Annotated in this window: 46 protein-coding genes (1 of these 46 only partly in view); 34 read left to right on the forward strand and 12 right to left on the reverse strand. The window is 70.8% G+C overall.

All coding sequences use genetic code 11. The features are described 5' to 3' along the window. The 3 genes from FB047_RS14545 to FB047_RS14555 all read right to left on the reverse strand — a co-directional run. On the reverse strand, positions 1 to 178 hold the 5' end (the start) of the coding sequence (locus FB047_RS14545) for an OsmC family peroxiredoxin (RefSeq protein WP_136587923.1). It extends 248 nt beyond the left edge of the window; 178 of the gene's 426 nt are visible here — the first part of the coding sequence; its start codon is at positions 176 to 178; its stop codon lies off the left edge, out of view. A gap of 109 nt (positions 179 to 287) precedes the next feature. Further along, the gene (locus tag FB047_RS14550) at positions 288 to 818 is read right to left on the reverse strand and encodes a DUF4395 domain-containing protein (protein WP_136587924.1); all 531 of its coding nucleotides are present in this window, start codon (positions 816 to 818) and stop codon (positions 288 to 290) included. After that, positions 811 to 1,248 carry a TlpA family protein disulfide reductase gene (locus FB047_RS14555; protein WP_136587925.1) on the reverse strand — a complete coding sequence of 146 codons (438 nt, stop codon included), beginning with the start codon at positions 1,246 to 1,248 and terminating at the stop codon, positions 811 to 813. The genes FB047_RS14550 and FB047_RS14555 overlap by 8 nt, the downstream gene beginning before the upstream one ends. 186 nt (positions 1,249 to 1,434) lie before the next feature. On the opposite strand from FB047_RS14555, the gene FB047_RS14560 reads away from it, so the two are divergent. The 3 genes from FB047_RS14560 to FB047_RS14570 are packed head-to-tail and all read left to right on the forward strand — an operon-like array spanning position 1,435 to position 3,495. Beyond that, positions 1,435 to 2,244 carry a thymidylate synthase gene (locus FB047_RS14560; protein ID WP_136587926.1) on the forward strand — a complete coding sequence of 270 codons (810 nt, stop codon included), beginning with the start codon at positions 1,435 to 1,437 and terminating at the stop codon, positions 2,242 to 2,244. Beyond that, positions 2,241 to 2,738: a dihydrofolate reductase gene (locus tag FB047_RS14565; protein ID WP_136587927.1), complete on the forward strand. Its 498-nt coding sequence runs from the start codon at positions 2,241 to 2,243 to the stop codon at positions 2,736 to 2,738. The genes FB047_RS14560 and FB047_RS14565 overlap by 4 nt, the downstream gene beginning before the upstream one ends. A 1-nt stretch (position 2,739) precedes the next feature. Further along, on the forward strand, positions 2,740 to 3,495 hold the full coding sequence (locus tag FB047_RS14570) for an SDR family NAD(P)-dependent oxidoreductase (protein ID WP_136587928.1): 756 nt from the start codon (positions 2,740 to 2,742) through the stop codon (positions 3,493 to 3,495). Positions 3,496 to 3,538: 43 nt separating this feature from the next. Here the strand turns inward: FB047_RS14570 and FB047_RS14575 are convergent, their stop codons facing one another. Further along, the gene (locus FB047_RS14575) at positions 3,539 to 4,075 is read right to left on the reverse strand and encodes an NUDIX domain-containing protein (RefSeq protein WP_136587929.1); all 537 of its coding nucleotides are present in this window, start codon (positions 4,073 to 4,075) and stop codon (positions 3,539 to 3,541) included. A gap of 95 nt (positions 4,076 to 4,170) precedes the next feature. Between FB047_RS14575 and dapA the strand changes: the two genes are divergently transcribed. The 10 genes from dapA (at position 4,171) to FB047_RS17275 (ending at position 14,806) form a co-directional block, all read left to right on the forward strand. Further along, positions 4,171 to 5,148 (forward strand): 4-hydroxy-tetrahydrodipicolinate synthase, encoded by a 978-nt coding sequence (dapA, locus tag FB047_RS14580; RefSeq protein WP_058232286.1) that lies wholly within the window; start codon positions 4,171 to 4,173, stop codon positions 5,146 to 5,148. A 107-nt stretch (positions 5,149 to 5,255) separates the two neighbouring features. Then, positions 5,256 to 6,932 carry a ribonuclease J gene (locus tag FB047_RS14585; protein WP_136587930.1) on the forward strand — a complete coding sequence of 559 codons (1,677 nt, stop codon included), beginning with the start codon at positions 5,256 to 5,258 and terminating at the stop codon, positions 6,930 to 6,932. A 321-nt stretch (positions 6,933 to 7,253) separates the two neighbouring features. After that, positions 7,254 to 7,745: a GNAT family N-acetyltransferase gene (locus FB047_RS14590; protein ID WP_136587931.1), complete on the forward strand. Its 492-nt coding sequence runs from the start codon at positions 7,254 to 7,256 to the stop codon at positions 7,743 to 7,745. A 91-nt stretch (positions 7,746 to 7,836) separates the two neighbouring features. Further along, on the forward strand, positions 7,837 to 10,563 hold the full coding sequence (locus tag FB047_RS14595) for a DNA translocase FtsK (protein WP_136587932.1): 2,727 nt from the start codon (positions 7,837 to 7,839) through the stop codon (positions 10,561 to 10,563). After that, the gene (gene pgsA / locus FB047_RS14600) at positions 10,563 to 11,150 is read left to right on the forward strand and encodes a CDP-diacylglycerol--glycerol-3-phosphate 3-phosphatidyltransferase (protein WP_136587933.1); all 588 of its coding nucleotides are present in this window, start codon (positions 10,563 to 10,565) and stop codon (positions 11,148 to 11,150) included. The genes FB047_RS14595 and pgsA overlap by 1 nt, the downstream gene beginning before the upstream one ends. Continuing rightward, complete coding sequence (locus tag FB047_RS14605; RefSeq protein ID WP_136587934.1) at positions 11,147 to 11,674, forward strand: CinA family protein; 528 nt, start codon at positions 11,147 to 11,149, stop codon at positions 11,672 to 11,674. The genes pgsA and FB047_RS14605 overlap by 4 nt, the downstream gene beginning before the upstream one ends. A gap of 173 nt (positions 11,675 to 11,847) precedes the next feature. Beyond that, positions 11,848 to 12,156: a helix-turn-helix domain-containing protein gene (locus tag FB047_RS14610; RefSeq protein ID WP_108319449.1), complete on the forward strand. Its 309-nt coding sequence runs from the start codon at positions 11,848 to 11,850 to the stop codon at positions 12,154 to 12,156. A gap of 24 nt (positions 12,157 to 12,180) precedes the next feature. Then, complete coding sequence (locus FB047_RS14615) at positions 12,181 to 12,405, forward strand: DUF3046 domain-containing protein (protein WP_136587935.1); 225 nt, start codon at positions 12,181 to 12,183, stop codon at positions 12,403 to 12,405. Between the two features lie 275 nt (positions 12,406 to 12,680). Next, a complete protein-coding gene (gene recA, locus FB047_RS14620; RefSeq protein WP_136587936.1) occupies positions 12,681 to 13,733 on the forward strand; it encodes a recombinase RecA in 1,053 nt (350 codons plus the stop codon). Beyond that, on the forward strand, positions 13,733 to 14,806 hold the full coding sequence (locus tag FB047_RS17275) for a regulatory protein RecX (RefSeq protein ID WP_136587937.1): 1,074 nt from the start codon (positions 13,733 to 13,735) through the stop codon (positions 14,804 to 14,806). The genes recA and FB047_RS17275 overlap by 1 nt, the downstream gene beginning before the upstream one ends. Before the next feature lie 181 nt (positions 14,807 to 14,987). Here FB047_RS17275 and FB047_RS14630 read toward each other — a convergent pair whose 3' ends face one another. Next, positions 14,988 to 17,549: a LuxR C-terminal-related transcriptional regulator gene (locus FB047_RS14630; protein WP_136587938.1), complete on the reverse strand. Its 2,562-nt coding sequence runs from the start codon at positions 17,547 to 17,549 to the stop codon at positions 14,988 to 14,990. 195 nt (positions 17,550 to 17,744) lie between these two features. Between FB047_RS14630 and miaB the strand changes: the two genes are divergently transcribed. The 4 genes from miaB to dapF all read left to right on the forward strand — a co-directional run bounded on the left by miaB (position 17,745) and on the right by dapF (position 21,709). After that, positions 17,745 to 19,292, forward strand: coding sequence for a tRNA (N6-isopentenyl adenosine(37)-C2)-methylthiotransferase MiaB (gene miaB / locus FB047_RS14635; protein WP_136587939.1), 1,548 nt, complete (start codon positions 17,745 to 17,747; stop codon positions 19,290 to 19,292). Continuing rightward, positions 19,289 to 20,221: a tRNA (adenosine(37)-N6)-dimethylallyltransferase MiaA gene (gene miaA, locus FB047_RS14640; protein ID WP_136587940.1), complete on the forward strand. Its 933-nt coding sequence runs from the start codon at positions 19,289 to 19,291 to the stop codon at positions 20,219 to 20,221. The genes miaB and miaA overlap by 4 nt, the downstream gene beginning before the upstream one ends. After that, positions 20,218 to 20,658: a GNAT family acetyltransferase gene (locus tag FB047_RS14645; protein ID WP_136587941.1), complete on the forward strand. Its 441-nt coding sequence runs from the start codon at positions 20,218 to 20,220 to the stop codon at positions 20,656 to 20,658. The genes miaA and FB047_RS14645 overlap by 4 nt, the downstream gene beginning before the upstream one ends. Before the next feature lie 196 nt (positions 20,659 to 20,854). After that, complete coding sequence (dapF, locus tag FB047_RS14650) at positions 20,855 to 21,709, forward strand: diaminopimelate epimerase (RefSeq protein WP_136587942.1); 855 nt, start codon at positions 20,855 to 20,857, stop codon at positions 21,707 to 21,709. Positions 21,710 to 21,811: 102 nt separating this feature from the next. On the opposite strand, the gene FB047_RS14655 is transcribed toward dapF, so the two are convergent. After that, positions 21,812 to 22,456, reverse strand: coding sequence for a class I SAM-dependent methyltransferase (locus FB047_RS14655; RefSeq protein WP_136587943.1), 645 nt, complete (start codon positions 22,454 to 22,456; stop codon positions 21,812 to 21,814). 85 nt (positions 22,457 to 22,541) lie between these two features. Here FB047_RS14655 and hflX point away from each other — a divergent pair, with 85 nt between their 5' ends. Further along, positions 22,542 to 24,059, forward strand: coding sequence for a GTPase HflX (gene hflX, locus FB047_RS14660; protein ID WP_136587944.1), 1,518 nt, complete (start codon positions 22,542 to 22,544; stop codon positions 24,057 to 24,059). Between the two features lie 131 nt (positions 24,060 to 24,190). On the opposite strand, the gene FB047_RS14665 is transcribed toward hflX, so the two are convergent. Together FB047_RS14665 and lexA are read right to left on the reverse strand one after the other, a co-directional pair. After that, entirely contained in the window at positions 24,191 to 26,077 is a 1,887-nt protein-coding gene (locus FB047_RS14665) for a S9 family peptidase (RefSeq protein WP_136587945.1), read from the reverse strand. 104 nt (positions 26,078 to 26,181) lie between these two features. After that, complete coding sequence (gene lexA / locus FB047_RS14670; protein WP_013583385.1) at positions 26,182 to 26,871, reverse strand: transcriptional repressor LexA; 690 nt, start codon at positions 26,869 to 26,871, stop codon at positions 26,182 to 26,184. A 257-nt stretch (positions 26,872 to 27,128) separates the two neighbouring features. Here lexA and FB047_RS14675 point away from each other — a divergent pair, with 257 nt between their 5' ends. From FB047_RS14675 to FB047_RS14700, 6 genes are all read left to right on the forward strand, one after another. Next, positions 27,129 to 27,479, forward strand: coding sequence for a LysM peptidoglycan-binding domain-containing protein (locus tag FB047_RS14675; RefSeq protein ID WP_136587946.1), 351 nt, complete (start codon positions 27,129 to 27,131; stop codon positions 27,477 to 27,479). Positions 27,480 to 27,574: 95 nt separating this feature from the next. Further along, a complete protein-coding gene (locus FB047_RS14680) occupies positions 27,575 to 28,669 on the forward strand; it encodes a histidinol-phosphate transaminase (RefSeq protein WP_205823062.1) in 1,095 nt (364 codons plus the stop codon). Further along, positions 28,666 to 29,280: an imidazoleglycerol-phosphate dehydratase HisB gene (hisB, locus tag FB047_RS14685; RefSeq protein ID WP_136587948.1), complete on the forward strand. Its 615-nt coding sequence runs from the start codon at positions 28,666 to 28,668 to the stop codon at positions 29,278 to 29,280. The genes FB047_RS14680 and hisB overlap by 4 nt, the downstream gene beginning before the upstream one ends. Continuing rightward, the gene (gene hisH / locus FB047_RS14690) at positions 29,277 to 29,927 is read left to right on the forward strand and encodes an imidazole glycerol phosphate synthase subunit HisH (protein ID WP_136587949.1); all 651 of its coding nucleotides are present in this window, start codon (positions 29,277 to 29,279) and stop codon (positions 29,925 to 29,927) included. Before hisB ends, hisH begins: the two co-directional genes overlap by 4 nt. Before the next feature lie 46 nt (positions 29,928 to 29,973). Next, a complete protein-coding gene (gene priA, locus FB047_RS14695; RefSeq protein ID WP_013583379.1) occupies positions 29,974 to 30,720 on the forward strand; it encodes a bifunctional 1-(5-phosphoribosyl)-5-((5-phosphoribosylamino)methylideneamino)imidazole-4-carboxamide isomerase/phosphoribosylanthranilate isomerase PriA in 747 nt (248 codons plus the stop codon). Continuing rightward, on the forward strand, positions 30,704 to 31,528 hold the full coding sequence (locus tag FB047_RS14700; protein WP_136587950.1) for an SseB family protein: 825 nt from the start codon (positions 30,704 to 30,706) through the stop codon (positions 31,526 to 31,528). Before priA ends, FB047_RS14700 begins: the two co-directional genes overlap by 17 nt. Positions 31,529 to 31,743: 215 nt before the next feature. Here FB047_RS14700 and FB047_RS14705 read toward each other — a convergent pair whose 3' ends face one another. Further along, on the reverse strand, positions 31,744 to 32,169 hold the full coding sequence (locus tag FB047_RS14705) for a DUF1844 domain-containing protein (RefSeq protein WP_371204920.1): 426 nt from the start codon (positions 32,167 to 32,169) through the stop codon (positions 31,744 to 31,746). Positions 32,170 to 32,376: 207 nt separating this feature from the next. On the opposite strand from FB047_RS14705, the gene infC reads away from it, so the two are divergent. From infC to pheT, 10 genes are all read left to right on the forward strand, one after another. After that, on the forward strand, positions 32,377 to 33,042 hold the full coding sequence (gene infC, locus FB047_RS14710) for a translation initiation factor IF-3 (protein WP_136587969.1): 666 nt from the start codon (positions 32,377 to 32,379) through the stop codon (positions 33,040 to 33,042). Positions 33,043 to 33,090: 48 nt separating this feature from the next. Beyond that, the gene (gene rpmI / locus FB047_RS14715) at positions 33,091 to 33,285 is read left to right on the forward strand and encodes a 50S ribosomal protein L35 (RefSeq protein WP_013583375.1); all 195 of its coding nucleotides are present in this window, start codon (positions 33,091 to 33,093) and stop codon (positions 33,283 to 33,285) included. A 29-nt stretch (positions 33,286 to 33,314) separates the two neighbouring features. Beyond that, the gene (gene rplT, locus FB047_RS14720; protein WP_058232312.1) at positions 33,315 to 33,698 is read left to right on the forward strand and encodes a 50S ribosomal protein L20; all 384 of its coding nucleotides are present in this window, start codon (positions 33,315 to 33,317) and stop codon (positions 33,696 to 33,698) included. Between the two features lie 104 nt (positions 33,699 to 33,802). Beyond that, a complete protein-coding gene (locus FB047_RS14725) occupies positions 33,803 to 34,600 on the forward strand; it encodes a TrmH family RNA methyltransferase (protein WP_136587951.1) in 798 nt (265 codons plus the stop codon). A gap of 98 nt (positions 34,601 to 34,698) precedes the next feature. Next, entirely contained in the window at positions 34,699 to 35,460 is a 762-nt protein-coding gene (locus FB047_RS14730; RefSeq protein ID WP_136587952.1) for an amino acid ABC transporter ATP-binding protein, read from the forward strand. A 155-nt stretch (positions 35,461 to 35,615) separates the two neighbouring features. Continuing rightward, on the forward strand, positions 35,616 to 36,518 hold the full coding sequence (locus tag FB047_RS14735) for a glutamate ABC transporter substrate-binding protein (protein WP_136587953.1): 903 nt from the start codon (positions 35,616 to 35,618) through the stop codon (positions 36,516 to 36,518). 67 nt (positions 36,519 to 36,585) lie between these two features. Next, complete coding sequence (locus FB047_RS14740; protein ID WP_136587954.1) at positions 36,586 to 37,242, forward strand: amino acid ABC transporter permease; 657 nt, start codon at positions 36,586 to 36,588, stop codon at positions 37,240 to 37,242. Further along, positions 37,239 to 38,135 carry an amino acid ABC transporter permease gene (locus FB047_RS14745; protein WP_136587955.1) on the forward strand — a complete coding sequence of 299 codons (897 nt, stop codon included), beginning with the start codon at positions 37,239 to 37,241 and terminating at the stop codon, positions 38,133 to 38,135. Before FB047_RS14740 ends, FB047_RS14745 begins: the two co-directional genes overlap by 4 nt. A 52-nt stretch (positions 38,136 to 38,187) precedes the next feature. Continuing rightward, on the forward strand, positions 38,188 to 39,228 hold the full coding sequence (gene pheS / locus FB047_RS14750) for a phenylalanine--tRNA ligase subunit alpha (RefSeq protein WP_136587956.1): 1,041 nt from the start codon (positions 38,188 to 38,190) through the stop codon (positions 39,226 to 39,228). Then, positions 39,228 to 41,735 carry a phenylalanine--tRNA ligase subunit beta gene (pheT, locus tag FB047_RS14755; RefSeq protein ID WP_136587957.1) on the forward strand — a complete coding sequence of 836 codons (2,508 nt, stop codon included), beginning with the start codon at positions 39,228 to 39,230 and terminating at the stop codon, positions 41,733 to 41,735. The genes pheS and pheT overlap by 1 nt, the downstream gene beginning before the upstream one ends. 30 nt (positions 41,736 to 41,765) lie before the next feature. Here the strand turns inward: pheT and FB047_RS14760 are convergent, their stop codons facing one another. The 3 genes from FB047_RS14760 to FB047_RS17000 form a co-directional block, all read right to left on the reverse strand. After that, positions 41,766 to 42,848: an HTTM domain-containing protein gene (locus FB047_RS14760; RefSeq protein ID WP_136587958.1), complete on the reverse strand. Its 1,083-nt coding sequence runs from the start codon at positions 42,846 to 42,848 to the stop codon at positions 41,766 to 41,768. After that, on the reverse strand, positions 42,845 to 43,675 hold the full coding sequence (locus tag FB047_RS14765; RefSeq protein ID WP_136587959.1) for a DUF5819 family protein: 831 nt from the start codon (positions 43,673 to 43,675) through the stop codon (positions 42,845 to 42,847). The genes FB047_RS14760 and FB047_RS14765 overlap by 4 nt, the downstream gene beginning before the upstream one ends. Before the next feature lies 1 nt (position 43,676). After that, positions 43,677 to 44,413 (reverse strand): hypothetical protein (locus tag FB047_RS17000; RefSeq protein ID WP_205823052.1); only part of this gene is annotated, 737 nt, incomplete at its 5' end.

Genomic DNA, 44,413 nt, shown 5'->3' on the forward strand with positions numbered 1-44,413 from the left:
ACGCCGAGTGCGCTCCGGCGAGGAGCTCCTCGGGCGTGGTGACCGAGTCCGAGCCTTCGCTGCGGGCCTTCCAGTTGACGTCGAACGTGCCGATGCCCGAAGAGGTGAAGGTGACCTCACCCGATCCTTCGAACAGGCTGCCCTTCCAGGCGGTGGTGGCTTCGCTCGTGACGGCCATGGGGAACCTCCGTTAGTGTCGGCGCGGTCAGGGGCGACCGCGACGCGGCCAGCCTAACGAGGGGGTCCGACGTGGTGCGGGACTTGACAGCCCCGGCGCAGCGGATGCGTCAGGCGGCGGCGGGACCGCGACGCCCGATGACCCCGGCGCGCTGCAGGACGAGGTACAGCTGGCATCCGAGGCACAGTCCGAACACGGCGTTGAGGAAAGCGGCGACGAAGGCCATCGCGGCGGCGATCGGCAGCGCCCACGGCACGCCCGCGAGGTGCAGCACGAGACCGACCGCGGTGACGAACAGGCCGACTCCCTGCGCGAAGCGCGGAGGACGCGGGTCTTCGAAGTCGGTGGGCGCCGACAGGCGCGGCTGCACGACTCGCCGGTAGAGCACGCCCCAGGGGGCGGTCCGCGGAGACGCGACGCCCCACACGAACAGCAGGGCGATCACGAGCACGAGCAGGAAGCCGGGGTCGGCGAGCCGGTCGGTGAACGAGGCGGTCGCGAGGACCCACGCGCCGGTCGCGTCGTCGCGGCCCGTCGAGATCCCCACCAGGCTCAGCAAGGTCGCCACCAGCAGCAGCGCCGCGGTGACGGATGCCGCGAAGCGCGGGCCGCGGGCGTCGATGCGCGTGATGTCAGGCACGGGTGGTCTCCTTCTGCAGGGTGTCCAGCTCGAGTTCGACGACCGCGCGACCGGGGGTGCCGCCGAAGCGCGTGCGCACGACGCCGTGGCGGTCCAGGACGAGGGTCGTGGGGGTCTGGAGCACACGGAAGTGCTGAGCGATGTCGGGGCGGTGCGTGAGGTCCACGTCGAGGTGGCGCACGCCCTCGCGGGCGTCGGCGACCTCGGACAGCATCCGGTGCACGCCCGGACAGCGCGCGCACATCTCGGTGCTGAACTGCAGGAGGGTCGCCTCCTCGCCGAGGGAGTCGGCCCCGAGACGACGGGGGTCGACGATCTCGGCCGAATCGACCCCGCGGGCGCGGCCGTCGCGACGGCGCAGCAGCAGGCCCGCAGCCGTCGTCACGACGACGAGGGCCACGACGGCGATCACGGCGAAGGTCAGGTCCACGACAGGAAAGGCTAATGCGCGCGAGGGGAAGAGGGGCCGATGAGTCGCTGCATGACGGTGACGCCCAGTGATCTCACGGGCCGGACCCCGCGGCATCCGCGCGCGTCCCTCCTCCCCAGGCGCGGATGATCCACGGGTGGTGCCGGCCGCCCCCTCCGTCCGGGTGCCCCGGGTATCGTGAACCCCGTGACCGCCGAGATCCCGACGCCCTACGAAGACCTCCTCCGCGACGTGCTCGCCACGGGCGTGCACAAGTCCGACCGCACCGGCACCGGCACCACGAGTGTCTTCGGGCGGCAGATCCGCTTCGACCTCTCTGCGGGCTTCCCCCTCATCACCACCAAGCGCGTGCACCTGAAGTCGATCGTGTACGAACTGCTGTGGTTCCTGCGCGGCGAGTCGAACGTCGCGTGGCTCCAGCAGAACGGCGTCACCATCTGGGACGAGTGGGCCGACGCCGACGGCGAGCTCGGGCCCGTCTACGGCGTGCAGTGGCGGTCGTGGCCGACCGCCGACGGCGGCACGATCGACCAGATCACCCAGGTGATCGAGCAGATCCGTCGCGACCCCGACTCGCGTCGCCTCATCGTCTCGGCGTGGAACCCCGCCGACATCCCCGACATGGCGCTCGCGCCCTGTCACGCGCTCTTCCAGTTCTACGTCGCCGACGGCAAGCTCTCGTGCCAGCTGTACCAGCGCAGCGCCGACATGTTCCTCGGCGTGCCCTTCAACATCGCCTCGTACGCGCTGCTGACGCTCATGGTGGCCCAGCAGACGGGGCTCGAGCCCGGCGAGTTCGTCTGGACCGGCGGCGACTGCCACGTCTACGACAACCACCGCGAGCAGGTCGCCGAGCAGCTCTCGCGCGAGCCGTTCCCGTACCCGACGCTCCGCTTCGCGCGCACGCCGGAGTCGATCCTCGACTACACCTTCGACGACATCGTCGTGGAGGGCTACCAGCACCACCCCGCGATCCGCGCGGCCGTCGCGGTATGACCTCGGTCGGTCTCGTCTGGGCCGAGGCGCACGACGGCGTCATCGGGGCCGACGGGGGGATGCCGTGGCACGTCCCCGAAGACATGGCGCACTTCCGCGCGGTCACGGCCTCGCACGACGTCATCATGGGGCGGCGCACGTGGGAGTCGCTCCCGCCCCGATTCCGGCCCCTGCCGGGGCGGCGCAACATCGTGGTTTCGCGATCGACGGAGTGGGCGGCCGAGGGCGCCGATCGGGCCGCGTCCCTCGATGACGCCCTGCGGCTGGCCGCGGGCGACGAGGTCTGGATCATCGGGGGTGGGATGCTCTACGCCGAGGCCATCGGCATCGCCGACGTCCTCGAGGTCACGCGCCTCGACCTCGCCGTGGACGGCGACACGCGCGCCCCCTCGACCGACGGCTGGCGCCGGGTCTCGACCGACCCCGTCGAGGGCTGGCACACCTCGCGCAGCGGCATCCGCTACCGCTTCGAGACGTACCGGCGAGAGGGCTGACATGGCACGCACCGCGGTGATCACGGGGGCGAGCTCCGGCCTCGGGGCCGAATTCGCCCGACAGCTCGCCGCGCGCGGGGCCGACCTCGTGCTCGTCGCGCGAGACGAGGCCGCACTCGCCGCCGTCGCCGCCGAGATCGAGGAGCGGTACCCGGTCGCCGTCGAGGTGCTCCCGGCCGACCTTCTCGATCCCGGCGCGCTCGCGGCCGTCGAGGCGCGCCTGGCGGGTGGCGTCGACGTGCTCGTCAACAACGCCGGATTCGGCCTCGACCTCGCCTTCGAGCGCAACGACGTCGAGGCCGAGGTGCGCCACCTGCGCCTGCACGTCGAGGCGGCGATGCGGCTCGCGCACGCGGCCCTGCCGTCGATGCTCGCGCGGGGGAGCGGTCGCATCGTCAACGTCGCCTCGGTCGCGGGCTTCGTGCCGCGCGGAACCTACGGCGCCGCCAAGGGCTGGCTCATCTCCTTCAGCCGGTGGGCCAACGTCGCGTACCGCCCGCGCGGTGTGACCGTGACGGCGGTGTGCCCCGGCTTCGTCCACACGAATTTCCACGAGCGCCTCGGACTGCCGCCCGGCCAGGAGGGCGTCCCCGATCGCATGTGGCTCGACGCCGCGACGGTCGTGCGCGAGGGCCTCCGCGACGCCGCACGCGGACGTTCCGTCTCGGTTCCGTCGTGGCGCTACAAGGCCCTCGTCGCCGCCTCGCGCCTCCTGCCCGACGCGCTGGTCGTCCGCGCCGCCTCGCGCGGCCGCTGACGACCGCCGCGCGGCCCACGATCCCGGGAGCCGCTCGGGCCGCTCAGCGGAACCGGCCGAGCCGGATCCCGGCGAACGCGAGCGCGCCGATCGTCTCGCCGTCGGTGATGCCGCCGTCGGCGATAAGCGCGAGGGCGTCGGGGAACGGGATCCACCGCACCGCGTCGATCCCCTCCTCGTGCTGGGAGCGGGTGGCATCCGTGATCGACAGCCCACGGGCGAGGAAGACGTGCTCGGGGGCGTCGGCGATGCCGTTGAGGGCGTTCATGCGTCCCAGATCCTGCCACTCGGATGCCGTCACCCCGGCCTCCTCGAGCAGTTCGCGCTGCGCCGCGACGAGGGGGTCCTCGCCGTCCGAGCCTCCCGCGGGGATCTCCAGCGACCGGCCGGTCGTGTAGCGCTCGAGCTCGACGAAGCAGATGCACTCGTCGGCATCGAGAGCCACCACGAAGACCGCGGGATTCTGCATCCGCACGACGCCGTAGATGCCGTCCCCGTGCGGTCCGGTCACCTCGTCCTCGCGGACGTGGATCCAGGGGTTCTCGTACACGGTGCGCGTCGCGCGCGTCGTCCAGCTCACCTCGCCACCCTACGGCGCGGCCGTCGTCACGCATTGTTCACACCGAGACCGACGCGGGCCGGGGGAGGGGCCCGGTGAACCGATAACCTGGGAGCATGACGCACTCCGGCAATCCCTTCGGTCAGGTGCTCGTCGCGCTCATCACCCCGATGACCGCCGACGGCGAGGTCGACTGGCCCGCCACCGAGAAGCACATCGACGACGTCATCACCGCGGGAGCCGACGGCATCGTCGTCACCGGGACCACGGGCGAGACCTCGACCCTCACCGACCCCGAGAAGCTCCGCCTCGTCGAGGTCGGCAAGAGCGTCTCGGCCGGTCGCGCCAAGATCATCACCGGCGGCGGCTCGAACGAGACCGCCCACGCGATCGAGCTGTACAAGGCCAGCGAGAAGGCCGGCGCCGACGGCATCATGATCGTCACGCCGTACTACAACAAGCCCACGCAGGCCGGCATCCTGACGCACTTCCGTCTCGTCGCCGACGCGACCGACCTCCCGGTGATCCTCTACGACATCCCCGGTCGCACCGGTGTGCCGATCAAATACGAGACGATCCTGCGCCTGGCCAAGCACCCCAACATCCTCGCGATCAAAGACGCCAAGGGCGACTTCAGCGAGGTCAGTCGCGTGCTCAACCAGACCGACCTGATGTACTTCTCCGGCGACGACGCCAACGTGCTGCCGCACCTGTCGATCGGGGCGTCCGGCCTCATCGGCGTCACCGCGAACATCGCCGCCGCGCCCTATCGGACGATCGTGGATGCCGTGAACGCCGGCGATCTGGCATCCGCCACGGCCGCGCACAAGGGCCTCGAGCCCCTCGTGCGCGCCGTCATGACGCACGTGCCCGGCACGGTCGCGGCGAAGTACATCCTGCACGGCCTCGGCCGCATCGGCAGCCCGCGCGTCCGCCTTCCCCTCGTGGGTCCGGAGGAGTGGGAGGCCGCCGTCATCGAAGACGAACTGGCTCTCGTGAAGAACGTGGCCGGTGCCGACTTCTCCAACTTCCGCCCCGACCGCAACGCGGCCGCCGGCGGCGCGCTGCCGAAGGTGCACGGCACGACGAGATAAGCATCGGCGTCCGCCGATCCGCGGCCAGGGACGCCACGAGAAGGATGCCGCGAGACGGCATCCGAAACGAAGAGGGATGCCGCGAGGCGGTATCCGAGGAGGCTCACATGCCCACGACCGTCTACGACCCGCCGGAGCTCGCGCCCGGCACCCTCCGCGTCATCCCGCTCGGCGGCCTCGGCGAGGTCGGCCGCAACATGACCGTGTTCGAATACGAGGGCAAGCTCCTCGTCGTCGACTGCGGCGTGCTGTTCCCCGAGGAGCACCAGCCCGGCGTCGACCTGATCCTGCCCGACTTCGAGCCGATCAGGCACCGCCTCGACGACATCGTCGGCGTCGTGCTCACCCACGGGCACGAAGACCACATCGGCGCCGTGCCGTACCTGCTCAAACTCAAGGGCGACATCCCCCTCATCGGCTCGGGTCTGACCCTCGCCCTCATCGAGGCGAAGCTCAAAGAGCACCGCATCCGTCCCTACACGCTCACCGTGCAGGAAGGGCAGCGCGAGCAGGTCGGCCCCTTCGACCTCGAGTTCGTGGCCGTCAACCACTCCATCCCCGACGCCCTCGCGGTCGCGATCCGCACGCCCGCGGGTCTCGTGCTGGCCACGGGCGACTTCAAGATGGACCAGCTGCCCCTCGACGGTCGCATCACCGACCTGCGGGCGTTCGCGCGCCTCGGTGAAGAGGGCGTCGACCTCTTCCTCGTCGACTCCACGAACGCCGACGTCCCCGGCTTCACGCCGACCGAGCGCGGCATCGGCCCCGTGCTCGACCAGGTGATCGCCAAGGCGCCCCGCCGCGTCGTGGTCGCGAGCTTCTCGAGCCACGTGCACCGCGTGCAGCAGGTGCTCGACGCCGCGCACGCGAACGGGCGTCGCGTCGCGCTCCTCGGGCGCAGCATGGTGCGCAACATGGGCATCGCCGCCGACCTCGGCTACCTGAACGTGCCCGACGGCGTGCTCATCGACTACAAGAAGGCGCGCGACCTCCCCGACGACAAGATCGTCTACATGTCGACCGGTTCGCAGGGCGAGCCGATGGCCGTGCTCAGTCGCATGGCCAACCTCGACCACGCGATCGAACCGGGCGAGGGTGACACGATCATCCTGGCATCCAGCCAGATCCCCGGGAACGAGAACGCGATCTACCGCGTCATCGACGGGCTGACGAAGCTCGGCGCGACGGTCGTGCACAAGGGCAACGCGAAGGTGCACGTCTCGGGTCACGCCGCGGCCGGCGAACTGCTCTACTGCTACAACATCCTCAAGCCCAAGAACGTGCTCCCCGTGCACGGCGAGTACCGCCACCTGATGGCCAACGCCAAGCTCGCGCGCGAGACCGGCATCCCCGAGAAGAACACGATCCTCGGCGAGAACGGCACGGTCGTCGACCTGCGCGACGGCGTCGCCGAGGTCGTGGGACAGGTCGACATCGGGTTCGTCTACGTCGACGGGTCGTCGGTGGGCGAGATCACGGATGCCGACCTGAAGGACCGCCGCATCCTGGGCGAGGAGGGCTTCATCTCGGTCATCGTCGTCGTCGATTCCGCGACCGGCAAGATCGTGTCCGGCCCCGAGATCCACGCGCGCGGTGTCGCGGAGGACGACAAGGTCTTCGACAGCGTGAAGCCCAAGATCGCGGCGGCCCTGGCCGAGGCGGCGAAGTCGGGAGTCCGCGACAACCACGCGCTCTCGCAGGTCGTGCGTCGAACGATCGGGCGCTGGGTGAACCAGTCGCTGCGTCGTCGCCCGATGATCGTGCCGATGGTCATCGAGGCCTAAGCGTCGGGGAAGCGTCGGGGAAGCGCCGCGGGGACATCTCGCGGCGCTTCGTCGTTCCGGCGGATGATCGCGCGGGCGAAGCCGGGCGCGGTCCGCGGGGAATGGCCGGTTGCGCGCGGGCGGCGCGTGCCGGCCGGGGGCGCGCGGGCAGGTGCGGTGGTGTCGCGTGCCGGCCGGCTGCGTGCGGGCAGGCGCGGTGCGGGCCTGCGCGGTGATGTCGTTTGCCGGCCTGCTGCGGGAGGGCGGCCGCGGGGGCGTCCGGTCGCGGCCGGGGGAGCGCGGGCCTGCGCGGGGGCGTCGCGTGCTCGCTATCATGCGGGCATGCCCGGTCTCCCGATCCGTGCGGCGCTCCGTTCCGACGGCGCCTTCCTCGCTGACATGACCGTCGAGGCCGCCAACTGGCGCGCCGGCGGCGCCCGCCCCCGCCACGAAGTGCTCAGCAGCCCCGAGCACCGGCGCTACATCGCCGGCTGGCTGCGCCCCGGCGACGCGGGGTTCGTCGCGGAGTCGCCGACGGGGGAACCCATCGGTGCGGCCTGGTATCGGATGCTGCCGCGCGACGAGCCCGGGTTCGGCTGGGTCGGCACGGGGGTGCCCGAGCTCATCATCGGCGTGCGGCCCGTCTGGCGCGCCCACGGCACCGGGCGCGCGTTGCTGCAGCGCCTCGTCGACCACGCCCGCGGCGAGGGCTACGCGCGCATCAGTCTGAGCGTCGAGCGCGACAATTTCGCGGTGTCGCTGTACCGGTCCGAGGGCTTCGCCGTGGTCCGGAAGGGGATGGGGCGCGACGTGATGGTCAAGCGCCTGCGCTGAGGCGGGTCGAGCGGGTCTCGGCGGCCGTCGGGCTGGGCGCAACCCCGCGTCGGTCCGTGCGAATGTCGCAGGTCGCGCCTACCGTGGAGGAATGGCTCGTACCTCGTCCCCGTCCGGCGGTCGCGCCCCCGCGAAGGGGTCGTCGCGATCGAAAGCCTCGGCCCCGGCGCCGAAGCGCTACGTCGACGAGCCCGAGAAGCCCCCCGTCGCCGCCCGCGCCTGGATGGCGGTAGCCCACGGCGTCGGCGGCATGTTCCGCGCCTTCGGACCCGAGAACCTCGAGCGCGATCAGCGCCGTGACGGGTTCCCCTTCTTCCTCGTCGTGCTCGCCGTCATCGGTGCCGTCGTGGAATGGTTCTTCATCGGCACCGAGGCGGCCGCGCTCATCAGCGCCTACAGCTTCGGTGCGCTGTTCGGTCGCGTGGCCTTCGTGCTGCCCGTCCTCCTCCTGCTCCTGGCCGGCTGGCTCTTCCGCCACCCGGCCTCGGTGCACGACAACGGTCGCGTGGGCATCGGCTTCGGTCTATTCGTCGTGGCCCTCGCCGGGTTCTGTCACGTCGCCGGCGGACGCCCGGTGCCCAACGCCGGCGGTCTGCCGGCGCTGAGCCCGGCCGGCGGCATCTCGGGGTGGATCGTGGGCGAGCCGCTCGCCTTCGCCCTCACCGACATCGGCGCCTACATCGCGCTGTCGCTTCTCGCGATCCTCAGCGTGCTGATCCTCACCAAGACGCCGCCGAACCGCATCGGACGTCGGCTCGGCGACCTCTACGCCTGGATGTTCGGAGTCGATCGCGCCGAGCGCCCCGACCCGGCGACGAAGGTGCTCCCCGTCGACACGACCGACAGCGACGCCGACGACGAGCGCGGTGAGAAGTCGCTGCCCTGGTGGCGTCGCAACAAGTCGGGTCGCGAAGAAGACGTCGACGGCTCCCTCGGCTCCAACGACCTCACGACGCTGCTCTCGCCGGGAACGACGCAGGGCGGGTTCGAGTCCGCGATGGTCGAGCCCGAACCCGTCGCGCCGCGCGCGAAGGCGCCCACGCCTCCTCCGCTGCCGCCCGCGCCCGACGCTCTCACCGAGGTGTTCGATGCGAGCGCCCTCGCGGGGGCCGCGTCCGGACGCGGCCTGCACGACGACTCGCCCCTCGACATCGGCGGCGACGACGACCTCCCGGGCATCTCCGGGCTCGGTGGCGACAGCGCGGGCGCACCGCCCGCCGCCAGCTACCGTCTGCCCGCCGTGACGGCGCTGGCCACGGGAACGCCGCCGAAGGCCCGCTCGGCCGCCAACGACGCGGTCGTGGCCGCCATCGAGAGCGTGATGGAGCAGTTCAAGGTCGACGCGCGCGTGACCGGGTTCTCGCGCGGGCCGACGGTCACGCAGTACGAGATCGAGGTCGGTCCCGGGGTCAAGGTCGAGCGCATCACCGCGCTGACCAACAACATCGCCTACGCCGTCGCCTCCAACGAGGTGCGCATCCTCGCGCCCATCCCCGGTAAGAGCGCGATCGGCGTCGAGATCCCCAACGCCGACCGAGAGATCGTGACGCTCGGCGACATCCTCCGATCGGATGCCGCCACCTCGTCGACGCACCCCATGACCATCGGCGTCGGCAAAGACGTGGGCGGCGGGTTCGTCGTGGCCAACCTCGCCAAGATGCCCCACCTCCTGGTGGCCGGCTCCACGGGCTCGGGGAAGTCGAGCTTCGTCAACTCGATGATCACGAGCCTGCTCATGCGCGCGAAGCCGTCCGACGTGCGCATGGTGCTGATCGACCCCAAGCGCGTGGAGCTGACCTCGTACGCGGGCGTCCCGCACCTCATCACGCCCATCATCACGAACCCGAAGAAGGCCGCAGAGGCGCTGCAGTGGGTCGTGAAAGAGATGGACATGCGCTACGACGACCTCGCGTCGTTCGGCTTCCGTCACATCGACGACTTCAACAAGGCCGTCGTGGCGGGCGAGATCCAGCTCCCGGCCGGCAGCGAGAGGGTGCTCAAGCCCTATCCGTACCTCCTGGTCGTGGTCGACGAGCTCGCCGATCTCATGATGGTCGCGCCGCGCGACGTGGAGGACTCGATCGTCCGCATCACCCAGCTCGCCCGGGCGAGCGGCATCCATCTGGTGCTCGCGACGCAGCGCCCCTCCGTCGACGTCGTCACCGGTCTCATCAAGGCCAACGTGCCGTCGCGTCTGGCCTTCGCGGTGACGAGCGTCACCGACTCCCGCGTCATCCTCGATCAGCCCGGAGCCGACCGTCTCATCGGTCAGGGCGACGGTCTGTTCCTGCCCATGGGCGCGTCCAAGGCGGTCCGCGTGCAGGGCGCCTGGGTGAGCGAGCAGGAGATCGAGAAGGTCGTCGCCCACGTCACGCAGCAGGCGCGCCCCGAATACCGCGCCGACGTGCAGGCCGCGGCGGAGAAGAAGGAGATCGACGCCGACATCGGAGACGATCTCGAGCTGCTGCTCGCGGCCGCGGAACTCGTGGTCTCGACCCAGTTCGGCTCGACGTCGATGCTGCAGCGCAAGCTGCGCGTCGGCTTCGCGAAGGCGGGTCGCCTGATGGACCTGCTCGAGTCGCGCGAGATCGTCGGGCCCTCCGAGGGGTCGAAGGCGCGCGACGTGCTCGTGACCAACGAGCAGCTGCCCGCGGTCATGGCACGTCTGCGCGGCGACGAAGCCCCACCCGCTCCGGCGGCCGCCGGGGATGACGACCGCTACGGCGACGACCCCATCGAGGCGCAGTTCGAGGGCCTGCCCGTCGTCGAAGACGACGAGGGCTCCGAAGACGCCTGGCAGCTGACGGGGCGCGACTGATGGCCGTTCACCCGCAGCTGCCCAACGCGATCACGATCGCGCGCATCCTGTGCGCGCCGGTGTTCCTCGTGCTCCTCCTCGTCGACGCCGGCAGCGGCGGCGCGCTGCGCTGGGCGGCGGCGATCCTGTTCATCGTGGCCATCGCGACCGACGGCGTCGACGGCTACATCGCCCGCCGCTACGACATCGTCAGCGACCTGGGAAAGCTCCTCGACCCGATCGCCGACAAGGCGCTCACGGGGGTCGCGTTCGTCGGTCTGTCCCTCCTCGGCGAGTTGCCCTGGTGGGTGACGATCGTCGTCCTGGTCCGAGAGATCGGCATCACCGTCTACCGCTTCATCGTCGTCAGCGACCACGTCCTCGCGGCGGCCTGGATGGGCAAGCTCAAAACCGTCTTCCAGGCGATCGCGCTCTCGATCGCCCTGATCCCGTTCGCAGGTCTCTCCGACGCGGCCGTCTGGCGCGACACCGTGTGGTGGGTCTCGGTCATCACCATGACGATCGCCGTGGTCCTCACGATCGCCTCGGGCCTCGACTACGTCGTGACCGAGGTGCGCGCCGCCCGCAGGACGCGGGGCGCCCGATGATCGACGGCGTCCCCGACGACCTCGACGAGACCCTCGTCCGCGATCCGCGCGAGAGCGCCGCGGTGCTGCTCGACCGCCTCGCCGAGCTCGGGTGGACGATCGCGGTCGCCGAGTCCCTCACCGGTGGGCTCGTCGTGTCGTCCCTGGTCGACGTCCCGGGAGCGTCCCGCGTCGTGCGCGGGGGAGTGGTCGCCTACGCGACCGACCTCAAGCACAGCGTGCTCGGCGTCGACCAGGCGTTGCTCGACGCCCACGGTGCCGTGCACCCCCGCGTGGCCCGGCAGATGGCGCGCGGGGTGCGAGACGCCCTCGGCGCCGACGGCTCCCCGGCCGACGTCGGGGTGGCGACGACCGGGGTGGCGGGTCCTGACGAACAGGACGGTCAGCCAGTGGGAACCGTGCACATCGCGGTGTCGACGCCGCTGGGCACGCGGGTGGATTCCCTCGTGATCGCCGGCGATCGCGATCGCATCCGCCGCGAGACGGCCCATCTGGCCATCCGTCGGGTGCTCGCCGCCCTGTGATTCCTCGCCGGTGAGGTATCGACGGCGGATGCGGGAACAAATGATCGCACACTCCGGTTTCGTCCAGCGATTCCCATCCGGTGCACAGCGCGCGGCATTAGGGTGACCACAGATGGTGTTTTACAGTTGTCCATCCGGGCAGCGACGGAATCAGCAGTGAGGAGGGCCCCCAAATGATCCTGGTTCGTCAAGAGATCGGCGAAGTCCTGCGTGACCTCCGCCAGCAGAAGGGGCGCACCCTCCGTCAGGTCGCCAGCCGCGCGAGCGTCGCCCTCGGATACCTCAGCGAGGTCGAGCGCGGTCAGAAAGAGGCGTCGAGCGAGATCCTCGCGTCCGTCGCCGAGGCGCTCGATGTGCCCATCTCCACGATCATGCGTCAGGTGGGCGACCGGCTCTCTGTGCTGGAGGGCCTGCAGACCTTCCCCGACGTGGTGCCCGACGAGCTCGTCGCCGCGGTCGAGCCCGAGCTCTCGCTTCGTTGACGCCGACACCGACGCGTTCGCCCCATGCGTCGTAGCGAATTCGATCGCGCTGTCGCCGATGAGTTCGGCGCGCGCGGAGGGTCGCTGTTGACCGACCTCGTTCTGTCCGCCGTCGGCGGACGGACGAGCGTTGACGCCCTCGCCGCCGGTGTCGACCCTCGAGACGTGTGGCTGGCGCTCTGCGCAGAGACGGACGTCCCCGAGAACCGCCGCTACGGTGTCGGTCGGATCGAGCCCCGGCGCGGCTGACCTCGCTGTCGCTGTCGGGGGGGAGCCTTCGGGACTCGGGCCTCTGTTTCCGGCGTGTCGTCGAATGTACGTTCGATTGAGGCGTAGGCTCCTCCACAACGGGGTTCGTGAGCCGTTCGTCCCCAGAAGGGTCGTCCTCCGACATCAATGTCGGAGGTCCTCCCTAACGTGGATCACGTCGAACGACACCCTGAACGCCTTGTCGGGTGCCCCCATCGTCGATGGGGGGCGCGACAGCCTACAGGCGACCGGAACGCGAGCAGAAAGAAGACGTCATGCCCTCACCCGCAGAGCGCGAAAAGGCCCTCGAATCGGCCCTGGCGCAGATCGACCGGCAGTTCGGAAAGGGCTCGGTCATGCGACTGGGCAGCGACGACCGCGCCCCGATCGAGACCATCCCCACCGGGTCCGTCGCCCTCGACGTGGCCCTCGGCATCGGCGGTCTGCCGCGCGGCCGCATCATCGAGATCTACGGTCCCGAGTCGTCGGGAAAGACGACCCTGACCCTCCACGCGATCGCCAATGCCCAGCGGGCCGGCGGCATCGCCGCCTTCATCGACGCGGAGCACGCCCTTGACCCCGAGTACGCCAAGAAGCTCGGCGTCGACATCGACGCCCTGCTCGTGTCGCAGCCCGACACGGGTGAGCAGGCCCTCGAGATCGCCGACATGCTGATCCGCTCCGGCGCCATCGACCTGGTCGTCATCGACTCCGTCGCCGCCCTCGTCCCCGAGGCCGAGATCAAGGGCGAGATGGGTGACTCGCACGTCGGCCTTCAGGCCCGCCTGATGTCGCAGGCACTGCGAAAGCTCACTGGTGGGTTGAACACCACCAAGACCACGGCCATCTTCATCAACCAGCTCCGCGAGAAGATCGGCGTGTTCTTCGGATCGCCCGAGACGACGGCCGGTGGAAAGGCGCTGAAGTTCTACGCCTCCGTCCGCCTCGACATCCGTCGTATCGAGACGCTCAAAGACGGTACCGAAGCCGTCGGAAACCGCACCCGCGTCAAGGTCGTCAAGAACAAGATGGCGCCGCCCTTCAAGCAGGCGGAGTTCGACATCCTCTACGGCGTGGGCATCTCCCGCGAGGGCAGTCTGATCGACTTCGGCGTCGAGCACGCGATCGTGAAGAAGTCCGGTGCCTGGTACACGTACGAGGGCGAGCAGCTCGGGCAGGGCAAAGAGAACGCCCGCAACTTCCTCATCAAGAACCCCGACATCGCCGCCGAGATCGAGTCCAAGATCAAGGCGAAGCTCGGAATCGGTGGAGCCCCGGCTGTCGTGGCGCCCGCCGACGACGAGCTGGCTGCCCGCCGCCCGGCCTGATGATCGACGACACGCGGGGCTCCGGTCGCCCGCCCGCCGACGGCGGCGAGGGCGACCGGAGTTCCTCCGCACCGGGAGACCGCGCCGGTGATGTCTCCCGGACCGACGCGTCGCACCCCGGCTCGAGCGACGAGCGCGCGCCCCGCACCGGGGCGCTGCGTGCCGTCGACGCGGATCTCGCCCCCGTCATCCCGCTGTTCGGCCGGTCCGACACGGCGCGATCCGATCGCGTCGCGGAGACCTCGCATCCGTCTCGACGGCGGACGGCCACCGAGGCCGCGGGCGCTGAGCCCGCGGCGGACCCACCCGCGGGGCGACCGCGGCTGAGGGCGCTGAGGACGGACCCCGTCGCGGACGAGACGTCGGCAGCGGAGTGGACCGTTCCGGGCGCCGACCTGTCGCGGGGTCGCGCCGCCAGAGCCCGCCGTGGGGCGGGCGCCGGACGCTTCGGGGGCGGCTCCCTCACCCGTGCGGGCGACAGAGCGGCCTCCTCGGGACCCGACCTCGAGTCCGACGACGCTGACACCGACACCGCCACCGATGTCGAAGCTGCCGCCGAGCGCGCCGAGGCCGTGCTGTTGCGCAAGCTCCGGTCGCGATCGCTGTCCCTGTCCGAGGCTCGCACGGTGGTCAGGGGCGTCGAGGGCGTCGACGAGACCGTCGTCGAAGATCTGATCGCCCGATTTATCGATCTGGGTTACCTCGATGACGCGGCCTTCGCCGAGCAGCTCGCGATGTCGGCGGTGGAGCGTCGCGGAGACGGTCGACGTGCCGTGGCCGAGACGCTGCGCAAGCGCGGGATTCCGCGCGAGATCGTGGACGCCACCCTCGACGAGCTTCCCGACGACGACGCCGAGCGCGCGCTCGACTTCGCCCGGTCCAAGGTCCGCGGTGTCGAGGGCAAAGATTACGAAGCGTCGCTGCGGCGCCTGGCGGGGCAACTGGCGCGACGCGGATACCCCTCGTCGGTCGCCCTGACAGCCGCGCGGACCGCGCTCTCGGAGGCCGGCCTCGGCCGCTCGCGATCGTTCTCCCGCCCCGCCTCGGGCGTACGTTTCACGCCCGACGACTGATCGGCGGCATACGGCGTCCCCGACCGATCGACGGTCGAGAGGATGCCGGGCGTCTGCGCGCGAGAAGGCTCGCCGCACTCCTCGGCAGCCGTTCCGGGGCGCGTCCGAGCATCGACCGTCCGCGCGGACGAGGGCGGGGGCTCATCACGCCGCTTCGGATCACGGAGCGGACCTGCTGCGGTCAGGCCGGCGGAGACGGCTCCTCCGATGCGGTGTCCGCCGCGACGATCCGCGCGAGCTCGCGGCGAGACGCCGCGCCCACCTTCAACCGCGCCTGATAGACGTGGGATTCCACCGTGCGCACGGAAAGGAACAGACGCGTCGCGATCTCGCGATTCGTCAGGCCCTGGTGGGCGAGGAGAGCGATCTCACGCTCGCGTGCGGTCAGGTCCTCGGGAGTCGCTGCGAGGACCGCCGCGTCCGCCGCTGGTTCCGGAGCGGGCTCGACCACGGGGAGCGGATCGTCCGGCGACCAGAGCGCGTGCAGACGCAGCTCGTCGACGGGTGCGACGTCGTCCCGGTTCGCCGACCACGCGGAGGCGCGGCGCACGGCGTCCGCCGCGAGGGGCAGGTCGGTGGTGGCCGCCAGCTGGACCAGCTCGTCGATCTCGTCCGCCTGCGCGATGTCGAGGCTCACGAGGCGGTACAGATCGCGGATGCGCAGAGCCGCGGCGCTGCTTCCCCGGCTCGACGTGGCGGCCGCGCGAGCCGAGGCCCGGGCCTCCGTCACCCTGCCCTCGCCGACGAGGACGGTGGTCTCGACGTAGAGACGACTGCGACGCACGAGCAGCGGACCGTCGCCGTCGACGCGGGAGAGGAGCTCCCGCGCCTCGGCGAGACGCCCCGCGAGCGCCAGTTCCTCTGCGACGCTGAGCCGCATCATCGCGGTGTCGGGATCGGTCAGCGCGGAGGGATCCCGCCTCATCGCGGAGACGAGCTCGCGATGAGATCGATCCGGACGACCCGATCCCGCGAACGCGACGGCGGCTGCGATCCCGGCGACGGTGAGTTCGGGAACCCCACCTTCGCGTGCCGCGGGGCCCAGCTCGCGCTCGAGACGGTGCTGGGCGTCGAGACCGTCGGCCCCGGCGATCTGATGGCCGGCGAGGAGGAACAGCAGCGCTGAGAGGCGGTCGCGGGTGGAGATCCCCCGCGGGCGCGGGTGGGTGTCGAGGATCCGTTCCGCGTCGCGATAGAAGGCTCGGGCGACCGCCCACCGCCCTCGCACCGCCTCGTTGGTCCCCGCCGCGACGAGGGCCCGCAGCCGCTCCAGCGGAGAGGCCGCGGTGATCGTGACCGCGAGCGTGGCGATCTCGCAGGCTTTCGCCGCATCGAGTTCATTGCCGGCACGGCTCGCCTCCGTCAGCAGCCGCTCCACCTGCGCGTCCGCCTCGGCCTGTTCGACCGACCCTCGAACGGGATCGGCGGACGGGGACACACCCGCGGCGGCCCGGTGGGCCTGAAGACGCGCGACGCGTCGCCGAGCGACGCCATCGGTGAGACCGTCCGCGTCGTCGTGATCGGCGTCGCTGCGATGCGCCAGATCGGCCTCGACCTGGAGCGCGGCGTCGTCCATCGCCGCGAGTCCGCGCCGGGCGTGGGCGGCGGCATGGGCGTGGTCACCGCGGTCGTTGGCGTCGCGCGCGGCCTCCAGGGCGATGCGCGCGCGGAGCGGGGGAGCGTACCCCGCTTCTCCGGATGCATCGATCCCGAGGCGGTGCCACCGCTCCGAGACGGAGACGGCGATGGGGGGACTCCACCATTGCTCGGCTTCGGCGAGCATCCGCGCCCCCGCGCGTTCGACGAGGGCCTCGACGGCGGCATCGCCGAGTTGGCGGTGCGCTTCGAGCGCGAAGAGGTCGTTGGCCGTGAGCCTCCGCTCGGGCGTCGAATCGGCGTGCAGCAGGCCGCTCGCGAGCAGGGCGTCGACGGCCTCGGGGTCGAAGAGTCGGGTGGCCACGGCGAGTTCGAGGTGGGCGAGGCGGCGGACACCGGCCAGACACTCGAGATCCGCACGGACGAAGCCGGCGACGTGACGCTCGAGGGCCACGGCCAGCCTGCTGTCGCGCGCCACCGACCGCAGGGCCCGCAGCGGATCGCGTCCCGCGCGAGCCGCTCGAAGGGCTTCCAGCACCAGTTGCCGCAGGAGCGTGCGGGATCCGTCCGCGCGCCAGACGATTCCCGCACGCGTCGGGACGTCGAGAAGCTCGACATCGGGGAACAGATCGATCATGCGTCGGGCGTCGTCGTCGCTGAGCTCGCTCATGTCGAGTCGGCGGATGAGCCCGTCCATCCACAGGTCGAGGATCGTCCGCCGGACCTCATCCGCGTCATCCGGACGGTGGACCGACCGCGAGCGGGCGGTGCGGAGACCGATGACGGCCCGGAGGCGTCGTGTCGCGATCGCGTGGGCGATGACGCGGGCCGAGGAGAGGTCGATGCCGTCGACATCGTCGAGAAGGAGGACCCCGTCCACGGCGTGGGCGGAGTCCTCAGCCAGTTTCCGCAGTTCATCGTGGCCGCTGGCCGTCAGGGCGGCCAAGGGGACGGACGTCAGGGCGGCGGACGGGCGGACCACCAGGGCCGAGGCGCCCCGCGTCTCCAGTTCCGCCCCGATCGCTCTCAGGACGAAGCTGCGGCCGCTGCCCCTCGGGCCGGCGATCAGCAGCGAGGCGCCGTCCTCCACTCGCCGTGCGAGGTCAGCGGCATCCCTGTCCGAGCCGATGAGTGCGTGCGACCACATCGTCGCCTGCTCTGTCCGCATAGTTCTCCCCCCGGATCACCCCGCAGGCGGACGGGTCAGCGTGGGGGACACACTATCGATCTGCTATGAAGCCCGCTAGGACGTGTAGCGAAAGGGGATGAGCGTTTTGCGAAACGCGTCCCGCGGCGGGCGGAGCGGCCGCTGGAGGGTGCGGGCTTTAGAATTGCTCGCATCATGACCACCCCCGTCTCCACACCGACGCTCATCGCGCCCTCCGCCGCCGCACAGGGAGAGGCGGGAGCGCGCACCTACGAGGTCCGCACCTTCGGGTGCCAGATGAACGTGCACGATTCCGAGCGTCTGAGCGGCTCGCTCGAGAGCGCCGGCTATGTGCGCGCCGAGGCGGGCGTCGAAGCAGACGTCGTCGTCATCAACACCTGCGCGGTTCGCGACAACGCCGCCGGGAAGCTCTACGGCACGCTCGGCCACCTCAAGTCGCGTAAGGACGCGCACGCCGGCATGCAGATCGCCGTCGGCGGTTGCCTCGCGCAGATGGACAAAGACGCCGTCCAGCAGAAGGCGCCGTGGGTCGACGTCGTCTTCGGCACGCACAACATGGGGTCCCTGCCCGGCATGCTCGAGCGCGCTCGTCACAACGGCGAGGCGGAGCTCGAGATCCTCGAGTCGCTCGAGATCTTCCCCTCGACCCTTCCCACGAAGCGCGATTCGGTCCACAGCGGGTGGGTGTCGATCTCGGTCGGCTGCAACAACACCTGCACGTTCTGCATCGTGCCGAGCCTGCGCGGCAAGGAGAAGGACCGCCGACCCGGCGACATCCTCAACGAGATCCGTCTGCTCGTCGACGACGGCGCGATCGAGGTCACCCTCCTCGGCCAGAACGTGAACTCCTACGGCGTCGAGTTCGGCGACCGTCTGGCCTTCGGGAAGCTGCTGCGCGCCGCGGGCGAGATCGAGGGTCTCGAGCGCATCCGCTTCACCAGCCCCCATCCGGCCGCCTTCACCGACGACGTCATCGCCGCGATGGCCGAGACCCCCGCGGTCATGCCGCAGCTGCACATGCCGCTGCAGTCCGGCTCCGACCGCATCCTCAAGGCGATGCGCCGGTCGTACCGGAGCGAGAAGTTCCTCGGCATCCTCGATCGGGTGCGCGAGCGGATCCCGAACGCGGCGATCACGACCGACATCATCGTCGGCTTCCCCGGTGAGACCGAGGAGGACTTCGCCGAGACCATGCGCGTGGTCGAGGCGTCGCGCTTCTCGAGCGCCTTCACGTTCCAGTACTCGATCCGCGAGGGCACACCCGCGGCCACCATGGCCGATCAGGTTCCGAAGGCCGTTGTGCAGGAGCGCTTCGAGCGCCTCATCGCCCTCCAGGACCGCATCTCGGCCGAGGAGAATCAGAAGCAGCTCGGCCGCACGCTCGAGGTGCTCGTCTCGACGGGCGAGGGCAAGAAGGATGCCGAGACCCACCGCCTCACCGGCCGCGCCGAAGACAACCGCCTCGTGCACTTCGAGCTACCCGCCGGCTCGGCCGTGCCCCGCCCGGGAGACGTGGTGTCGGTGACCGTGACGCACGCCGCACCCTTCCACCTCCTCGCCGACGCCGTCGACGGGGCGCCGCTGCGCATCCGCCGGACGCGTGCCGGCGACGCGTGGGACCGCTCGCAGGCCGAGTCGTGCGGCGTGCCGACGCCCGCGGGCGACGCCGGCGCTCCCCGCGCCGTCTCGCTCGGTCTGCCCACGCTCCGCGTCGGCGTGTGAAGGGCCCCACCCTCTGGGCCGTCGTCGGGGCCACCGGCACCGGTAAGACGAATCTCTCGCTCGACCTCGCCGAGGCGCTCGCCGCCGAGGGGCGGTCCGCCGAGATCGTCAACGCCGACGCGATGCAGCTGTACCGCGGGATGGACATCGGCACCGCCAAGCTCCCGATCGACCAACGGCGCGGCATCCCGCACCACCTGTTCGACGCCCTCGAGGTGACCGACGAGGCCGCGGTGGCCTGGTATCAGGATGCCGCCCGCGCAGCGATCGCCGAGATCCACGCCCGGGGCGCCGACGCGATCCTGGTCGGGGGATCGGGACTGTACGTCTCGGGTGTGCTGTGGGATTTCCGCTTCCCCCCGAGGAACGAGGAACTGCGCGCACGGCTCGAGGTCGAGCTCGAGAGCGAGGGCGCGGGCGCGCTCTTCCAACGGCTCCGGGCAGCGGATCCCGTGGCGGCGGCGAACATCGACCCGCGCAACGGGCGGCGCGTGGTCCGCGCCCTCGAGGTGCTGGCCCAGGGCGGCGAGACCCACGGCGGTGCCCTTCCCGAGGCGCCCGCGTTCTGGCATCCGGCGACGCGCATCCTCTCGACGCAGGTCGAGCGCGCCCAGCTGGTCGAGATGCTGGACGCACGCGTCGAGGACATGTGGGCGGCGGGACTGGTCGACGAGGTCGAGCGCCTGCGCGGCGAGGGCCTCGAGAGAGGAGTCACGGCTTCGCGCGCGATCGGCTACGCCCAGGCGCTCGCCCAGCTGGAGGGCGAGATCACGCGCGACGACGCCGTGGCGCAGACGCAGGCGCTCACGCGGCGCTACGCGCGGCGACAGGTGTCGTGGTTCCGGCGCTACGCCGACGCGCGCGCGATCGATGTCCGGGCGACGGATGCCGCGCAGCTCGTGCGCGCGATGGAGGGTGAGGACGCATGACCATCGGCATCCGGGCGTTCGCGCCGGCCGACGAGGACGCCGTCGTGGCGCTGTGGGAGCAGGCCGGTCTGACGCGCCCCTGGAACGATCCGCGTGCCGACATCCGTCGCAAGCTGACCGTGCAGCCCGAGCTCTTCCTCGTCGCGGTGGACGACGACACCGTTGTCGGCAGCGTCATGGCCGGGTACGACGGCCACCGCGGGTGGCTGTACTACCTCGCCTCGGCGGCGTCGCACCGGGGGCGGGGAGTGGGGCGCGCGCTCGTGACCGAGGCCGAGAGGCTGCTCGAGCAGATGGGCTGCCCCAAGGTGCAGCTCATGGTGCGCCCCGACAACGCCGGGGCCCGCGGCTTCTACGACGCGCTCGCGTACGAGCCGTTCGAGACGTGGGCGACCGGCAAGCGCCTGATCGTCGACGGACCCGGCCGACCCGCCTGAGGCTCCTCGGGCGGGTGCCGGGCGTGCGCGCCGGCACGGCGGGTGCCGTCGTGCGGAGTTCGGCGCCGACAGGCCGGTTCCGGATGCCGTGGCCCGGCGTGTCGGGCGGGGACTCCGCGTGACGGCGGGGTGGGCGGGGCGAGGGTCGGAGCCCGGGCAGGGAGAGTCGACCGCGGGTCCTCCGTAGACTGACGGCATGTCCTCTCTCGCGTTCACCAAGGGTCACGGCACCGGCAACGACTTCGTGGTGGTGGCCGACCCCGACGGCGAGCTCGACCTCTCCGACGCCCAGGTCGCCGCGCTGTGCGACCGGCACTTCGGCATCGGCGCCGACGGACTGCTGCGCGTGGTGCGCTCGGCCGCGATCCGCGAGGGCGCTGAGGCTGCGGCATCCGGGGCCGAGTGGTTCATGGACTACCGCAACGCCGACGGATCCGCGGCCGAGATGTGCGGCAACGGCACGCGCGTCTTCGCGCGCTACCTCACCGACACGGGCCTCGCGTCGATCGACGAGGGGCTGCGCATCGGCACGCGGGCGGGCGTGAAGACCCTCACGCGCAGCGAGCGCGGCTTCGAGGTCGACCTGGGTGCGTTCGCCGTCGAGGCCGACGAGACGCTCGTGCGGGCGAAGGGTCTCAGCGTCGCGCGTCCGGGCGTGGGCATCGACGTGGGCAACCCGCACGTGGTCGTCGCCCTGTCGTCGGATGCCGAGCTCGAGGGGCTCGACCTGACCTTCCAGCCCGTGCTCGACCCCGCGCCCCGCCACGGCGCGAACGTCGAGTTCGTCGTCCCGGCCGATCCGCTCGTGCGCGACGGCGTCGGGGCGATCCGCCTGCGCGTGTTCGAGCGCGGCGTCGGCGAGACCCTCAGCTGCGGCACGGGCGTGGCCGCGGCGGCGCTCGCCGTGCGGCACTGGGCGGGTGCGGCCGCTCCCGACCACTGGATCGTCGACACCCCGGGCGGGACCCTGGGCGTGCGTGTCGCCGAGGGCCGCGTCTTCCTGTCGGGTCCGGCGTCGCTGGTGTTCACGGGCGAGGTCGCCCTGGCCTGAGCGGATGCCGCCGGCTCGCGGTCTCCGTACGTTCGCGCGGTCCGGGGGAAGGTCGCGCCCGGAGCATGCCCCCGTTCTGCACGCGGAGCGGATGCCGCCGCCTCAGCCGACGACGTCGATGAGCTCGCTCGGAGGAGACCCGTGCCGTCGCACGCGCAGCACGCGGTACCCGCGGCCGGTGGCGGCGCGCTGCACGCCGTAGCCCTCGGGGAACGTCGCCGCGAGCCAGCGCTGCAGGGAGTCGGAGCCGAGGTTGCGCTGCACGACGAACCATCCGTCGCTGCGCTCCTGCAGGCGGGGGATCCAGTGCTGCAGCATGCCGTGCAGCTCGTTCTTGCCGACCCGGATGGGCGGGTTCGAGCGGATGGTGCGGAAGGTCACGTCGTCGGGAACATCCTCGGGGCGCACCGCGTTGATGTTGGTGAGGCCGAGGGATTCGGCATTGCGCCTCAAGAGATCGAGAGCACGCTCGTTGACGTCGACCGCCCATACGGTCGCGTGCGGTGACGCGAGCGCCAGCGACAGCGAGATCGGACCCCACCCGCACCCCAGGTCGAGGAAGTTCCCACCGGCGGGCGGGGGAGGCGTGTTGGCGAAGAGCACCGAGGTCCCGGCATCCACGTGATCGGGACTGAAGACGCCGCCCGCCGTGACCACCTCGAGTTCACGACCGGCCAGCGTGACGCGGATGCGGCGGAGCTGCTCGGGACTCGACGGCGACGCGCTGAAGTAGTGCTCGCTCCCCATCTGCACAGGATATCCGACCGGGGCTCCGGCCGCCGGGGCGGATAAAGTGCCAGAACACGCGCGTTCACGCGCACGAGAGGAACCCATGACCGAACAGACCACACCCCCGAGCACCGACGCGTCTGCCGTGGATCCGGTCGACCGTGTGCTCGCGCGCGCCGATGCGCACCGCGGGGTCCGGGTCTTCGGTGCCGCTCAGGCCCTTCAAGACAGCACCACCGCGTACGGCGGCGACAGCGACGGCGACCAGTGGGATCGCGAGGAACGCGCGGCCCTGCGCCGCGTCGTCGGCCTCTCGACCGAGCTCGAAGACGTCACCGAGGTCGAGTACCGCCAGCTGCGCCTCGAGAATGTCGTGCTCGTCGGCGTCCACCCGCAGGGCGAGCAGACGGATGCCGAGAACTCGCTCCGGGAGCTCTCCGCCCTCGCCGAGACGGCCGGCGCGGTCGTGCTCGACGGCGTCCTGCAGCGGCGCCCCCACCCCGATCCGGCGACCTATGTCGGACGCGGAAAGGCCGCCGAGCTGCGCGACATCGTCGCCGCCGTGGGAGCCGACACCGTGATCGCCGACACCGAGCTCGCCCCGAGCCAGCGGCGCGCGCTCGAAGACGTCGTGAAGGTGAAGGTGATCGACCGCACCACCGTGATCCTCGACATCTTCAGCCAGCACGCGAAGAGCCGGGAGGGCAAGGCCCAGGTCGAGCTCGCTCAGCTCGAGTACCTCCTCCCGCGTCTGCGCGGATGGGGTGACTCGATGTCGCGTCAGGCGGGTGGACAGGTCGGCGCCGGCGGCGCGGGCATGGGCTCGCGCGGACCGGGTGAGACGAAGATCGAGCTCGACCGTCGTCGCATCCGCACGCGCATGGCGCAGTTGCGCAAGCAGCTGCGCGACTTCGCGCCCGCCCGCGAGGCGAAGCGTGCCGAGCGCAAGCGCCACACGATCCCCTCGGTCGCGATCGCCGGGTACACCAACGCCGGCAAGTCGAGCCTGCTCAACCGCCTGACCAGCGCCGGGGTGCTCGTCGAGAACGCCCTCTTCGCGACCCTGGATGCCACGGTGCGCCGCTCCGAGACGACCGACGGGCGCGTGTACACGCTCACCGACACGGTCGGTTTCGTGCGCAACCTCCCGCACCAGCTGGTCGAAGCGTTCCGCTCGACGCTCGAGGAGGTCGGCGACGCCGACGTCATCCTGCACGTGGTGGACGCCTCGCACCCCGACCCGGCCGCGCAGCTGATGACGGTGCGCGACGTGATGGGCGACGTGGACGCGAACTTCGGGCAGGAGATCGTCGTCTTCAACAAGGCCGATCTGGTGAGCGAAGACGACCGGCTCGTGCTGCGGGGTCTCGCCCCCAACGCGAAGTTCGTGTCGTCGCGCACCGGCGAGGGCATCGACGAGCTGCGCGCCGCGATCGAGGAGGCGCTGCCCCTGCCCGCCGTCGAGGTGCAGGCGGTCGTTCCGTACGACCGGGGAGACCTCGTCTCGGCCGTGCACGAGAGCGGACTCATCGTGGCGCAGGAGCACCGCGAGAGCGGAACCTTCCTGCACGCCCACGTCGGCGCGCGTCTCGCGGCTGAATTGGCGGCGTTCGAGGCCTGAGCCTCGTATGGATGACGGGCCCCACGCCTCGGCGTGGGGCCCGTCGCTTCACCCGTAGGTGGCGCGACTTCGCCGATTCTCGTGGCCGGCGGCGCGGGGGCGAGCCGCCCGCGCCTTCCGCGCCGCGCGCCTCAGTCGAGCGCGAGGGGCGGGACGCCCGGGGTCTCGAAGCCGAACACGGCACCGAGGAAGCCCAGCTCGCGTTCGAGGGAATCGATCACCGTCTCCGACCGGCGGAACCCGTGCCCCTCGCCCTCGTAAAGGACGTATGCGTGCGGCACCCCGTGCGCGGTCAGGGCGTCGCGGATCGCCTCGGCCTGCGACAGGGGGACGACGCGGTCCTCCGAGCCCTGCAGGATCAACAGCGGGACGCGGAACAGCTCCGGACGCCCCAGGGGCGAGCGTTCGACGTACACGGCCTCGGCCTCGGGCAAGGGCCCGATGAGCCCGTCGAGGTAGCGCGCCTCGAAGTCGTGGGTGTCTTCCGCGAGGGCGCGGGCGTCGCCCACGCCGTAGCGGGAGATGCCGGCCGAGAACACGTCGGTCCGCGTCACGGCGGCGAGAACCGTCCAGCCGCCGGCCGAGCCGCCCGCGATGGCGAGGCGGTCGGGGTCGGCGAGACCCGCCTCGGCGAGAGCGGATGCCGCGGCCGCGACGTCGTCGACGTCGACCACGCCCCACTGGCCCTTGAGGCGATCCCGGTAGGCCCGCCCGTATCCGGTGGAGCCGCCGTAGTTGACGTCGAGCACGCCGATGCCGCGGCTGGTGAAGAAGGCCGTCTTCGCCGAGGGCGCGGGACCCACGTGCGAGGTGGGTCCGCCGTGGACGAGAACGACGTAGGGCGGGCGCTCGCCCGCGACGGGGATGACGTGCGGATTGGTGGGGGCGTAGGCGAAGGCGTGCACGGGCCCGTGGGGCCCGTCGGTGGTCAGGGCGCGGGCGGGCGGCATCCACTCGTCGCCCCATGCGCCGGACCCTCCCGTGACCACTTCGACGGTTGCGGCGTCGAGGTCGACCAGCCAGAGGCCCGATCGCCCGCCGGCGTCGGATCCGGACACGAGGGCGCGCGCTCCGCGGACGTCGTCGATCGCGGCCCCGGCGACGGCGGGGACGTCGAGGGGGCGCACGCCGCTCGGTGCGATCTCGACGATCTCGTCGGCCCCGTCGGTGCGGACGGCGACCACGCGGCCCTCGGAGGCGGCTCCGAACCACCGGGTGCCGAGCACCCAGAGACCGCCGCCGGTGTCGGCGTCGGCGGGGGCCAGCGCCTGGGCTTCGCCGTCGAGCGGACGACGGAAGAGGTTCCAGCGTCCGTCGGGGTCGTCGGCGTAGAGCAGCTCGTCGTCGGCGATCCACACGGGCTGGAGGGGAGAGCGGCGCTCACCCCCGGACAGGTCGCGGACGACGCGAGTCCCGAGGTCGACGACACGGAGGGTCGTCGCATCCCAGGGCATGTCGGGGTGGTCCCACGCCACCCAGGCCAGGCGGCGGCCGTCGGGCGAGAGGGCGGGCTGCGCGAGGAAATCGCTCCCTTCGGCGAGCACCTCGACCTCGCCGTCGAGGGGGATGCGCACGATCGCGCGGAGCGGGACGCGGGACGAGCCGTGGGTCTCGCGGACGGCGAGCAACGCGCCGTGCTCCCAGCGCAGCCCGCCGTGGCGCACGGCGTCATCGGCCGGGGTCAGCGGGCGGGCGGTCTCGCCGGGGCGCAGCGCGTACACGCGCTGATCGGTCTTCTCGACGTAGTACAGCTCCCCGTCGTCGGACGCCGTCCACGCACCCCCGCCGTACTCGTGCACGCTCGAGCGCGCGTTCGCGGGCGCGGGGAGCACGGTCTCGACGGAGCCGTCGGCCCGGCGACGCTTCACCGCGACCCGACCGGCCTCGTGCGGGACGGACTCACCCCACCACACCTCGTCGCCGACGAGGCGGGCGCCGTCGACCCGCGGTGACGCCTGCGCGACGGACTCGGGGGTGAGGGGCGAGGGCCAGGAACCGTACGGGAGGGTGTCAGCCATGACTCCAGCCTAGGCAGGGCCGCCGACATCCACCCCGGGGCATCCGGACGCACGAGAGGCCGGATGCCGCCGCGCGGCGGACATCCGGCCTCTCGTGTCGCGGATCAGACCGCGCGCAGGACGGCGACGACGCGGCCGAGCACCACGGCCTCGTCGCCGAGGATCGGTTCGAACGCGCTGTTGCGGGGGAGCAGCCACGTGTGACCGTCGCGGCGGCGGAACGTCTTGACCGTCGCCTCTCCGTCGAGCATCGCGGCGACGATCTCGCCGTTCTCGGCGGTGGCCTGGGAGCGCACGACCACCCAGTCGCCGTCGCAGATCGCCGCATCGATCATGGAGTCGCCGGACACCTTGAGCATGAACAGCTCGCCCTTGCCCACGAGCTGGCGGGGGAGGGGGAAGATCTCCTCCACCTGCTGGTCGGCGGTGATGGGCACGCCGGCGGCGATGCGACCGACGAGGGGAACGAGAGCGGCGTCGCCCAGAGCGGGGGCCGTGTCGGCGGGGTTCTCGGCGGCGGCGCCGGGCAGGTCGATCAGCACCTCCATGGCCCGCGTCTTGCCGGGATCGCGTCGCAGGTAGCCGCTCAGCTCGAGCTGGTTGAGCTGGTGCGTCACGCTCGAGAGGGACTTCAGTCCGACGGCGTCGCCGATCTCGCGCATGCTCGGCGGATAGCCGTGCCGCGCGATCGACCGCTGGATGACCTCGAGGATCGCGAGCTGCTTGTCGCTGAGGTTCTTGCGTCGCCGGGTCTGCGGCCGTTCGCGGCCGGCGGCGGTCGTCGCGTCGGTCATCTGTGCTCCCCTCGCGCCGCGGAAGGGCGGCGGAAATTCGAATGTCGGAGGTTGGTGATGAGGTCTCCGTGTCGAAACCGTATCCGGTGGACGGCCTCGAAGACACGGAACCTCTCGCGTGTCGCGTTCGATTCGTCTCCGATACAGCCGGTCTTGACACATCGAAAGTATCGAAGATAGATTCGGAATACAGATTCGCACCACCGCCCTCCCGGCCGAGGGTGGGGTGCGAATCTCTCCCCACCGAGGAGCACATCATGAGCAGCATCGCCGTCACCGCCCCGACCACCCGCCTGCGCATCACCGCGCGCGGACGCCGCGTCGTCGCGTTCCTGGTCTCCCTTCCCCTCGTCATCGCGCTCGGAGTCGCCATCGTCGGGGGCGGAGCCGCGCTCGCCTCGAACGAAGAGGGAGCCGCCGCAGGCTCCTTCGCCGAGATCACCGTGATGAGCGGAGACACGCTGTGGTCCATCGCCGAAGATCTCGCTCCCGCGGCCGACCCTCGCGACGTCGTCGCGCAGATCACGCGCCTGAACGCCCTCTCGGGTGGATCCGTCACCGCGGGTCAGCGCATCGCCATCCCCGCCGAGTACGCCCCCGCCGACTGATCTCCCGCCGACGCGAACCCGCCGACGCGAAGGCACCGAGAGCGTGTCGTTCGGGCCAGCGGGCGCGTGAGCCGCACATGTCGCCGCCGCCTACGATGGGTGAGGTGAACGTACGCCTCGACGACCTCCCGCTTCGCGACGATCTCCGGGGCATGACGCCCTACGGAGCACCGCAGGCCGCGCTCCCCGTGGCGCTGAACGTGAACGAGAACACGCATCCCGTTCCGTCCGAGGTCGCCGACGACATCCTGGATGCCGTGGCACGCGCACTGCGCGACGTGAACCGCTATCCCGACCGCGAGTTCACGACGCTTCGCGAGGCCTTCGCGCAGTATCTGGGGCACGGACTGAACCCCGACCAGATCTGGGCGGCCAACGGCTCGAACGAGGTGCTGCAGCACATCCTGCAGGCCTTCGGCGGGCCCGGGCGCACCGCCATGGGTTTCGCTCCCACGTACTCGATGTACCCGATCCTCACGCGCGCCACCGGTGCCCGATGGATCGCGGGGGAGCGGGAGCACGACTTCACGCTCACGCCCGCGTCGGCGGCGGCCCAGGTGCGCGAACAGCGCCCCGACATCGTCTTCCTGTGCGCCCCGAACAACCCGACGGGGACGCCCCTCCGCCTCGACGTGGTCGAGGCCGTCTACGACGCGTTCGACGGTGTGGTCATCGTCGACGAGGCCTACGAAGAATTCGCACCGCGCGACGAGCCGTCCGCGGTGTCGCTGCTGCCGGGGCGTCCGCGCCTGGTCGTCTCGCGCACGATGAGCAAGGCCTTCGCCTTCGCCGGCGCCCGCGTGGGCTACCTCGCGGCCGATCCGGTCTTCGTCGACGCCCTGCGCCTCGTCCGCCTGCCGTACCACCTGAGCGCGCTCACGCAGGCCGCCGCGACCGCGGCGCTCGGGCACGCCGACACCATGCTCGCGATGGTCGACGAGATCGTCGCGCAGCGCGACCGCATCTCCGCGACCGTCTCCGCTCTCGGGTACACCGCGCACGAGTCGTGGACCAACTTCGTGCTCTTCGGCGGGGTCGACGACCCCGCGGCGACGTGGAAGGCGCTGTACGACCGCGGCGTCCTCATCCGCGACGTCGGCATCCCCCACCACCTCCGCGTCTCGGCCGGAACGGCCGACGAGACCACCGCGTTCCTCGACGCCCTCGCCTCGATAGGATCCCGAGCATGACCGGCCCCTCCACGCCCCGCACCGCCTCGATCACCCGGGAGACGAGCGAGTCGCGCGTCGAGCTCGAGCTCGATCTCGACGGGCGCGGTGCCAGCGACATCTCGACGAGCGTGCCGTTCTTCGACCACATGCTCACCGCGTTCGCGAAGCACTCGCTGACCGACCTGCGCGTGCGCGCCACCGGTGACACCCACATCGACGCCCACCACACCGTCGAAGACACCTCGATCGTCCTCGGCCAGGCCATCCAGCAGGCGCTCGGCGACAAGTCCGGCATCGCCCGATACGGCGACGCCCTCGTGCCGCTCGACGAGGCGCTCGCGCAGGCCGTCGTCGACATCAGCGGTCGGCCCTACCTCGTGCACACCGGAGAGCCGGTCGGGTTCGAGCACCACCTCATCGGCGGCCACTTCACGGGCTCTCTCGTGCGTCACTCGTTCGAGGCGATCTCCATCCACGCGGGCCTGACCGTCCACGTGCGCGTGGTCGGGGGACGCGATCCCCACCACATCGCCGAGGCCGAGTACAAGGCCCTCGCGCGCGCGTTCCGCCAGGCGAAGGCCCTCGACCCCCTCGTCGACGGCATCCCCAGCACCAAGGGCGCGCTGTGACGGCCAAGCCGGTCGTCGCCGTCCTCGATTACGGCTCGGGCAACGTCCACTCGGCGGTCAAGGCGCTCGTCGAGGCCGGTGCCGACGCCCGGTTGACCTCCGATCGATCGTTGCTGATGGATGCCGACGGGCTCCTCGTTCCCGGCGTGGGGGCGTTCAGCGCGGTCATGGAGGCCCTGAACGCCAGTCGCGGTGGCGAGATCATCGACCGTCGACTGGCCGGCGGCCGCCCGGTGCTGGGCATCTGCGTGGGCATGCAGGTCATGTTCGAACGGGGGATCGAGCGCGGGACCGACACGCCCGGACTGGGGGAGTGGCCCGGCACGGTCGACGAGCTCGCCGCCCCGGTCCTGCCGCACATGGGCTGGAACACCGTCACCGCCGGCGAAGGGTCTCGACTGTTCGAGGGGATCGAACGCGAGCGCTTCTACTTCGTGCACTCCTACGCCGCGCAGGAGTGGTCGCTCGAGGTGACCCCGCCCTTCCCGCAGCCCGCCGTGACGTGGTGCACATACGGCTCGCCGTTCATCGCGGCGGTGGAGAACGGTCCCCTCGCGGCGACGCAGTTCCACCCCGAGAAGTCGGGGGAGGCCGGCATCCGGCTGCTCGCCAATTGGATCGACGGGCTGCGCACGACTACTGTGTGACCTCGTGCCCGGGGCTGGCGAGAGGCGCCTGCCGGCACGAGGAGCCATGAACGATTTCGCGTCCACGCCCGAGCTTGTCCTTCTTCCCGCGGTCGATGTGGCCGACGGCAAGGCCGTCCGTCTGACCCAGGGGGAGGCGGGCACCGAGACCAGCTACGGCGACCCCGTCGACGCCGCCGCGGACTTCGCCCGCCAGGGCGCGCAGTGGATCCACCTCGTCGACCTCGACGCCGCTTTCGGACGCGGGAGCAACGCGAACGTCATGCGCAAGGTCATCAAGCAGGTCAAGGGCGTGCAGGTCGAGCTGTCGGGCGGCATCCGCGACGACCGTTCGCTCGAGGCGGCCCTCGAGAGCGGCGCGAGCCGCATCAACCTCGGCACCGCCGCGCTGGAGAACCCCGAGTGGGCCGCCGACGTCATCAACCGCTACGGCGAGGCGATCGCGGTCGGGCTCGACGTGCGCGGCACGACGCTCGCCGCCCGCGGCTGGACCCGTGACGGCGGCGACCTGTGGACCGTGCTCGAGCGCCTCGAAGACGCCGGCTGCAGCCGCTACGTCGTCACCGACGTGACGAAGGACGGCACGCTGCGCGGCCCCAACATCGAGCTCCTGCGCGAAATGACCCAGCGCACGCCCAAGCCGATCGTCGCCTCGGGCGGCGTGTCGAGCCTGGACGACATCGCCGCGCTGCGCGAGCTCGTGCCGCTCGGCGTCGAGGGCGCGATCGTCGGCAAGGCTCTGTACGCGGGGCAGTTCACCCTCGCTGAGGCGCTGGATGTCGCCGGACACTGACGGTCCCCACGCCGGCGGCCCGCACGCCGGCGGTCCCCACGATCACGGCCACCACGCCGATTCGGCGGGTGTCCCGTGGGAGGGGCGCCGGTTCGAGTCGAACCCGCACTCCGGTGACGACGGGTCGGCCGACCCGTCCCTCCTGGCCGCCCTCGTCGCCTTTCGAACCGGTGAGAGTGACGCCCGTGCCGTCGTCGACGCCTACCGCGACGCGCGCCTGCTGATCCCGCTCGTCGCCGAGAAGGGCGACCACGGCGTCGGCGCCCACGGCCTCGAGGTCGACAAGACGCAGGAGCTGTCGATCGTGACCGTCGCCGCCCCCGATGGCCGCAAGGTGCTTCCCGTCTTCACCTCGGTCACGGCGTTGCAGACTTGGGATGCCAAGGCCCGCCCCGTCCCCGCGGACGGTCGCCGCACCGCTCTCGCCGCGGCGTCCGAAGACACCGAGCTCATCGTGATCGATCCCGCCTCCGAGACCGAGTTCGTCATCCGTCGTCCCGCCGTGTGGGCCATCGCGCAGGGGGAGGCGTGGGAACCCGCGCACACTTCGCCGACGATCTTCAGGGGGCTGCAGGAGAGCATCTCGGGCGAGCTCGCGGTGCTCGACCTCGCCGTCGAGTCGGGGGATCCCACCGGTCGCCTGCGCGGCCCCGAGCTCGTCGTGCACCTGCAGCTGATGTCGGGGCTGGAGCAGGAGGAGCTCGACGCCGTCCTCGCCCGCATCGCCCGCCGGTGGTCGGCCGACGACCGCATCGCCGTGCTCGTCGACTCGCTGACGGTCAAGCTCCACCGCGGCACCGCGGCCTGACCGCGCCGCGATCGGAGCGCGGCCGCGTCGGGACAGGCGATCGTCCGAGCACAGGACGGTGCCGCGCTGCGCGTCCTGTTCTCGTGGCATCCCCTGTTCCTGCGCGCCGCTCACGGGCCGGATGCCGCGGCACCGCGGTCCGCACCGGCTCGCGCGACGCGTGTGCCGGTGTCACGGACGAGCCACCCCGTAGCCGGTACCCCGGCCCGAACGACTTACGTGACGGGACCCGTCCACTTCTCGCCCGGCCCCTTGCCGATCGGGTCGGGGATGGTCGAGGCCTCGCGGAACGCGAGCTGCAGGGAGCGCAGTCCGTCGCGCAGCGACCGGGCGTGCATGTCGCTGATCTCGGGCGCGCCGGCGGTGATGAGGCCCGCGAGGGCGTTGATGAGCTTGCGGGCCTCGTCGAGGTCGAGCTGCTGCGCGGGGTCGTCGGCGAGTCCCGTCTTGACGGCCGCGGCGCTCATGAGGTGCACGGCGGCGGTGGTGATGACCTCCACCGCGGGAACGTCGGCGATGTCGCGGGTGGCGGAGGATGCCGCGCGCTCCTGCTCCTCCCAGCGGGCGAGACGCTCGTCTTCGCCTCCGTGACGGTGTGCGGCGTGGTCGTCGGCGGGCTGGTCGGAGGGGATCGTGTCCACGTGAATCTCTCTGCTAGACTATGGCGGGCTTCGGAGTGTTTCACTCCGTACGAAAGAGGATCACATCCCACCCGCGCTTGCCGCTCCAGGCTACCGGGTTCCCGCACTCCGCTCCGTTTCGCACGGGGTCGTCTGGGTGCAGAAGCCGGTGCTGACAGCACCGTGCCGGGTGGCGTGTGTACTCCTCTTCGCCCGTGGTCCGATCGGATCGCGGCGGCCACCACCCGCACACAAGAGGAGTTCCGCATCAGCGATCCCCGCACCAACGAGCGCATCCGAGTCCCGGAGGTCCGTCTCGTCGGACCCAACGGCGAGCAGGTCGGCATCGTCCGAATCGAAGCTGCGCTGCGCCTGGCCCAGGAAGCGGACCTCGACCTGGTCGAGGTTGCGCCGAGCTCGAAGCCGCCCGTGGTCAAGATCATGGATTACGGCAAGTTCAAGTACGAGGCCGCGCAGAAGGCCAAGGAAACGCGTCGTAACCAGGCGAACACGGTCCTCAAGGAGGTCCGATTCCGCCTGAAGATCGAGGCCCACGACTACATCACCAAGCTCAAGCGCGCCGAGGGCTTCCTCCAGGCGGGCGACAAGGTGAAGGCCATGATCCTGTTCCGTGGTCGTGAGCAGTCGCGTCCCGAGCAGGGTGTGCGCCTGCTCCGCAAGTTCGCCGAAGACGTCGCCGAGTTTGGCACCGTCGAGTCGAACCCCACGATCGACGGCCGCAACATGGTGATGGTGGTCGCTCCTCATAAGAACAAGTCCGAGGTCAAGACCGAGCAGAACGCGCAGCGCGCGGCGAACCGCGAGGCGGCGCGCAGCGCGGCCCGCGGCGAGGCGGCCCCGGAAGCAACGCCCACCTCGGCCCCCGCCGAGTAAAGCTCCCCAGACTCCCGCTTCGCCGGGAAGACCAACGAAGGAAGACAGATGCCGAAGCAGAAGACCCACTCGGGTGCCAAGAAGCGCTTCAAGCTGACCGGTAGCGGCAAGCTCATGAAGCAGCAGGCCGGTATGCGCCACAACCTCGAAGGCAAGGCCTCGAAGCGCACCCGCCGCCTGAACCAGGAGCAGGTCCTGGCCAAGGGTGACTCGAAGGTCGCCAAGAAGCTCCTCGGTCTCTGAGCGCCGACGCACGTTAGGAAGAAACAGAAATGGCTAGAGTCAAGCGGGCAGTAAACGCCCACAAGAAGCGTCGCGTCATCCTCGAGCGCGCCTCCGGTTACCGCGGTCAGCGTTCGCGCCTGTACCGCAAGGCCAAGGAGCAGGTCACCCACTCGCTCGTCTACGCGTACCGTGACCGTCGCAAGCGCAAGGGCGACTTCCGTCGTCTGTGGATCCAGCGCATCAACGCGGCATCCCGTCAGAACGGCCTCACGTACAACCGCTTCATCCAGGGCCTCGGCCTCGCGGGTGTGCAGGTCGACCGTCGCATGCTCGCCGAGCTCGCCGTGAACGAGCCGGCCGTGTTCGCCTCGCTCGTGCAGACCGCCAAGGCGGCCCTGCCCAGCGACGTCAACGCTCCGAAGTCCGCGTAAGTCGCGACTTCTCCCGGAACGGGCGTCCTCTTCGGAGGGCGCCCGTTCCGTCGTTCGTGCGCGGCATCCCCGGCTCCATGCCCTCAGCGCCATACACTGGTCACGTGCTGGAGAACCCCCGTTCGCCGCGGGTGCGCGCCGTGGCCAAGCTCAGCAAACGCGCCGCCCGGCAAGAGACCGGTCTGTTCCTCCTCGAGGGTCCGCAGGCCGCGCGCGAGGCCCTCGCGTGGGCCCCCGACACCGTCCTCGAGCTGTACGCGACCCCCTCGGCGATGGAGCGGCACACCGACGTGCGCGACGCGGCCGAACGCGCTGAGGTGGATCTGCAGTACACGACCGAGGCGGTGCTCGACGCGATGGCCGACACGGTCACCCCGCAGGGCATCGTCGCCGTGGCGCGGCAGTCGCCGACCGCGCTGAAGGACATCCTCGCGGCCGGACCCCGCCTCGTCGCGATCTGCGAAGAGGTGCGCGATCCCGGCAACCTCGGCACCATCATCCGCGCCGCCGACGCGGCCGGGGCGGATGCCGTCATCCTCACCGGGCGCACCGTCGATCCCTACAACCCCAAGGTCGTCCGCTCCACGACGGGCTCGCTCTTCCACGTGCCGGTGGCCGTGGACCTCGAGCTCGCGGACGTCGTCGCCCGTATGCACGAGACGGGTCTGCGCGTCGTCGCCGCCGACGTCGAGGGCGAGGACTTCCTCGCATCCCGCGACCGTCTCGCGGAGCCCACCGCGTGGCTCTTCGGAAACGAGGCGCGCGGTCTCGACGACGACGCCCTCGCGCACGCCGACCTCTCGCTGCGCCTGCCGATCTACGGCCGCGCGGAGTCGCTCAACCTCGCCACCGCGGCGAGCGTCTGCCTCTACGAGACCGCTTTCGCCCAGCGCGCCCGCTGACCCGCGGGAGTGCCCGAGCGCGTTCCCCGCTGTTACAGAACGGTTAAGGCCTGCGCGGGAATGTGGTCGCCCGCACAACATCCTCATAGGGTGAACACATGGCATCCGTTCCCCCGGCGGGCTCTGCGCCCCTCGTCGTCGTCTCCGATGTGCAGAAGCACTACGGCCAGTTCCAGGCGCTGAAAGACATCGATCTCACCGTCGACCGCGGTGAGGTGGTCGTCGTGATCGGCCCGTCCGGGTCGGGCAAGTCGACGCTGTGCCGCACGATCAACCGCCTCGAGACCATCACGAGCGGGTCGATCACGATCGACGGCAAGGAGCTTCCCAAAGAGGGGAAGGGCCTGGCCGAACTGCGTGCCGATGTCGGCATGGTCTTCCAGTCTTTCAACCTCTTCGCGCACCTGACGATCCTCGAGAACGTCACGCTCGGTCCGATCAAGGTGCGCAAGATGAAGAAGGCGGATGCCGAGAAGGAGGCGCGGGCGCTGCTCGAGCGCGTGGGCGTCGGGCATCAGGCCGACAAGCTCCCCGCGCAGCTCTCCGGCGGCCAGCAGCAGCGCGTCGCGATCGCCCGCGCTCTCGCGATGAAGCCAAAGGTCATGCTCTTCGACGAGCCGACTTCGGCCCTCGACCCCGAGATGATCAACGAGGTGCTCGACGTGATGGTCGGTCTCGCCAAGGACGGCATGACCATGATCGTCGTCACGCACGAGATGGGCTTCGCGCGCAAGGCGGCGAACCGCGTGGTGTTCATGGCCGACGGCCAGATCGTCGAGCAGGCCGCGCCCGAGCAGTTCTTCACCCGTCCCGAGTCCGACCGCGCCAAGGACTTCCTCTCGAAGCTCATCACGCACTGACAGCGCGAACCCCGACGGCGACGAACGAGGAGGTTCCCCGCCGACACGATCGCATCGCACCGCATCGCACCGCCGCACCCGCAGGGCGATGCCGCGCGCCGTCACCGAAGACCCTTTCCCGCACAGCACAGCACACGTAACCAAGGAGACATCACATGCGTAAGACTCGTTTTCTCGCCGGCGCGAGCATCATCGCCGCCGGCCTGCTGGCCCTGACGGCCTGCAACAGCGGCACCCCCGGTGCGGCCCCCGGAGCCGAGGGCGACTCGGCCGACACCACGCAGCTGTGGGAGGTCGCCTCCGACGTCTCGCTCGACGGCAGCCCCACCTTCGAGCGCATGGTCGCGGCCGACAAGGTCGTCGTCGGCGTCAAGGAGGACCAGCCGGGCCTCGGTTTCAAGGACCCGATCAGCGACGAGCGCGGCGGCTTCGACGTCGAGATCGCGCAGTGGATCGCGGCCTCGCTCGGCTTCGACGCCGACAAGATCGAGTACAAGACCATCCCCTCCGCGAACCGCGAGCAGGAGCTGGTCAACGGCAACATCGACTACTACGTCGGCACCTACTCGATCACCGACAAGCGCAAGGCGCAGATCGACTTCGCCGGTCCTTACCTCATCACCGGTCAGGGCCTGCTGGTCGCCGCCGACAACGAGGACATCACGGGCCCGAACGACCTCGCCGGCAAGATCGTCTGCTCGGTGACCGGTTCGACGCCGCTGCAGCGCATCCGCGACGAGTACAACCCCGGCGACACCGTCGAGTACGACACCTACACGCAGTGCCTCGAGCAGCTGCGCGCGGGTTCGGTCGACGCCGTCACGACCGACCAGGCGATCCTCGCCGGTTACGTGGCGCAGGAGCCCGAGACCTTCAAGATCGCGGGAGACACCTTCAGCGAGGAGCGCTACGGCGTGGGCCTGCCCAAGGGCGACACCGTCCTGAAGGACCACATCAACACCCTCTTCAACGACGGTGGCGACGTCTGGACCGCGCTGTTCGACAAGAACCTCGCACCGGCCGGCATCAAGGGCGAGCAGCCCACCGCCGACGAGTGATCCGTCCGGGGGCGGCGCGTCCCGGCGCGTCGCCCCCGCCCCTCCTCCTTCGAGATAAGGACCACGCATGGGTGTCATCACCGACAACCTCGACATCTGGAGCCAAGCGCTCGTCGGCACGCTCGTGCTGTTCTTCGCCGGCGGCGCTCTCGCGCTCGTGCTCGGCATCATCGTCGGCGCGATGCGCGTCTCGCCCGTGCCGATCGCGCGCGGCGTCGGCACGTTCTACGTCAGCGCCATCCGCAACACCCCGCTCACGCTGGTGTTCTTCGCCTTCGTGTTCGCGCTCCCGCCCCTGCTCGGACTTCGTCTGACCGGCGATGTCTCGCTGACATTGGGCATCTGCGCCCTCGGCATCTACACGGCGACCTACGTCGCCGAGGCGATCCGCTCAGGTGTGAACACCGTTCCCGTCGGGCAGGCCGAGGCCGCCCGCGCCCTCGGCCTGAGCTTCGGTCAGGTGATGTCGCTCGTGGTGCTGCCGCAGGCGTTCCGCTCGGTCATCCCGCCGATGATGAGCGTCTTCATCGCCCTGCTGAAGAACACCACCGTCGCCGCCGGCTTCTCGATCGTCAACCTCGGGTCGGTGCGCAACTACCTCAGCGAACGCGGTGAGAACGCGTTCGTCGTCATCCTCTGGGTGATGGTCATCTTCGTCGCGCTGGTGCTCCTGCTCTCGTGGGTGCAGCGGACGCTCGAGAACCGATGGAGGGTCGCGCGATGAGCAGCGTCCTGTACGACGTCCCCGGTCCCAAGGCCATCCTGCGCAACCGCCTCCTGGGCGTGCTCACGATCGTCGTCGTGGTCGGCATCCTGGGTTTCCTCGTCTGGCGGCTCGCCGAGACGGGGCAGTTCACCGCCAAGAAGTGGTCGGCGTTCACCTACACCAACGTGTGGACGAGCATCCTGGATGCCACGCTGGCCACGCTCGCGGCCTTCGGCGCCGCGGCCCTCGGGGCGCTGCTGCTCGGCTTCGTCCTCGCGATCGGGCGTCTGTCGGACCACCGGTGGGTGCGTTGGCCCTTCACCGCCGTGATCGAGGTCTTCCGCGCGATCCCGGTGCTGGTGTTCATGTTCCTGCTCTACTACGGCTTCCCCGTCATCGGGATCCGCATGGAGCCGTACTGGGCCGTGGTCATCGCTCTCGTCTGCTACAACGGGTCGGTCCTCGCCGAGGTCATCCGCGCGGGCGTCGAGTCGCTGCCGCGCGGTCAGGCCGAGGCCGGGTACGCGATCGGCCTGCGCAAGGCCGGCGTGATGCGCCTCGTGCTGCTGCCGCAGGCGATCCGCGCGATGATGCCGGTCATCATCGCGCAGCTCGTGGTGACGCTGAAGGACACCGCGCTCGGCTTCATCATCACGTACCCCGAGCTGCTGTTCTACGCGAAGTACATCGGTGCGCAGCCGACGGTCGGTTCTCCCATCGTGCCCGCGACCATCGTGGTGGGGGCGATCTACATCACGCTGTGCCTGATCCTGTCGTTCGTCGCGACGGTCGTGGAGAAGCGCCTGCGGCGTTCGTCGCGCGGTGACGTCGCCGTGCCCGTGCAGCCCCTTCAGCAGGGCGCGACCGACACGTCGCTGATCGTCGCCCAGCGCGGCGGATCGGCGCTCTGAGTCGCCCCGACGGGCGGGGGAGTGTCCCCGCCCGTCGGTAGACTCTCATCTCGTGTCCGACGCACCCGAGATCACCCCCGAGGCCGTCGCCTCCGCGGTCGATGAGGCGCTCGCCGCCATCGCCGCCGCCGCGACCACGGCCGAACTGAAGTCCGCCCGTTCCGCCCACACGGGGGAGCAGTCCTCCCTCGCCCGGCTGAACGCCCAGATGCGCCACGTCGCCCCCGACCAGAAGGCCGCGTTCGGCAAGCTGGTCGGCCAGGCGCGAGGGCAGGTCAATCAGGCGCTCGCCGCTCGCGAGGCCGAGCTCGCCGAGGCCGAGACCGCCGCGCAGCTCGAGGCCGAACGCATCGACGTCACGGCGCTGCCGCAGCGCGCGCGCGTCGGGGCGCGGCATCCCATCTCCCTCCTGCAGGAGCAGGTGTCCGACATCTTCGTGGGCATGGGGTGGGAGATCGCCGAGGGACCCGAGCTCGAGCACGAGTGGTTCAACTTCGACGCGCTGAACTTCGACGTCGATCACCCGGCGCGCCAGATGCAGGACACCTTCTTCGTCGACCCGGTCGCGCGTCACCTCGTGCTGCGCACCCACACGAGCCCGGTGCAGGTGCGCTCGATGCTCGAGCGCGACCTTCCCATCTACGTGCTGTGCCCGGGGCGGGTGTACCGCACCGACGAGTTCGACGCGACGCACCTTCCGGTGTTCACGCAGTTCGAGGGCCTCGTCGTCGACAAGGGCATCACCATGGCGCACCTCAAGGGCACCCTCGACCACGCCGCGCGCGTGCTGTTCGGACCCGAGGCCAAGACGCGGTTCCGCGCCAACTACTTCCCCTTCACCGAGCCGAGCGCCGAGCTCGACCTGTGGCACCCGACCTTCAAGGGCGGGGCGCGATGGATCGAGTGGGGCGGCTGCGGCATGGTGAACCCCAACGTCCTGCGCGCCGCCGGCATCGACCCCGAGGAGTACTCGGGCTTCGCCTTCGGCATGGGCATCGAGCGCACGCTCATGTTCCGCAGCGACGTCCAAGACATGCGCGACATGGCCGAGGGCGATGTGCGCTTCAGCGAGCAGTTCGGAATGGTGGTCTGATGCGGGTTCCGCTGTCGTGGCTGCGTGAGTACGTCGACCTCCCGACGCACGTCACGCCCGAAGAGGTGCTCGCCGATCTCGTGCGGGTCGGCTTCGAAGAGGAGGACGTGCACCGTTTCGACCTCGAAGGGCCGATCGTCGTCGGACAGGTCGTCTCGTTCGAGGCCGAGCCGCAGTCCAACGGCAAGACCATCCGCTGGTGCCAGGTCGACGTCGGTGCCGAGCACGGGGGAGTGCGCGGCATCGTCTGCGGCGCGGGCAACTTCTTCCCCGGCGACAAGGTCGTCGTGACCCTCCCGGGTGCGGTGCTGCCGGGACCGTTCCCGATCGCCGCGCGCAAGACCTACGGTCACGTCTCCGACGGCATGATCGCCTCCGCGCGCGAGCTGGGCCTCGGCGACGAGCACAACGGCATCCTGCGTCTCGTCGAGCTCGGACTCGATGCGCCCGTCGGCACCGACGCGATCGCGCTCCTCGGGCTCGACGACGTCGCCGTCGAGATCAACGTCACCCCCGACCGCGGCTACGCCCTGTCGCTGCGCGGCGTGGCCCGCGAGTACTCGCACGCCACCGGCGCCGCCTTCCGCGACCCCGCCGAGCGCGCGTGGGGCGACCTCGACCCCGGGACCGGGTTCCCGGTCGCGGTCGACGATCAGGCGCCCATCCGCGGTCGCGTCGGCGCGACGGAGTTCGTCGCGCGCATCGTGCGGGGCGTGGACCCGACCAAGCCGACGCCGGCGTGGATGATCGCGCGGCTCACGCTGGCCGGCATCCGCTCCCTCGGCGTGCTGATCGACATCACCAACTACGTGATGCTCGAGCTCGGCGAGCCCATCCACGGCTACGACCTCGATCGCCTGCAGGGCGGCATCACCGTCCGCCGCGCGCACGCCGGCGAGAGTCTCGAGACCCTCGACGGCAAGGTGCGCACCCTCGATCCCGAAGACCTCTTGATCACCGACGAGTCCGGGCCCATCGGCCTGGCGGGTGTCATGGGTGGCGGGACGACCGAGATGACCGACGCGACGCGCAACGTACTCATCGAGGCCGCCGTCTTCGACACGGTGACGATCGCGCGCACCGCCCGCCGGCACAAGCTGCCCTCCGAGGCGTCGCGCCGTTTCGAGCGCGGTGTCGACCCCAACGTCCCGTTCGCCGCCGCGCGCCGCGTCGCCGACCTCATGGTCGAGTACGCCGGCGGCACGCTCGACACGACCGTGGGCGGTGCGCTGCGCACCGAGGTGCACATCGACGGCATCGTGCTGCCCGACGGGTTCGTCTCCGGCCTGATCGGCGTCGACTACCCCGACGACGAGGTCGTCGCCTCGCTCGAGAAGATCGGATGCCGCGTGCTCGACGAGGGCGCGCAGCGCCTGGTCGTCCCGCCGTCGTGGCGCCCCGACCTGACGGACCGGTGGACGCTCGCCGAAGAGGTCGCGCGCATCGGCGGGTACGACCGGATCCCCTCGATCCTGCCGACGCCGCCGTCCGGACGCGGCCTGACCTCCGCGCAGCAGGGCCGCCGCCGCGTCGCCAACGCCCTCGCGGCCGCCGGTTTCGTCGAGACGCCGTCGTTCCCCTTCACCACCGAGGAGCAGAACGCGCTGCACGGCTCCCCCTCGGGGGAGAAGCTGCCCAGCGTCAAGCTCGCGAACCCGCTCGACGGTCTCGCGCCGTTCCTGCGCCGCTCGCTGATCCCGGCGCTGCTGCAGGTGGCGCACCGCAACGTCTCGCGCGGCATCGTCGACCTGGCGCTCTTCGAAGCGGGGACGGTCTTCCTGCCCAAGCCGGGCGTGCAGTACGGAACCGCGTCGGTGCCGCCGCTCGCCGTGCGCCCGGACGCCGCCACCCTCGCCGCGCTCGACGCGTCGATCCCGCCGCAGCGGCGTCACGTCGCGATCCTGCTGGCCGGGCACTCCGTCGCCAAGCAGCCCGGGCAGCCCGCCCTGGCCGCCGACCTCGCGGATGCCGTCGATGCGGTGCGCGTGCTGACGGCGGCGGCCGGGCTCGAGATCGAGCTCGTGCAGGCCCAGCGCGCCGCGCTCCACCCGGGCCGCACCGCCCGGGTCCTCGCGTCGGGCCAGGACGTCGGCTACGTCGGCGAACTGCTCCCCGCGGTGTCGGCCGCGGCCGACCTGCCGGGTCGCGTGCTCGTCGCCGAGCTCGACCTCGACGCGATGCTCGAGCTGGCCCAGTCGCGCGTGGTCGCGGCATCCCTGTCGGGATTCCCGGCGGCGACGCAGGACGTGTCGCTGACCGTTCCGCTCGAGGTGGCCGCGGGCGATGTGCGCGCCGCCCTCATCGCCGGGGGAGCGCCTCTGCTCGAGGGTGCGCGTCTCGTCGACGACTACCGCGGTCAGGGTCTCGCCGAGGGCGCGAAGAGCCTCACCTTCGCCCTGCGTTTCCGCGCGGACGACCGCACGCTCACCGCGGCGGAGGCGACCGAGGCGAAGCTCGCCGGGGTCGCGGTCGCCGCGGAGCGGTTCGGCGCGGCCATCCGCGACTGATCAGCCGGACGTTCCGGAGCGCCGCGCGGCTCAGGCTGCGCGGCGCTCCGGCGTTTCGGGAGACACGTCGTCGCGTCCTTCGCGAACACTCGCGCGGGCCGCGGCGACCGCTCGCCGAACGCGGGACGACGTCATACCGACGACCGCGCGCACGCGCAGCCACGACGCGTCGCGCACCAGCAGCAGATCGAGAGCGATCATCGCGAGCGAGAACGGCCAGAGCCCGAGCAGCAGCGCGATTCCGAAGTGCGTGAGCGAGAGTCCGGCGACCGCGACGTAGCGCGACGGCTTCCACAGCAGGGCGACCGGGAACGTCAGCTGCACCGCGAGGGCGAACCACGTACCGACCATGATGAACGGCGTCACCTGCCAGACCGTCTCGCTGAGGGCGGGGAGCACCTGGAACTCGGTGAGCGACAGGGCGTAGTAGAGCGCCGTGCCCGCGATCCATTCCTCTCCCTGCAGCTTCAGGATCGACGACACCAGGTAGACGAGCAGGATCTGGTAGCAGCAGAGGATCAGGGCCGTGTTGTGCAGCAACGGTGAGAGCCACTCCGGAACACGCCGCTGCAGGACGGCGAAGCGCCCCGCCCGCTCGCCCCGCCGGCGCCGCAGCCACGCGTCGACCGAGAAGTGCCGACTCAGGTCGGCGAAGAGGGCGAAGACGAGCACGATGCGCATGAGCGTGTCGCCGCCATTGGTGAGCAGCGTCGTGTTGGTCGACAACCCGACCCAGAACAACAGCAGCGCGGGAGTGACCCACCGCGTCTTGAAACCGACGAGGAACAGCAGCACCAGGGCGATGAGGGCGAAGTAGGCCAGGTCGAACAGCAGCGGGTCGTCTTTCGAGAAGATGAGCCGGAACGGCTCCCACCACCCGCGGCGGCGTGCCTCGGGCTCCACCCACCACGACCCGGCCCCCCACAGGTAGTGCCGGTCGGCGAAGCTCGGCAGAAGCACCAGAAGCATCCCGACCGCGAAGATGATCCTCAGGAGCGAGAATCCGATGGTGGCGTGCTTCGTTGACGTCAACCACTCCTGGAACGCACTCCACAACCGGAGGGGGGAGAGGCGGTCGCGCCACCCCTGACGACGCGTGAAGTGAATGGTCATGGCCTCTCCTCGCCGGTGTAGCGGGTCTGCACGTCGGCGAAGATGCCGCGCACGGACGGATCGTCGGCCTGCTCGGCCTCCCGCCAGCCGAAGGTCAACTCGTTGAGGGCGAACTGCCGCTCGTCGTCGAAACGGTGCAGGAAGTCATTGGGGCGGTCGAACTGCGCCCGCCAGCGCACGCGCTCCACCTCACGACCGAAATACGCCTCGGTGAAAGCCGTCGAGAAGCGGTTCAGCATGTAGTCGTACCGCACGAACGGCACTGACGAATTCTCGCCGCCGTCGCCGAGGGCATCGAGCTCCGCGCGCAGGTCGGCATCCGGGATCGCGGCGAAGCCGCCGTCCGACGAGCGTTCGATGAAGGTGTCCTGCACGCGATCCTGCTGGGCGGAAGTGAGCTCGTCGTAGCGCTCGAGGTAGGTGCTGAGCGCGTTGATGCTGTTCTTCGAGATACGGGACGGAGTCGGTATGCCGCGCACCGCGGCGAGCTCCATGTCGGTGACATCGACCCAATCGCTTGCCTGCAGGTCGCCGTCCTCGTCCCGCCATTGCGCCTGCACCTGCAGGGCGCTGTTGACGCGGAGGATGTTCGGGGCGAACACATCCCACCGCTGCGAGAAGTACGGAGCGAAGCCGTCGCTGACCATCTCCTTCGCGGGGGAGGGGGGTGCCGTGAACGTCGCGCTCACGAACACGTAAGCGCCGACGACCGCGACCGCGGCTGCCGTTCCGATCGCGGGCGCGAGACGCCCTCGCGCCGACGGAGCGGGACGGGGGGCGGGGGCCGGCCGCGTGATGCGACCGGCCCCTGTCTTCTTCGTGGTCATCTCAGCCGCTCAGCGAGCCGTCCGCGGGACCGTCCGTGCCGGCTGCCCCGGGCGAACCGTCTGGGCGCGGCGAACGAGGTCGCGAGGTGCTCTCGCGGTTCCCGCGCGGGGCGGACGCATTGCCGGTGCGGTCGAGGCCTGCGGCTGCGGTGCTCCTCATGGTCGCGTTCGCGACGCCGGGGCTCCGCGTGCTTGTTCCCGTGGCGACGGGACGGTCGTCGGTCGAGGGGCGGCTCGAGACCGGCGGAGCCGTCCGGGCGGTGGATGCCGCGGATGCCGAGGCGACGGCGGGACGCGCCTGACGGCGACGGGCGGCGATCAGCGCGAATCCGACCAGCAGCATCGCGGCGGCGAGGAGCGAGAAGGTGCTTGCGCTGCTCGCACTGTCCGAACCCGTCACGGCCAGCTGCGAGCCGGTGTCGGAAGCGGCGGCTCCCGCCGGGCTGCCCGCGTGGTTCGAGGAGTCGGTCGAGTCGGTGGCGTCACGGGAGTCGGTCGAGTCGGTGGCGTCGGCGGAGTCCTTGGAGTCGGTGGAGTCCTTCGAGTCGGTCATGTCCTTGGAGTCGGTGGAGTCCTTGGAGTCGGTGGAGTCCTTGGAGTCGGTGGAGTCCTTCGAGTCGGTCATGTCCTTGGAGTCGGTGGAGTCCTTCGAGTCGGTCATGTCCTTGGAGTCGGTGGAGTCCTTCGAGTCGGTCATGTCCTTGGAGTCGGTGGAGTCCTTCGAGTCCTTGGAGTCGG

The organism is Microbacterium hydrothermale, from assembly GCF_004854025.1.
In the GTDB taxonomy this organism is placed as follows: domain Bacteria; phylum Actinomycetota; class Actinomycetes; order Actinomycetales; family Microbacteriaceae; genus Microbacterium; species Microbacterium hydrothermale.

Excerpts from the sequence above, each read along its gene's own strand:
- FB047_RS14565 (WP_136587927.1), top strand. The coding sequence starts at position 2,241 with ATGACCTCGGTCGGTCTCGTCTGGGCCGAGGCGCACGACGGCGTCATC.
- FB047_RS14570 (WP_136587928.1), top strand. The coding sequence starts at position 2,740 with ATGGCACGCACCGCGGTGATCACGGGGGCGAGCTCCGGCCTCGGGGCC.
- dapA (WP_058232286.1), top strand. The coding sequence starts at position 4,171 with ATGACGCACTCCGGCAATCCCTTCGGTCAGGTGCTCGTCGCGCTCATC.
- FB047_RS14585 (WP_136587930.1), top strand. The coding sequence starts at position 5,256 with ATGCCCACGACCGTCTACGACCCGCCGGAGCTCGCGCCCGGCACCCTC.
- FB047_RS14590 (WP_136587931.1), top strand. The coding sequence starts at position 7,254 with ATGCCCGGTCTCCCGATCCGTGCGGCGCTCCGTTCCGACGGCGCCTTC.
- FB047_RS14595 (WP_136587932.1), top strand. The coding sequence starts at position 7,837 with ATGGCTCGTACCTCGTCCCCGTCCGGCGGTCGCGCCCCCGCGAAGGGG.
- pgsA (WP_136587933.1), top strand. The coding sequence starts at position 10,563 with ATGGCCGTTCACCCGCAGCTGCCCAACGCGATCACGATCGCGCGCATC.
- FB047_RS14605 (WP_136587934.1), top strand. The coding sequence starts at position 11,147 with ATGATCGACGGCGTCCCCGACGACCTCGACGAGACCCTCGTCCGCGAT.
- FB047_RS14610 (WP_108319449.1), top strand. The coding sequence starts at position 11,848 with ATGATCCTGGTTCGTCAAGAGATCGGCGAAGTCCTGCGTGACCTCCGC.
- FB047_RS14615 (WP_136587935.1), top strand. The coding sequence starts at position 12,181 with ATGCGTCGTAGCGAATTCGATCGCGCTGTCGCCGATGAGTTCGGCGCG.
- recA (WP_136587936.1), top strand. The coding sequence starts at position 12,681 with ATGCCCTCACCCGCAGAGCGCGAAAAGGCCCTCGAATCGGCCCTGGCG.
- FB047_RS17275 (WP_136587937.1), top strand. The coding sequence starts at position 13,733 with ATGATCGACGACACGCGGGGCTCCGGTCGCCCGCCCGCCGACGGCGGC.
- FB047_RS14630 (WP_136587938.1), bottom strand. The coding sequence starts at position 17,549 with ATGTGGTCGCACGCACTCATCGGCTCGGACAGGGATGCCGCTGACCTC.
- miaB (WP_136587939.1), top strand. The coding sequence starts at position 17,745 with ATGACCACCCCCGTCTCCACACCGACGCTCATCGCGCCCTCCGCCGCC.
- FB047_RS14645 (WP_136587941.1), top strand. The coding sequence starts at position 20,218 with ATGACCATCGGCATCCGGGCGTTCGCGCCGGCCGACGAGGACGCCGTC.
- dapF (WP_136587942.1), top strand. The coding sequence starts at position 20,855 with ATGTCCTCTCTCGCGTTCACCAAGGGTCACGGCACCGGCAACGACTTC.
- FB047_RS14655 (WP_136587943.1), bottom strand. The coding sequence starts at position 22,456 with ATGGGGAGCGAGCACTACTTCAGCGCGTCGCCGTCGAGTCCCGAGCAG.
- hflX (WP_136587944.1), top strand. The coding sequence starts at position 22,542 with ATGACCGAACAGACCACACCCCCGAGCACCGACGCGTCTGCCGTGGAT.
- FB047_RS14665 (WP_136587945.1), bottom strand. The coding sequence starts at position 26,077 with ATGGCTGACACCCTCCCGTACGGTTCCTGGCCCTCGCCCCTCACCCCC.
- lexA (WP_013583385.1), bottom strand. The coding sequence starts at position 26,871 with ATGACCGACGCGACGACCGCCGCCGGCCGCGAACGGCCGCAGACCCGG.
- FB047_RS14675 (WP_136587946.1), top strand. The coding sequence starts at position 27,129 with ATGAGCAGCATCGCCGTCACCGCCCCGACCACCCGCCTGCGCATCACC.
- FB047_RS14680 (WP_205823062.1), top strand. The coding sequence starts at position 27,575 with ATGGGTGAGGTGAACGTACGCCTCGACGACCTCCCGCTTCGCGACGAT.
- hisB (WP_136587948.1), top strand. The coding sequence starts at position 28,666 with ATGACCGGCCCCTCCACGCCCCGCACCGCCTCGATCACCCGGGAGACG.
- priA (WP_013583379.1), top strand. The coding sequence starts at position 29,974 with ATGAACGATTTCGCGTCCACGCCCGAGCTTGTCCTTCTTCCCGCGGTC.
- FB047_RS14700 (WP_136587950.1), top strand. The coding sequence starts at position 30,704 with ATGTCGCCGGACACTGACGGTCCCCACGCCGGCGGCCCGCACGCCGGC.
- rpmI (WP_013583375.1), top strand. The coding sequence starts at position 33,091 with ATGCCGAAGCAGAAGACCCACTCGGGTGCCAAGAAGCGCTTCAAGCTG.
- rplT (WP_058232312.1), top strand. The coding sequence starts at position 33,315 with ATGGCTAGAGTCAAGCGGGCAGTAAACGCCCACAAGAAGCGTCGCGTC.
- FB047_RS14730 (WP_136587952.1), top strand. The coding sequence starts at position 34,699 with ATGGCATCCGTTCCCCCGGCGGGCTCTGCGCCCCTCGTCGTCGTCTCC.
- FB047_RS14735 (WP_136587953.1), top strand. The coding sequence starts at position 35,616 with ATGCGTAAGACTCGTTTTCTCGCCGGCGCGAGCATCATCGCCGCCGGC.
- FB047_RS14740 (WP_136587954.1), top strand. The coding sequence starts at position 36,586 with ATGGGTGTCATCACCGACAACCTCGACATCTGGAGCCAAGCGCTCGTC.
- FB047_RS14745 (WP_136587955.1), top strand. The coding sequence starts at position 37,239 with ATGAGCAGCGTCCTGTACGACGTCCCCGGTCCCAAGGCCATCCTGCGC.
- pheT (WP_136587957.1), top strand. The coding sequence starts at position 39,228 with ATGCGGGTTCCGCTGTCGTGGCTGCGTGAGTACGTCGACCTCCCGACG.
- FB047_RS14760 (WP_136587958.1), bottom strand. The coding sequence starts at position 42,848 with ATGACCATTCACTTCACGCGTCGTCAGGGGTGGCGCGACCGCCTCTCC.
- FB047_RS14765 (WP_136587959.1), bottom strand. The coding sequence starts at position 43,675 with ATGACCACGAAGAAGACAGGGGCCGGTCGCATCACGCGGCCGGCCCCC.